Source organism: Bacteroides sp. OM08-11, from assembly GCF_003438665.1.
In the GTDB taxonomy this organism is placed as follows: Bacteria; Bacteroidota; Bacteroidia; order Bacteroidales; family Bacteroidaceae; genus Bacteroides; species Bacteroides cutis.
This window is the reverse complement of sequence record NZ_QSTJ01000008.1, coordinates 115,343-173,013: the sequence shown is the minus strand read 5'-3', so window position 1 is coordinate 173,013 and position 57,671 is coordinate 115,343. Positions and strand designations below refer to the sequence as shown.

General features: G+C 38.3%; 57 protein-coding genes, 1 tRNA gene and 1 pseudogene (2 of these 59 running past the window's edge). 49 read left to right on the top strand and 10 right to left on the bottom strand.

Translation table 11 applies throughout. The features are described from left to right. The 21 genes from DXC10_RS14275 to DXC10_RS16380 form a co-directional block, all read left to right on the top strand. A protein-coding gene (locus DXC10_RS14275; protein ID WP_117738159.1) for a hypothetical protein crosses the window boundary here: on the top strand, positions 1-708 show its 3' portion. It extends 318 nt beyond the left edge of the window; 708 of the gene's 1,026 nt are visible here — the last part of the coding sequence; its start codon lies beyond the left edge, outside the window; its stop codon occupies positions 706-708. Beyond that, a complete protein-coding gene (locus DXC10_RS14270; protein WP_158557868.1) occupies positions 683-1,990 on the top strand; it encodes a lipopolysaccharide biosynthesis protein in 1,308 nt (435 codons plus the stop codon). The genes DXC10_RS14275 and DXC10_RS14270 overlap by 26 nt, the downstream gene beginning before the upstream one ends. Positions 1,991-1,994: 4 nt before the next feature. Continuing rightward, the gene (locus tag DXC10_RS14265) at positions 1,995-3,437 is read left to right on the top strand and encodes a hypothetical protein (RefSeq protein WP_117738155.1); all 1,443 of its coding nucleotides are present in this window, start codon (positions 1,995-1,997) and stop codon (positions 3,435-3,437) included. A gap of 125 nt (positions 3,438-3,562) precedes the next feature. After that, a complete protein-coding gene (locus DXC10_RS14260; protein ID WP_117738153.1) occupies positions 3,563-4,741 on the top strand; it encodes a hypothetical protein in 1,179 nt (392 codons plus the stop codon). A gap of 2 nt (positions 4,742-4,743) precedes the next feature. After that, positions 4,744-5,295, top strand: a complete 552-nt coding sequence (locus tag DXC10_RS14255) for a serine O-acetyltransferase (protein WP_117738151.1) — start codon at positions 4,744-4,746, stop codon at positions 5,293-5,295. A 737-nt stretch (positions 5,296-6,032) separates the two neighbouring features. Further along, entirely contained in the window at positions 6,033-6,857 is an 825-nt protein-coding gene (rfbF, locus tag DXC10_RS14245; protein ID WP_117738148.1) for a glucose-1-phosphate cytidylyltransferase, read from the top strand. Positions 6,858-6,861: 4 nt separating this feature from the next. Further along, on the top strand, positions 6,862-7,272 hold the full coding sequence (locus DXC10_RS14240; RefSeq protein WP_021940077.1) for a WxcM-like domain-containing protein: 411 nt from the start codon (positions 6,862-6,864) through the stop codon (positions 7,270-7,272). Positions 7,273-7,276: 4 nt separating this feature from the next. Continuing rightward, positions 7,277-8,353 carry a CDP-glucose 4,6-dehydratase gene (gene rfbG / locus DXC10_RS14235; RefSeq protein WP_187120684.1) on the top strand — a complete coding sequence of 359 codons (1,077 nt, stop codon included), beginning with the start codon at positions 7,277-7,279 and terminating at the stop codon, positions 8,351-8,353. Positions 8,354-8,356: 3 nt separating this feature from the next. Continuing rightward, positions 8,357-9,247 (top strand): NAD(P)-dependent oxidoreductase, encoded by an 891-nt coding sequence (locus DXC10_RS14230; RefSeq protein ID WP_117738144.1) that lies wholly within the window; start codon positions 8,357-8,359, stop codon positions 9,245-9,247. A 2-nt stretch (positions 9,248-9,249) separates the two neighbouring features. Beyond that, on the top strand, positions 9,250-10,227 hold the full coding sequence (locus tag DXC10_RS14225; protein ID WP_117738142.1) for a glycosyltransferase family 2 protein: 978 nt from the start codon (positions 9,250-9,252) through the stop codon (positions 10,225-10,227). A gap of 11 nt (positions 10,228-10,238) precedes the next feature. Then, the gene (locus DXC10_RS14220) at positions 10,239-11,258 is read left to right on the top strand and encodes an NAD(P)-dependent oxidoreductase (RefSeq protein WP_117738140.1); all 1,020 of its coding nucleotides are present in this window, start codon (positions 10,239-10,241) and stop codon (positions 11,256-11,258) included. Positions 11,259-11,292: 34 nt separating this feature from the next. Beyond that, entirely contained in the window at positions 11,293-12,033 is a 741-nt protein-coding gene (locus DXC10_RS14215; protein WP_117738138.1) for a WecB/TagA/CpsF family glycosyltransferase, read from the top strand. Then, positions 12,033-13,175 (top strand): hypothetical protein, encoded by a 1,143-nt coding sequence (locus tag DXC10_RS14210; RefSeq protein ID WP_147331319.1) that lies wholly within the window; start codon positions 12,033-12,035, stop codon positions 13,173-13,175. The genes DXC10_RS14215 and DXC10_RS14210 overlap by 1 nt, the downstream gene beginning before the upstream one ends. A gap of 1 nt (position 13,176) precedes the next feature. Further along, the gene (locus tag DXC10_RS14205; protein ID WP_117738134.1) at positions 13,177-13,740 is read left to right on the top strand and encodes an HAD-IB family phosphatase; all 564 of its coding nucleotides are present in this window, start codon (positions 13,177-13,179) and stop codon (positions 13,738-13,740) included. Continuing rightward, complete coding sequence (locus tag DXC10_RS14200; RefSeq protein ID WP_117738132.1) at positions 13,737-14,612, top strand: NAD-dependent epimerase/dehydratase family protein; 876 nt, start codon at positions 13,737-13,739, stop codon at positions 14,610-14,612. The genes DXC10_RS14205 and DXC10_RS14200 overlap by 4 nt, the downstream gene beginning before the upstream one ends. 131 nt (positions 14,613-14,743) lie before the next feature. Then, positions 14,744-15,394, top strand: coding sequence for a sugar transferase (locus DXC10_RS14195; protein WP_117738183.1), 651 nt, complete (start codon positions 14,744-14,746; stop codon positions 15,392-15,394). A gap of 63 nt (positions 15,395-15,457) precedes the next feature. Next, the gene (locus DXC10_RS14190; RefSeq protein ID WP_117738130.1) at positions 15,458-16,135 is read left to right on the top strand and encodes a PIG-L deacetylase family protein; all 678 of its coding nucleotides are present in this window, start codon (positions 15,458-15,460) and stop codon (positions 16,133-16,135) included. 148 nt (positions 16,136-16,283) lie between these two features. After that, complete coding sequence (locus DXC10_RS14185) at positions 16,284-16,598, top strand: hypothetical protein (protein WP_117738128.1); 315 nt, start codon at positions 16,284-16,286, stop codon at positions 16,596-16,598. Between the two features lie 2 nt (positions 16,599-16,600). Next, on the top strand, positions 16,601-17,005 hold the full coding sequence (locus tag DXC10_RS14180) for a PIN domain-containing protein (RefSeq protein ID WP_117738126.1): 405 nt from the start codon (positions 16,601-16,603) through the stop codon (positions 17,003-17,005). A gap of 197 nt (positions 17,006-17,202) precedes the next feature. Continuing rightward, entirely contained in the window at positions 17,203-17,706 is a 504-nt protein-coding gene (locus tag DXC10_RS14175; RefSeq protein WP_117738124.1) for an HU family DNA-binding protein, read from the top strand. 50 nt (positions 17,707-17,756) lie between these two features. Beyond that, positions 17,757-17,858, top strand: a complete 102-nt coding sequence (locus DXC10_RS16380) for a smalltalk protein (RefSeq protein ID WP_229074436.1) — start codon at positions 17,757-17,759, stop codon at positions 17,856-17,858. 69 nt (positions 17,859-17,927) lie between these two features. Here the strand turns inward: DXC10_RS16380 and DXC10_RS14170 are convergent, their stop codons facing one another. The 4 genes from DXC10_RS14170 to DXC10_RS14155 all read right to left on the bottom strand — a co-directional run bounded on the left by DXC10_RS14170 (position 17,928) and on the right by DXC10_RS14155 (position 20,176). Next, positions 17,928-18,179 carry a hypothetical protein gene (locus tag DXC10_RS14170; protein ID WP_101545909.1) on the bottom strand — a complete coding sequence of 84 codons (252 nt, stop codon included), beginning with the start codon at positions 18,177-18,179 and terminating at the stop codon, positions 17,928-17,930. 12 nt (positions 18,180-18,191) lie between these two features. Further along, entirely contained in the window at positions 18,192-18,554 is a 363-nt protein-coding gene (locus tag DXC10_RS14165) for a phage holin family protein (protein WP_101545907.1), read from the bottom strand. 29 nt (positions 18,555-18,583) lie between these two features. After that, positions 18,584-18,793 carry a YtxH domain-containing protein gene (locus tag DXC10_RS14160; RefSeq protein ID WP_101545905.1) on the bottom strand — a complete coding sequence of 70 codons (210 nt, stop codon included), beginning with the start codon at positions 18,791-18,793 and terminating at the stop codon, positions 18,584-18,586. A 111-nt stretch (positions 18,794-18,904) separates the two neighbouring features. Then, positions 18,905-20,176, bottom strand: a complete 1,272-nt coding sequence (locus DXC10_RS14155; RefSeq protein WP_101545903.1) for a DEAD/DEAH box helicase — start codon at positions 20,174-20,176, stop codon at positions 18,905-18,907. Positions 20,177-20,352: 176 nt separating this feature from the next. Here DXC10_RS14155 and DXC10_RS14150 point away from each other — a divergent pair, with 176 nt between their 5' ends. The 16 genes from DXC10_RS14150 to rplT all read left to right on the top strand — a co-directional run bounded on the left by DXC10_RS14150 (position 20,353) and on the right by rplT (position 35,777). Continuing rightward, a complete protein-coding gene (locus tag DXC10_RS14150; protein WP_101545901.1) occupies positions 20,353-20,805 on the top strand; it encodes a lipocalin-like domain-containing protein in 453 nt (150 codons plus the stop codon). A gap of 48 nt (positions 20,806-20,853) precedes the next feature. Next, the gene (locus DXC10_RS14145; RefSeq protein WP_101545925.1) at positions 20,854-21,357 is read left to right on the top strand and encodes an SPOR domain-containing protein; all 504 of its coding nucleotides are present in this window, start codon (positions 20,854-20,856) and stop codon (positions 21,355-21,357) included. A 243-nt stretch (positions 21,358-21,600) separates the two neighbouring features. Then, on the top strand, positions 21,601-22,437 hold the full coding sequence (gene cysQ / locus DXC10_RS14140) for a 3'(2'),5'-bisphosphate nucleotidase CysQ (RefSeq protein ID WP_117738122.1): 837 nt from the start codon (positions 21,601-21,603) through the stop codon (positions 22,435-22,437). Then, positions 22,434-23,987, top strand: coding sequence for an SLC13 family permease (locus DXC10_RS14135; RefSeq protein ID WP_101545896.1), 1,554 nt, complete (start codon positions 22,434-22,436; stop codon positions 23,985-23,987). Before cysQ ends, DXC10_RS14135 begins: the two co-directional genes overlap by 4 nt. A 16-nt stretch (positions 23,988-24,003) precedes the next feature. After that, positions 24,004-24,615, top strand: a complete 612-nt coding sequence (gene cysC / locus DXC10_RS14130; protein WP_101545894.1) for an adenylyl-sulfate kinase — start codon at positions 24,004-24,006, stop codon at positions 24,613-24,615. Beyond that, complete coding sequence (gene cysD, locus DXC10_RS14125; RefSeq protein WP_101545892.1) at positions 24,615-25,526, top strand: sulfate adenylyltransferase subunit CysD; 912 nt, start codon at positions 24,615-24,617, stop codon at positions 25,524-25,526. Before cysC ends, cysD begins: the two co-directional genes overlap by 1 nt. Before the next feature lie 31 nt (positions 25,527-25,557). Beyond that, positions 25,558-27,015 carry a sulfate adenylyltransferase subunit CysN gene (gene cysN / locus DXC10_RS14120; RefSeq protein ID WP_101545889.1) on the top strand — a complete coding sequence of 486 codons (1,458 nt, stop codon included), beginning with the start codon at positions 25,558-25,560 and terminating at the stop codon, positions 27,013-27,015. 9 nt (positions 27,016-27,024) lie between these two features. Further along, positions 27,025-28,131: a sulfotransferase gene (locus tag DXC10_RS14115; RefSeq protein ID WP_101545886.1), complete on the top strand. Its 1,107-nt coding sequence runs from the start codon at positions 27,025-27,027 to the stop codon at positions 28,129-28,131. A 24-nt stretch (positions 28,132-28,155) separates the two neighbouring features. Then, positions 28,156-29,121 carry a PCMD domain-containing protein gene (locus DXC10_RS14110; protein WP_101545923.1) on the top strand — a complete coding sequence of 322 codons (966 nt, stop codon included), beginning with the start codon at positions 28,156-28,158 and terminating at the stop codon, positions 29,119-29,121. A 20-nt stretch (positions 29,122-29,141) separates the two neighbouring features. Next, on the top strand, positions 29,142-29,567 hold the full coding sequence (gene ruvX, locus DXC10_RS14105) for a Holliday junction resolvase RuvX (protein ID WP_101545884.1): 426 nt from the start codon (positions 29,142-29,144) through the stop codon (positions 29,565-29,567). Positions 29,568-29,606: 39 nt separating this feature from the next. After that, entirely contained in the window at positions 29,607-30,161 is a 555-nt protein-coding gene (def, locus tag DXC10_RS14100) for a peptide deformylase (protein WP_101545881.1), read from the top strand. A gap of 117 nt (positions 30,162-30,278) precedes the next feature. Further along, a complete protein-coding gene (locus DXC10_RS14095; protein WP_117738120.1) occupies positions 30,279-32,318 on the top strand; it encodes a tetratricopeptide repeat protein in 2,040 nt (679 codons plus the stop codon). An 82-nt stretch (positions 32,319-32,400) separates the two neighbouring features. After that, entirely contained in the window at positions 32,401-34,341 is a 1,941-nt protein-coding gene (thrS, locus tag DXC10_RS14090) for a threonine--tRNA ligase (protein ID WP_117738118.1), read from the top strand. Between the two features lie 121 nt (positions 34,342-34,462). Beyond that, positions 34,463-35,059, top strand: coding sequence for a translation initiation factor IF-3 (gene infC, locus DXC10_RS14085; protein ID WP_101545921.1), 597 nt, complete (start codon positions 34,463-34,465; stop codon positions 35,057-35,059). 68 nt (positions 35,060-35,127) lie between these two features. Beyond that, positions 35,128-35,325 carry a 50S ribosomal protein L35 gene (rpmI, locus tag DXC10_RS14080; RefSeq protein ID WP_101545874.1) on the top strand — a complete coding sequence of 66 codons (198 nt, stop codon included), beginning with the start codon at positions 35,128-35,130 and terminating at the stop codon, positions 35,323-35,325. A gap of 101 nt (positions 35,326-35,426) precedes the next feature. After that, the gene (rplT, locus tag DXC10_RS14075; RefSeq protein WP_007214085.1) at positions 35,427-35,777 is read left to right on the top strand and encodes a 50S ribosomal protein L20; all 351 of its coding nucleotides are present in this window, start codon (positions 35,427-35,429) and stop codon (positions 35,775-35,777) included. A 501-nt stretch (positions 35,778-36,278) separates the two neighbouring features. On the opposite strand, the gene DXC10_RS14065 is transcribed toward rplT, so the two are convergent. The 5 genes from DXC10_RS14065 to DXC10_RS14045 form a co-directional block, all read right to left on the bottom strand. After that, positions 36,279-37,586 (bottom strand): phenylacetate--CoA ligase, encoded by a 1,308-nt coding sequence (locus DXC10_RS14065; RefSeq protein ID WP_117738116.1) that lies wholly within the window; start codon positions 37,584-37,586, stop codon positions 36,279-36,281. Positions 37,587-37,606: 20 nt separating this feature from the next. Continuing rightward, a complete protein-coding gene (locus DXC10_RS14060; protein ID WP_101545868.1) occupies positions 37,607-38,188 on the bottom strand; it encodes an indolepyruvate oxidoreductase subunit beta in 582 nt (193 codons plus the stop codon). A gap of 4 nt (positions 38,189-38,192) precedes the next feature. Beyond that, positions 38,193-39,785 (bottom strand): thiamine pyrophosphate-dependent enzyme, encoded by a 1,593-nt coding sequence (locus DXC10_RS14055; RefSeq protein ID WP_117738114.1) that lies wholly within the window; start codon positions 39,783-39,785, stop codon positions 38,193-38,195. Between the two features lie 77 nt (positions 39,786-39,862). After that, positions 39,863-40,900, bottom strand: coding sequence for an endolytic transglycosylase MltG (mltG, locus tag DXC10_RS14050; protein ID WP_117738112.1), 1,038 nt, complete (start codon positions 40,898-40,900; stop codon positions 39,863-39,865). 90 nt (positions 40,901-40,990) lie between these two features. Next, positions 40,991-41,063 (bottom strand) — tRNA-Thr (locus DXC10_RS14045). A 203-nt stretch (positions 41,064-41,266) separates the two neighbouring features. Between DXC10_RS14045 and DXC10_RS14040 the strand changes: the two genes are divergently transcribed. From DXC10_RS14040 to DXC10_RS14020, 5 genes are all read left to right on the top strand, one after another. Beyond that, positions 41,267-42,922, top strand: a complete 1,656-nt coding sequence (locus tag DXC10_RS14040; RefSeq protein ID WP_101545862.1) for a polysaccharide biosynthesis protein — start codon at positions 41,267-41,269, stop codon at positions 42,920-42,922. Positions 42,923-43,014: 92 nt separating this feature from the next. After that, positions 43,015-45,564: an SLBB domain-containing protein gene (locus DXC10_RS14035; RefSeq protein ID WP_101545860.1), complete on the top strand. Its 2,550-nt coding sequence runs from the start codon at positions 43,015-43,017 to the stop codon at positions 45,562-45,564. A 9-nt stretch (positions 45,565-45,573) separates the two neighbouring features. Next, on the top strand, positions 45,574-46,683 hold the full coding sequence (locus DXC10_RS14030; protein WP_101545858.1) for a Wzz/FepE/Etk N-terminal domain-containing protein: 1,110 nt from the start codon (positions 45,574-45,576) through the stop codon (positions 46,681-46,683). Then, positions 46,659-47,003 carry a UpxY family transcription antiterminator gene (locus DXC10_RS14025; RefSeq protein WP_101545855.1) on the top strand — a complete coding sequence of 115 codons (345 nt, stop codon included), beginning with the start codon at positions 46,659-46,661 and terminating at the stop codon, positions 47,001-47,003. Before DXC10_RS14030 ends, DXC10_RS14025 begins: the two co-directional genes overlap by 25 nt. A 1-nt stretch (position 47,004) precedes the next feature. Then, the gene (locus DXC10_RS14020) at positions 47,005-47,469 is read left to right on the top strand and encodes a WbuC family cupin fold metalloprotein (RefSeq protein WP_101545853.1); all 465 of its coding nucleotides are present in this window, start codon (positions 47,005-47,007) and stop codon (positions 47,467-47,469) included. On the opposite strand, the gene DXC10_RS14015 is transcribed toward DXC10_RS14020, so the two are convergent. Beyond that, positions 47,466-48,674 carry an ROK family transcriptional regulator gene (locus DXC10_RS14015; protein WP_101545851.1) on the bottom strand — a complete coding sequence of 403 codons (1,209 nt, stop codon included), beginning with the start codon at positions 48,672-48,674 and terminating at the stop codon, positions 47,466-47,468. The genes DXC10_RS14020 and DXC10_RS14015 overlap by 4 nt on opposite strands. Positions 48,675-48,915: 241 nt before the next feature. Between DXC10_RS14015 and DXC10_RS16585 the strand changes: the two are divergent. The 7 genes and pseudogenes from DXC10_RS16585 to DXC10_RS13980 all read left to right on the top strand — a co-directional run. Then, positions 48,916-49,217: pseudogene (locus tag DXC10_RS16585) on the top strand (YhcH/YjgK/YiaL family protein). A 125-nt stretch (positions 49,218-49,342) separates the two neighbouring features. Further along, on the top strand, positions 49,343-50,581 hold the full coding sequence (locus DXC10_RS14005) for an MFS transporter (protein WP_101545849.1): 1,239 nt from the start codon (positions 49,343-49,345) through the stop codon (positions 50,579-50,581). A 31-nt stretch (positions 50,582-50,612) separates the two neighbouring features. Continuing rightward, complete coding sequence (locus tag DXC10_RS14000; protein ID WP_117738110.1) at positions 50,613-51,530, top strand: dihydrodipicolinate synthase family protein; 918 nt, start codon at positions 50,613-50,615, stop codon at positions 51,528-51,530. 12 nt (positions 51,531-51,542) lie between these two features. Next, positions 51,543-52,718: an AGE family epimerase/isomerase gene (locus tag DXC10_RS13995; protein ID WP_101545845.1), complete on the top strand. Its 1,176-nt coding sequence runs from the start codon at positions 51,543-51,545 to the stop codon at positions 52,716-52,718. A 131-nt stretch (positions 52,719-52,849) separates the two neighbouring features. Further along, the gene (locus DXC10_RS13990; RefSeq protein ID WP_101545843.1) at positions 52,850-53,512 is read left to right on the top strand and encodes an SGNH/GDSL hydrolase family protein; all 663 of its coding nucleotides are present in this window, start codon (positions 52,850-52,852) and stop codon (positions 53,510-53,512) included. A gap of 17 nt (positions 53,513-53,529) precedes the next feature. Further along, positions 53,530-55,527 (top strand): family 20 glycosylhydrolase, encoded by a 1,998-nt coding sequence (locus tag DXC10_RS13985; RefSeq protein WP_233519969.1) that lies wholly within the window; start codon positions 53,530-53,532, stop codon positions 55,525-55,527. Positions 55,528-55,534: 7 nt separating this feature from the next. Next, on the top strand, positions 55,535-57,671 hold the 5' portion of the coding sequence (locus DXC10_RS13980) for a cyclically-permuted mutarotase family protein (RefSeq protein ID WP_101545837.1). The gene runs 1,001 nt beyond the window's last position; 2,137 of the gene's 3,138 nt are visible here — the first part of the coding sequence; it begins with the start codon at positions 55,535-55,537; its stop codon lies off the right edge, out of view.

Here is a 57,671-nt window from a genome sequence, read left to right as displayed (position 1 = left end):
AGAGATCCATGTTTCTGTGTTGATCCAACTGGAGATACGCTCCATGTGTACTATGGTAGGTATAGTTACTTTACACCCGAACCTGATAAAAAAACAGGTGTTTTTGTACTTCATGAAAACGATGGAAGATTGTATATATATAGTAATAAATCTGTTGATATGGGAGATTACTCTCCCTTTTGGCTTTGGAAAATTTCGAAACATAAAGAATCATACTATGGAGTCGCGTATAAAGAAAAAGAATTGCCTGTTTTGATGAAGTCAAAAGATGGTGTCCATTTTTCGTTAATATCATTAATTCCACAAGCAGGCAATGAAACCAGCTTAGAATTTGATGGAGAGAACCTTTATTGCTTTATCAGAAATGATACTCCTAAAAGTAAAGCATTCGTTGCGAGATCACGTGCGCCTTTTATTAGTTGGGAGGTTAAGGAACTTGATACGATGATAGAGTCTCCAGAGTCTTTCACGAAAGATGGTAATATATACATTACAGGAAGAAGTATGTATGGTATGTCAACATTCTTGTACGATAAACAGGCAGATAAGGTGGTACCTATCTTGAATTACTTTGCATTAGGGGAATACGGAAACATAGGTTATCCTGGCATTATTGTCCACAATCAAAAGGTGTATGTAGTATATTATGCTGAGTCGTACGACAGGTCGCACACATGCATTTATGAAACGATTATCAATAACTTCTAATTATTGGTTTATAATAATTAAAGAAAACAATAAACTATTGCTCAACAAATCACTCCTCAAAGGAACTTTATTCTCTCTGTTCTCATTTATCAATAAAGGATTGGTATTTCTCCTCTTGCTGATATTGGCAAACTTTATTGCACCTGCAGAGTATGGCTACCTTGGATTGTTTTCAACAGTTGCGATGGTGGTTGGCTACTTTGTTGCTATGTCTTCAGAGGGTTACTTTTCTGTTGCATTCTTCAGAGATGGAAAAGAAGGATTAACAAAATCATCAACAGCAATATTTTGGTTATCGATTGTCTTTTGCTCTGTAGTAGCGCTTATCCTAATCGTATTTGGCAAAGAAAGTAGTTTATTACTTAATTTGCCATTAAATATGTTGTGGTTGCTGTTACTAATTGCTTTCTTTACTTTATATACCAACCTTAATCTCGACCTTTTCAGACTACAAGAAAAGATAAAAATGTATGGTATCTTTAGTTGTGGTAATGCAATACTTAATTTTGTTTTATCAATCATTTTAGTAAAGTACTGTTTGCTCGGTTGGGAAGGTCGAATTTATGCACAAGTTATATGCTTTTCATTGTTTGGTTTTATAGGACTATTGTATTTAAGAAAGCTAATTGAACGATTCGATTGGGCTTATACTAAGATGATTCTTTTGTACGGGATACCGTTAATCCCACATAACGCAGTGGCTTTCATACGACAGGGACTTGACAGATATATAATCAATGCAAACTTTAGTATCGAAGAGGTGGGTTTGTTCTCTTTTGCAATGAATCTTGCCAATATAATTATGACAATTGGACTAGGCTTTAACCAAACTAATAGTATAGAAATTTATAAAGTACTTGGAGATAATAGTTTTTCTACTGAAGAAAAAAAACGAATCATTAGCTCTCAACGTAAGAAGTTATCCATAGTGTATTTGGTTGCGTCACTTATTGTAGTTGTTGTCTGTATGCCAACGATACCATTAATACTACCCAATTATGCAGACGCGATGCCATATTTCCCAATATTGGCAGTTTATACATATTTTTTCTGCCAGTACCTGTTATATACAAATTACCTGTTTTTCTATAAGAAAACTAAACAGATAATGTATATCACATTTGGATCATCGATTTTTCACTTTTTATTATCTTTATGGCTTACTAGGTATTCAATATATCTTACCTGTCTTGTATACTGTATATCACAAGGAGTGATATTGATTATGATAAGGTATATAGCTCAAAAAGAATTATACAAGAATTTAACAATAACAGAATAATTATATGAAGAACGACAAAGATTACATCTTTGTAAGGTCATTAATAGATAAGTACAGATTGAATGAAAAGTACTTTCATTTGGATGAGAAATATTTATTTTCTTATGTAGATCGTATAGTTTATGAATATAGAGTGATGGATACTCTTACTTTTGTTACTTCAAAGTGGTCTCGAGTATCGTCTTACTTCCTAAAAGTATTCATCATCTTGGGTGGAGCCTTCTTGTCTGTAATCAAGACACAAAAGATTAAGAAATCGATTGCATTAGCCAATACTTCTTTTGATTCTGGTATTATTGCATTGCCTTTTGCTGATAATGTTATGAGAATGAAGAGGCTGAGAGATTTATGTGATATGGACATCGACATTTGTTATCATCCTCACTTTCATTTTCAATCGCTTCAGAAGCAAATTGACTACTATAATTCACGAAATGAGTCAGTATATTTGGATTGTTTTCGATTAAGTGATACCATTGATTTAGCTGTTAAGATGTTAGCCGACTCGCACCAGTTACGTAAATGTTCAAAAGAATTGGATCATTATTTTAATAGTAATACGTGTAAGTTGCCTGGAATAGTAATTGTTTCTGTTCTGTACAGACAATCAATGACTCGTTTGCTTAAGAGAATGGTTACATCTCAGACTTCTAAGATATGGTTGATGGATTTTTGTTTTGAACTAAAGTATATAACATTTAATGATGTTATTCATAAACAGAGACCTCAAGATAAGACTATTCACCTACAGCATGGATCGTTCTTTACATATCAACCGGCTTATTGTAATCCGTGTTGTGATATTTCCTTGTGTTGTTCTCCTCGCGAAAAAGATATAATAGATCAAAACAATAAGTATAAATCGAGAATAGAGTATCTTGGAGCACCATTACAATCATTTATAGATAAATCAAATATAGATAAAGTAGAATCTTCTTTTGACATTCTGTTCCTTATGACTGATACATACAGTGCTGAGAATAAGATGCTCCAAACTATATTTCTCAAGGGATTTGATTTCTTACGTCACAAAGTATTGGTTAGATATAGACCAGCTTCGAGAATTGATGATGAAACATACTTGTCGCCTTTTATTGGTGGTGCAACAGTTTCAAACGGAACAACTTTAACAGATGACGTTAAATCGGCCAAAACGATTGTTTCATTTTCTGAAGATGCACTTTATATCGGCCTTCGTTATAACAAACGTATTGTAGTCATATGTAGCGAAGATCCAAAAGAAATTTATAATTTTGATAATAGTACCAGCAATATAATCATTACTAACCATCCTTCGATTTCGAAATCCTTAGATTGGGATGCTTTTATTGGGAGGGCAGAGGAGTGTGACTATAATACAGATAATTTTGCGCTATATAATTTTGGAATTAATAATTTTGAGCAATTACGAATACGTTTTAAAGAAATTCTAACAACATGTCTCTAATATACAGTATATTGTTGTTTCTAATAGGTTGCTTTCTTTATTACAAAGATCGAGGAAAATATCTCTTTCACTTCCTCTTTTTTTGGATAGCATTTTGTCCTTCAATATATGCATTTGTAGTACCAATGACAGATGAAGCTTATTGGCAGATTTTATCGTGGGCAACTAAACTTGCTTATTTGGCGATGTTGGATACCTTAGTTATAAATCGGTCTAGGTACATTATACACCAGCGAAAAATTGCAATACTCTTTTGTGTAGCGTTAGTGTATGTTTTTTTCCTCATAGCCATCAGACCCGTTCCATTCATGTTATATCTAAAGTATGGTCTTGAATGTTTCCTGATCATTTCTGGTGCCGCTCTTCTGACGACAAGACAGCCTGACATAAAATCATTGTACAAACTTTTGCGCTATGGTTATTTTTTCGAGGTTCTTTTGGGTTTATTACAAATTAGAATCCCTTTATTGAATTATAAGTGCTCCTTTGAAAATGCTGATTTAGCTAATATCGAACATGTAATTGGAGGAACATTCCTTGGTAATAATACGTATATTGAGTTCCTTATTTGTCTTGCAATCTTAGTTATATATATAGAATACAAAAGTCGTAATAAGTTATCCATACCCACTTTATTTTCGATGATAGGTGTTGTTTTCTTGACCTTTATATCGGGAGTTCGTACACCATTAATTGCTATTACTATTCCACTGGCATATACTTTGCTATTTTATTTTAAAGAAAAAAAAGTGAAAAAAAAAAGCGTCATCTACATAATCGCTGGGTGTTTAGTATGCTTTTTTGCTTTTGATGCGACAAAAAAGTATATATCTAATTCAAGTGTATCATATACTCAAGAAGCTGCATCTGCGACTGAGCGTCAGGCTACATTGATAAGTATCCTTTTGGATAATACGTATTTGATTCAGCATACTACATTTGCATTATCGTACAGCGTCCTTTGTGATTTGCCTGATAATCCAATTATTGGTGCTGGTTATTTTTATACAAAGGGTTATGAGGGTTATTCATATAAAGATGAATCAAGTACTACTGATGCAACATTGGTATTGTTCCTTGGCGAATTTGGTTTGATAGGTCTCGTAATCATTGGTGGACTATTTTATGTATTACTTGTCCAAGTCAATAAAAAACGAAGAGGTGCCATGATATTGTTTTATTATTTATTAGTAGTTACTATTACAGACAATGGAATATTTGCCTTCATAAATCTGTTCTGTTTGATTACAATAATTATTTTTGAAGATTATATAGAGTCTACAAAGCAATTAAAAAAATCATAAATATGACATTGATAGAAGATTTAAAACGTTATGTAAATCCTGTTTACAATCGTTTCGAATGGAATGAACCTTCATTCATTATAGTGTTGCTATACAGAACTGCTCGTGGAATCAGATTGATGCCTAAGTGGTTACTGCCATTAAAGTTCCTGCTTAATTTAGTCATCGTTCCTTTATATGCTTTCTTTTCTATTTTTATGGGAGTGAGTATTCCTCGTGGTGCACAAATTGGATCAGGATTGAGGATATACCATTTTGGAGGTATCGTCATTAATCCAATAACAATTATTGGAAAGAATTTTTCTATACACCAAGGAGTAACAATAGGTGTTAAGAATTCGTATTTTGATCAAGTAATTATTGGAGATAATTGTACACTAGGAGCAGGTGCAAAGGTACTAGGCAACATAAAGATTGGTAACAATGTTACTGTTGGTGCAAATGCAGTTGTTATGTGCGATGTGCCCGATAATTCTATTGCAGTTGGAATTCCTTGTAGAATTATTCCTAAGAAAAGTACTGTCTATGATGTAAATCGTGGACCATTTAATTAAGGTCTGCTGAGTAATGTAAGGTAAAGTTGGGCAATTTGCTATTTTGGGATAAGATTTAATAGATTTACAACAGCCGTCTTAATAACAGATATGGAGGTGCAGGTAAAGATCACTCGGATAATCATAGATGTCTTGCTTGTAAAGCATAAGATGAACCTTTCTGATCGTGAAACGATTCAGGTTATCTATGAGTATTCTTATAGGTAACTACATGCTTGATCTTCAGGAATTCACATCTCGCCCTGTATTCAATCCAACCTTGTTTGCGACGATGCGCAAACACCTTGGTGAATATATTTCAATGATATGAGTGAATTCCTGTTGAAACCATTGTTTACCACCCTTAACCCCTATGACTAGAAGCTGTTCATCACGCTTCTCAAGATGTATCGTCAGCAAAAGAATATGTTTATGAGCGGAGTCCATCAATGCAACAACCGCATACTCAGCATATTCCAACCACATGTCCGTTAAGGTTGAGTTTGGTGGAAAGATTGGAACCAGTATCGTAAATGGCTACATTTTTATTGACTACCACAGTTGGAAATCTTATAATTTAATGCTCCATTTGAGGAACTATAAGAAGTGTTACTTCTGTTTTTCCGAGAAGTTTGATGGTAAAAAATCTATATGAATAGAAAAAATGTTGGATTTTGAAGTTTCATGTGATTTTGCAAACTGTAGAAAATTATAATTCAGTAAACCCTAATTAAAGTTTGTTTTAATCAATACAAGATATGAAAGTAGTTCTTCTCGCCGGTGGCTTCGGTTCTCGCATTTCTGAGGAATCTCAGTTTAAACCAAAACCAATGATTGAAATAGGTGGCATGCCTATTCTTTGGCACATTATGAAAGAGTATGCCTACTATGGCCATACCGAGTTTATCATTTGCGCTGGTTACAAGCAGGAGTATATCAAGGAGTGGTTCGCTAACTACTTCCTCCATAACTCTGACGTTACTTTTGATTATACCAATGGTAAAAACGTGATGGCTGTTCACCAGACCAATATAGAGCCTTGGAGGGTAACTGTAGTGGATACAGGTTATAACACAATGACTGGTGGCCGTATTAAGCGTATTCAGAAATACGTAGGTAATGAACCTTTTTTGATGACGTATGGTGATGGTGTGTGCGATGTGGAGATAGACAAACTTATTGAGTTTCACAAAAAACATGGTAAACTAGCTACCCTTACTGCTGTAAAGATGGAACAAGACAAGGGGGTTCTAGATATAAGTGAAAACAATTCGGTTCGCTCGTTCCGCGAGAAGAATGTAAGCGATAGATCTCCTATCAATGCTGGTTATATGGTGCTTGACCCTCAGGTGTTCGACCTACTCGATGGTGATACTTGCGTGTTTGAGAAAACTACTCTTGTAGAACTGGCAAACATGGGTGAGCTGATGTCATACATTCACGAAGGCTTTTGGCAGTGTATGGATAATATCCGCGAGAAGAATATGTTAGAGAATCTCTTAGCTCAAGATAAGGCGCCTTGGAAGCGGTGGGAACGTCAGATTCCTTCTATTGAAGCTCGTAAAGTAACAGGAAATATCTAAGACTATGGCTCAAATTGATAAAGTACGTATCATCCAACGTCGATTAATTAGTGATGATAGAGGTTGGTTCTTGAAGGTAATCACTGGAACTGAGGAGGGTATTCCTTCACATACTGGGGAAGTGTATCTTACCATGGGAAAACCAGGGCAAGAAAGGGGGGGGCACTATCATCCTGAAGCTGTGGAGTGGTTCACTATCATTGACGGTAGCGCTGTTCTCAAATTAGAAGATTTGGAAACACATGAGCGTAAGGATATTGAGATGTCGTTTGAGAAGGCTATAACTGTATTTATTCCTAATAATGTAGTTCATATGGTTGTAAACAATGGCGACAAGGATTTCATTCTTTTAGCTTATACAGACAAACTCTATGATCCCAAAGATACAATAGCATACACAATCGAAAAAAAATAGAATTATGATTGATATATATAATGGTTTCTTTAAAGGTAAGAAAGTACTTGTAACAGGTCACACAGGTTTCAAAGGTTCTTGGCTTTGTATTTGGCTCCACGAACTTGGAGCTAAAGTAGTAGGTGTGGGTCTCGATCCATATTCAGAGCGAGATAACTTCGTGCTCTCTGGTATCGGTAACAAGATTGAGGCTGACATTCGTGCCGATATTCGAGATGGCGAGATGATGAAGCATATCTTTGCTAAAAATCAGCCTGAGATCGTTTTTCATCTTGCAGCTCAACCACTCGTTCGTCTCTCGTACGAGATTCCTGTGGAGACCTATGAAGTGAACGTGATGGGCACTATTCACATAATGGAGGCAATTCGTGCCACTAAGAGTGTAAAAACAGGTGTGATGATAACAACTGACAAGTGTTATGACAACTGCGAGCAGTTGGAGGGGTATGTAGAAACAGACTCATTTGGAGGTTATGACCCATACTCTTCTTCGAAGGGCGCTTGTGAGGTAGCTATCCAGAGCTGGCGTCGTTCGTTCTTTAATCCAGAGAGCTACGGTAAGAAGCATACAGTTTCTCTCGCGTCTGCTCGTGCAGGTAATGTAATCGGTGGTGGTGATTGGGCAAAGGACCGTATCATTCCTGATTGTATTCGTGCACTCGAAACCACCAAGATTATTGATATCCGTTCGCCTAAGGCTGTTCGTCCTTGGGAACACGTTCTGGAACCTCTCTCAGGTTATATGCTGCTGTCTCAGAAGATGTGGGACAACCCTACTGAGTATTGTGAAGGTTGGAACTTTGGCCCTGAGCAAGAGAGTGTGCTGACTGTGTGGGATGTAGCATCTGCCATTATTGAGAACTTTGGCTTTGGAGAGCTCAAGGATGTATCGGATCCTGACGAACTCCATGAGGCGAGTCTCCTGATGCTGAATATAAATAAGGCTAAGACTCGCCTCGGATGGTATCCACGTCTCAATGCAAAACAGACTGCTGTACTGACCTCTGATTGGTACAAGCGATATACAACAGAAAATGTGTACGACCTCTGTGTGGAGGAGATTAATAAGTTTATTGGATAAGATATGAAAATTTCAATAATGGGAACCAATGGTTTTCTCTCAACAGCTATAGCAAAGTACGCAAATAAGGAGCATTGGGCTCTTGATATGTACGGACTGGATACACCTGTAAGACATAAGTATGACAATTTCTATAAGATGAATCTGATGGACACAGAAATGGATTGTTCAGGATTGATGGATTCTGATATTGTCATTTATGCGATTGGTGCTGGTATTCAAGCCAATCTCCAAGAAGACTTCAATTTGATTTACAATCTGAATGTTACTACCCCAGTAAACATCTGCAATAAACTCAAGGAACTTGATTATAAAGGAATCTTTGTTACTTTTGGTAGTGTATTTGAAATGGGTGAGACCAAGGAAGAACGCTTCTTTACTGAAGAGGACGTTCTTACATCACTCTGTCCTACTTCTAATGACTATACCGTTAGCAAGCGTATGCTGAGTAAGTTCGTTGCTTCCTATAAGCATGGATTCAAGCACTGGCATTTCTACATTCCTACAATCTATGGAGCAGGTGAGAATCCTAAGCGTTTGATTCCTTACGTTATCAATGCTATCCGTAATGGTGAAGAACTCCACTTTACTGCAGGCGAACAGACACGTCAATATGTACACGTGAACGACGTTCCTCGTTTGCTTGCAATGGCATTTGAGAAAGACCTACCTTCAGGTCTCTATAACATTGAGGGTAAGGAGACTCTTACCGTCAAAGAAATTGTTACTCTGATTCACCAAGCAATGGGTAAGCAAGTTCCTGAAGGTTGTTTCGGTAGCGTTCAGCGTGCAGATGTTGGTATGAAGTATCTAGCTCTTGATGGTAAGAAATTAAAGATGCTTACTGGTTTCGAGGCATCTATTAAAATAACCGACACAATTGATTTATACTAAAAATGAGATCAAAATTACTTTCGATAGCGATTCCAACACTAAATCGCGCAGACATTTTGAAATTTACGATAGAAAATTTTATAGATCAAATTGCTATAAATAGTGAAAAGGTTGAATTGGTTGTATGTAGTAATGCTTGTAACGACAACACTTCGGATGTGATGAAGGAATTTGTGTTACAGTACGATTTCATACGATACAAAGAATGTGACAACAGAGTCTCGTTAGGTGATAGTTTCAAACGTACGGTAGATTTTTCCAAAGGAAAATATTTTATTTTGTGGGGCGATGACGACATTCCAGCACCTTTTCTAGTTAGTTACCTTGTTCACAGAATCGAGTCAAATCCGGACATTGAATTGTATTATTTTAATAGGATAGTTGGCTATGAGGATGGTTGTTCAATAAAAGGATTAACACTCTACGAAAATCGCTACGACGGCATATGCAAGCGATATACATATTCAACTCAATTTATTACTGACAATTTTTGGGGTGCTACATTTATGTCGGCTATGCTTTGTTCTCGTGATGTTTGGAAGAGAGGCTTATCATTTGATACAAGTTCGCATTACGGGTTCGAGTTCATGGGAATCCTTTATTATGGTAATAAGGGCAAGGATATAATGTATGAGGAATTCCCTTTGTGTATACAACGTAAAGTAGCAAAACGTGCATGGGGAAAAGATTGGCCTATATATGCATTACTTGGCTTGCCGAATATGTCAAAAGACTTGGAAAAAGAAGGGTTATTTGATGATGGATTGCATGTATGGAATGAAAAATATAACAAGTTTGTGCTTTTCTGCTATATCCTAATGAGTGCTTCTACTGATAAAAGAAAATATAGACCATATTGTAAATATTTTGCCGCATATCAGAAGGGATATATACGCAAGATGTTGGTGTATTTTATTATTTATTGCATGCCAGGGTGTATTTATAACATCTCAAGAAAAATTTTATTCTCAATTAAATAGATTACTATATTATGATAACTAAAGAAGATCGAATCTTTATCACAGGAGGTTCTGGTTTTATTGGGACTAATCTTATAGACCTTTTTATGAAAAAGGGTTACGATTTTATTAGCTTGGATAAGGCAGAGCCTATTAAGAAAGACCAGATAAACTATTGGGTGAAGGGAAACATTGTAAATATGGCTGATCTTGAGTCGGCCTTTAGCAAGTATCATCCAACGGTAGTTATTCATTTGGCTGCTAGAACAGATACATTAAGTACTGATATAAAAGACTATTCGGAAAACACACAAGGTTCCAAGAATATTATTGATATTGTTAAAAAGTATTCATGTGTGAGACATCTGATAATGACATCTACTCAATATGTTTATAAAAGTCTTACAATACCTTTTCCTTCGAAGGATGATGAGTATATTCCTCATACAACGTATGGTTTGAGTAAAAAAATAATGGAAGAGGATACTCGCCATTCTAATCTTCAATGTGCCTGGACTATTGTTCGCCCTGCAAATGTGTGGGGACCTTGGCACATGAGATATCCTAATGAATTATGGAAAGTGTTAGCTAAGGGACTTTATGTTCATCCAATAAAGCAACCTGCAGTCCGTACTTATGCCTATGTGAAAAATCTTACCCATCAGATTGATGGTATCATAAATGCAGACCTAAATATAGTTAATGAACAAACTTATTATTTGGGAGACTTACCTATTGATTCTAGATTATGGCTTGAGGAATGGGTGAAGCAACTTAGAGGATCTAAACTACATTATATTCCTACATGGATCATGAGGGGTGTGGCTATTTTGGGAGATATACTTGGAACCCTCGGTATCAAGTTTCCAATGTATTCTATTCGTTTCAATAATATGATGGAGGACTGGTATGACACAACAAATAAGACAATTGACTTGTTTGGCGTCAGAAATGAAAATCTTTCCGATAATGTCAAAGAAACGATTGAGTGGCTAAAGGGAGAAGGAGCATCATTTTTTCCTTATTGGAAGAAAAAGTATGGTAAGAACTAGTGTTTACCATATTCATTCAATATGACAAAGTTATATGAACATATTTAATATTCACTTAGAATTTGATCACGACAAGTTCCGAGACGAAATTAATAAAGCAATTGTTGATAAGAAGGTGGGATATGTTTGTGTGGTTGATGGTAATGTACTTTCACAAACACACCTGAAGCCATGGTATAGAGAAATTGTATGTGGAGCATTAGTCAATACATGTGACGGAGGTTATATTGCCAAAATGTGCAATGATATTTATGGGACACAATATACGGCATTTAATGGACCAGCGGTTTTTACAGAATACATAGAAAAGCCTTATAAGCAGATACTCATTGGAAATACGAAAGAGACTTATAAACTAATTAGGGAAAAAATGAAAGAGCATGGAAAGGATAACTCAATGCTACTTTATCACCCGTTGCCTTTTGTGTCAGTTGATGAATTTGATTATGAATTAATTGCCCAAAAAATAAACGAAGAGAAACCTGATATTATCTGGGTTAGTTTGGGTGCACCTAAACAGGAAATCTTCATGAGCAAGTTACTCCCTTTCTTGCAGCAGGGAGTCATGTTCGGTATTGGTGCGGCATTCAACTATTATGCCGGAATTTTAAATGAACCAAAAGTTAAGATTGGTACCGTACGTTTCATATGGTTGATTAGACTCTTTGAAGAGCCCCAAAAACAATGGCGTAGGTGTTGGAACTTCCTGAAGGTGATACCTGTATTAAAACGTGAAGAAATAAAGCGTAGAAAAGAAAGCGGAAAGAATGCTTAATGTATAGAATACTAGTCTCTAATGCCGAAACTAGAAAGGCGTTCGACATTATTTCCATATTAACCTATACGTTTCCTGATGTGCCGATGATATGTGGTAATACGGAAGGAACTATGTCTATAAAACGGCACTTGGAGCGTATCTTCAGGGGGAAGGCCGAAATGTTGAGGACTGATGATGTAGTTCTTTGTGTGGAAGATTTTTGTGCGATAGCAGATAAATACAACGATAATCAGATAGTGTTTGTTCCTGTAGAGGAGAAGACGATAGCACACTTCTATAAGTTCGTAGAGAAATATGGTCAGAAAAATTATGTGTATATTCTGCCTAAAGTGGAGGTGTATCATCAGTTCCGAGATAAGAAAGTTTTGAATGATTTCTGTTCAGAAAACAAATTGAGTGCTCCTATTCATTATAAGGTAGAGGAGATTGACAACCTAAAACCTGAACAGTTTCCTGTATTACTGAAACCTTGTGTGGGTTCTGGAAGCGAAGGGCAGTATAGACTTTACAAATGGGAAGACTATACTGACTCTATTCGGGAAGAGGTAAGTAAAAAGCCTTATCTTGTGCAAGAACTTATTCCAAATGGTCATGATGTGCAAGGTACTTTCTATTTGTATCATAATGGAGAGATGATAGATGCTTATAGCCATCAAAGGATTCGAACCTCTCCTCCTACTGGTGGCGTAACTGTTTTATCAAAGCTACGTATCAATCTGCCACTGATTGCCGAAGGTAAGAAGATCTTGGATAAGGCTGGATGGAATGGGCTGGTGATGTTGGAGTTCCTATTGGATGAGCGGACTGGAAAATACAAAGTGATTGAGGCAAACCCTCGTGTTTGGGGTAGTATTATGTTGTCTGAGTTCAGCGGTAGAAATCTGCTCTCAAACTATGTGCGCCTTTGCATGAATCAGAACCCTTTGTTCAACTATCGAACAGAGGAGACATATATTCGATGGCTTTTCCCTGTGGATGTGTTGAACTATATTAAGAAGTTAGGGTGTATCAAAGGTTTTTGGAACTTTGAGAATACGTGTTTCATAAATTGGTCGTACGCTAGCAGATGGTCAGCGATTCTGTTCAACTTGTCAAACTTGTTCAATATAAAGAATATCAAACGATTCTTCAGACACTAATATGAGGATTGTTGTTTTTGATTTCGACGGTACGCTCTCGTATAAGGATAGTATGAAAGAGTTATTCAACGAGCAGATGTCCGGCTGGCGGAAGGTTTATCGTATCTATTACTATCTACTGAAGATACTTGCTAAACTGAAGATAACTTCTGTAAAGTTTGAGAAGGAACAGATGTTGAAGCTGCTATTCCATTCCGATTTGAAGGAGTTTGCTAATGTGAGCAGAGAACAGGCAAAACGCTTCCCGCTGAATCCATTATTTGCAAAGGTTCAGGAATATATTGATAATGATGATCGAGTGATAGTGCTTTCTGCTTCATCTATGTATTTTTTGGAGACTGTCTTTGAGGGTATGAAGGTAGAGTTAGTGTGTACAACATTCAAGGTGTCTAATGGACGAATCTTGGGAATTGACCGCCATCCATTCTATCATGAGAAGGTAAAGTGCCTGAAGCAGATGGGTATTGAACAAGTAGATGAAATGTACTATGACAGTAAATGGGATGAGGTGCTTATCCCAATGTGTAAGGTTTCACATAAGGTTGAAAATGGACAAATATTATGATACGAGTATTGATAACGGGTGCCAATAGTTATATTGGTGTATCTGTGGAGAAATGGTTAATGAAAACACCTAAGCAGTTTCACGTGGATACTGTAGATACGATGAATGATGCTTGGAAACAAGTGGATTTCAGTCTGTATGATGTAGTATTTCATGTTGCTGGTATCGCTCATGTTGATCCTAAGCCAGAGATGGCACCATTGTACTATAAGGTTAATAGAGATCTGACTGTAGAGATTGCTAGGCATGCAAAGGAATGTGGTGTAAAGCAGTTTGTGTTTATGTCTTCAAAGATTGTGTATCAGTCGAGCAAGGACTTAATGGATCATGTGGTGACATTGCAGACAGAACCCAAGCCTAACGATTTTTATGGTGACTCAAAACTTCAGGCAGAAAAAGGTTTGAACGAGCTGGCATGTGACTCGTTCAGAGTGGCGAATCTTCGCCCTTGCATGATTTATGGTCCAAATGGAAAGGGAAATTTCCCTCGTCTTGTTTGGCTAGCTCAAAAGACTCCTATTTTCCCAGCTTGGCATAATAAGCGTTCCATGCTCTACATCGATAATCTCTGCGAGTTTGTGAAACAGATTATGTTGAACCTGTGTGAAGGAACATTCTATCCTCAAAACAAGGAGCTCGTGGATACTGTAGACGTAATCCGATATTTTTCCGAAAAGTATAACCATAAGGTTTGGATTAGTAAACTATTCAATCCTTGTGTATGGATTGCTGCTAAGTTTCTCAAGCCTGTAAACAAAATGTTTGCCTCATCATATTATGATCCTACCATGTCGAAGTACGATTTTGAGTACCAGATTGTGGGATTTGAGGAAAGTCTGAAGGGTATTGAACCAAGGAAGAAGATGAAATAAGCGAATGCGGTTGTTTTTTGAATTGATACAGGTTGAGATAGGTAATCGAGATTTGCTTTCACATGTGTTCCTACCGCTCAGGAGTGGCAGATGCTCTATGGATTACTTTAATGTTTACAGTAAAAATAGCCATGTATAAGTTAATTAAACGTCTTTTTGATTTTATCTGTGCACTTTTGGGTATCATCGGTACATCTCCGATTTGGTTTCTTTCCATCATTTTTACAGAGATTAGTGACCCGGGAACGTTATTCTATTTTGCCAATCGGGTAGGTAAGGATAATAAGAAGTTCAAAATGTGGAAGTTTCGCTCAATGCGTGTGGCACGTGGAGCGAGTGAGGTTTCTTTACGCCCTGATCAGGACCGTATTTTTTGGTGGGGAAAGGTGATGAGGAGACTGAAAATAGATGAACTACCTCAGTTAATCAACATTTTGAATGGTACGATGTCGATAGTCGGTCCCCGTCCGGCTGCTGTGGATCAGGTGGAGATTACTCGCGGTGGTGCGAATGTCATTGCTTCTACTGTTCCATGTGGACTTACAAGTCAGTCGAGCCTTTGGGATTACATCTATGGTGACCAATTCCCGAATGAGGATGAGTACAATGAGAAGGTGTTGCCTATCCGGCTGAAGCTTGATGTGTATTATGTAAAACATGCTTCGTTTTTTGGTGACATCAAGCTTATCATCTGGACTGTTCTTGCCATTACTTATACGGCCTGTGGCAAGTATCCACAGTGGATGCATGATAAGTTGGTGGAGTATTCGAAGACAGTGTGATTCGTGTTGATCACAAATTGCATGATTTGATGAATTTTTATTTAATACTAAAACTAAAATCTTATGAAATACTTACTTGTAGTTGCTCACCCTGACGATGAAACTCTTGGAGCAGGTGCTTCGATGTGGAAATGGTCGCATAATGGCGATATTATTGATGTGTGCATTATGTGTACAGAGGCAAAGGCACGTGCATTCCGTCCGGAGGACAATGAACTTGAGGATGATACGAATGCATCGAATAAGTTTCTTGGGGTGAACAGGATTTATGAGGGAACTTTCCCGAATATCGAAATGAACACAGTGTCTCACCTGAAACTGGTACAGTTCATTGAGTCTGCCATCAAGGAGAGCGAACCGGATGTAGTAATCACACATCATCCTGCTGATACAAACAACGACCACTTACAGACTTCAATGGCATGTCAGGAGGCAATTCGCCTATTCCAGCGCAGACCGGAGGTTAGACGTATCAAGGAGTTTTGGTATATGGAAGTTCCGTCATGTTCGGAATGGGCCATTAACAGTGCTATGAATTTGTTTCGTCCAAATTGTTATGTAGAAGTGGAAAAAGAGGGGATTGATGCTAAAATAAAAGCATTGTCTATGTACAGAGGTGTGATGCGTCCTTATCCGCATCCACGTTCTGCTGAATATATCTATGGATTGGCTGCAGTCAGGGGTAGTCAATGGGGGGTGAATTATGCGGAAGCATTTGAAATAGTACTACGAACTTATTAAATGCATAATAATGATAATAGATTGAACGCCAAAGAAAATCCGTAACTATCTCTATATGATTTCGGCATTTTTTATTTATAGAAGAAAGCTTGTTGATGATTTGTATTTCTCAATCAAAATAGCTTCCTTTGTATAATAATAGAAAGTTATGAGTAAAGTGAAGCCTTATAAAAAGCAAGATATTCCTGAACAGTTGGCGAATGAACCAATGATGGCATATAATAAGCAGGAAGCTGTGGCACAGAGAATTTCTGTGGAGGTTCCATCGTCAGATGTCGCTTTTTTTAAAGAGTTAGTAAAAAAGATGGGATGGAACCTCGTATTGGGTAATCACTTGTCTGCTAAAAAAGAGAACGTATCAAGACGTTTTGTTATAGATCAATTGTGTGGTGCAGTTCATCTACCTGCTGATTTTGATTATAAAAAGGAATTAGAGGATACCGTTAGAACGAAATATTTATAGATATGAAGGTATTCCTTGATACAAATATTGTAATTGATTATTTATCTAATAGAGAACCCTTTGGTGGGAAAGCCAAGCAAATATTCTATCTAAGTGAGACATCCGATGTTGAGTTGTGTGTGGCTGCGTTGTCATTTACTACTATTTATTATGTTTTGCATAGGCAATGTGAACATAGACGGCTTTTAGATTTATTGGAAAAACTTCGTTCTTTAATGACAGTCGTTTCTACAGATGAGGAGGATATTGCAAATGCAATAAAGTCTGATTTTTCGGATTTTGAAGATGCTGTGCAATATTATACAGCTTTTTCTGCTAATGTTGATTGTATTGTCACTAGAAACACAAAAGATTATAGGATGTCGGAAATTCCAGTTTATACTCCTGATGATTTTTTGGCTAAATAGAATTTCTTGTGAATTTGTTTATGTGTGTGTTCTCATAACTCATAGTAAATAAATTACTTATAAATCATTCTCAGAAAACAGCCTTCTTTGGGCTGTTTTCTTTGTTTATGCCCTTCTATCTTCTCACCTTTGCATCGTTGATCAACGAAACGAGAATTGAAAAAGTAGTTTAATTAAAAATGTGAAGGAGAAAGATTATGCCTTTATTTTATTATGGAAGACAGTCGCAGATTGCGACCAAAGCGGGTGTGAAGACCTGGCACTTGAGTTTGAAGAAAGTGGGAAAAACGGTGGATACGCAATTGCTGGCTGAGAATATAGCTGAGAAGTCTTCGTTGACTCCGGGTGACGTTCAGAATGTGATCCGTAACCTGATGTCTGCAATGAGGATGCATTTGTTGAACAGCCGTACGGTGCGGTTGAATGGCCTTGGGACTTTTACGATGAAAGCCCGCACACGTGGTAAGGGTGTGGAGAAGGAGGAGGATGTGAACCCTAATCAGGTGACTGCTTTGCGTTGCCAGTTTACTCCGGAATATACCCGTCCGGCTGCTATGGGTACTACCCGTGCATTGTTGCAGGGTGTTGAATTTGAGAAATATAGGGGAACCGTACCGGACGATTCAAAGGATGACTCCGGTGATGGCGGTAATCCTGGTGGAGGTTCCGGTGAGGATCAGAATGAAAATCCGTTAGGATAGGGGGATGTGTTTACATCGAATTAGCGATAAACAATTAAAAATGAAATGCCATGAGTATACGAGTATCAGTTTGGGATAAGATTTTGAAGGTAATCATTGCTGTAGCGAGTGCTATTGCAGGTGTAATAGGTGGTCAGGTGATGGCTGTCTAAAAAAGGAGGACTTCTTATAGGGAAGGGGCTGGAGTCTATGTGTAAATGTAGAATTCAGCCTCTTTTTTGTTACCGGAATGAATTTCTTATTTTCTTCATCAACTTCATTCCCAGCATAACTCCATCGAATACTGCCATGCCTGTGTTGAAGGCCCGCATGATTGCAGTGCCTCTGTCTGCCGCAGGAGCAAGTGGGGCGAACAGGTTCCTGGCGGTATCGTTCATTATCTTCTTTTGAGCACGCAATTCTTCCCGTGCTTCCGCTTTTTGTTTCTGGAGGCTCTCTAAAGTGATGAGGTCTGTATTGGAAGTATCATTCATATTCGTGATTTTTTAATCTTTGTTATTATCAATGAATAGTCCTGCGATGAATTTTGTCATCGGGTTGATGATAATCTTTTTACGGAATACAACGATTAGGATAATCAACAAGATATGGAAACAACTGATCAGGGCGAAACTTACCATCAATCCACCTACGATAGGATCTAATATGTAGGCGAGGGTGAAAGATAAGTAAAACAGGGCCACCATGCCGAGAATGACGACAAGAAGTACGAGTATCAATGTAGAAAGCAAGATTGTCAGCTTTTCAGTGACTTCCAGTTGAGTGTATTTCTTCTGGAGTTCCAGATACTTTTTAAACTCAATAAATAATTGCTGGATATTCTCTATACTTTTGTCGTCTGCAAACATAATGGCTCTGTTTTTTGAAATGTAGTTTTTTATTCGGCTGCTTCACCTTTGATTTCTGCGGCAATCTCGTCGACCAGGTTTTCCATTTCATTCCGGTTCAGTTTGATACCTTTTTTACGGAGAATTTCTGCAATCTTATGACGGGTATCTTCACCCTTTTCAGGGGCAAATAAAATACCAATAGCTGCACCTACTGCGGCACCACCCAAAAAAGCTGCTAAAACATTTAATCCTTTCATGATAATACTCCTTTCTTTTTATTAGGTTTATATGACAAAGCTAACAAAATATTTTGAAAGTTTGTTCAAAAAAACTTGCTTTTTAGAGTTGTCTATCATGAAAAGTGACAATCAGGCTTGCTTTTGAGGCTTATTTTGTCGGGTTTGCTTTTTCCTTCTCCAGAAATCACCGTTTGCGCGGCTACCTCTATATACTTTATTTTCTTTGGCTTTAACTTTGAGCTCTTCTGTCTTTGTTTCTTGGGCTTTGGTTCCGGTGGAGGTGATGAACGGATGTTCTTTTACGATCGGAATGGTTTTACCTATCAATTTCTGAATGTCTTTCAGGTATGGGAGTTCTTCTGATTCGCAGAATGAAATAGCTACTCCGTTGTGTCCGGCACGTCCGGTACGTCCGATGCGATGAACGTATGTTTCCGGAATATTGGGCAGTTCGTAGTTGATGACGTGAGACAGTTGGTCTACGTCAATGCCACGGGCCGCAATGTCCGTCGCTATCAATACACGGAGAGTATGACTTTTGAAACCGGTCAATGCACGTTGGCGTGCGTTTTGTGATTTATTGCCATGGATGGCTTCGGCGCCTATACCTGCTTTATTGAGAATACGTGCAAGCTTGTCCGCTCCATATTTGGTACGGGTAAATATCAGGACTGATTCTATTGCCGGATCCTTGAGTAGATATAACAACAAGTCTTTCTTTTCTTTCTTTTCTACAAAATAGATGGATTGCGATATGGTATCGACGGTAGAAGATACAGGAGTTACTTCCACTTTTTCCGGAGCGGTCAGCATGGACTTGGCCAGCTTTTCTATTTCGGGCGGCATGGTGGCTGAAAAGAAAAGGGTTTGCCTGCGCGGTGGGAGTAACTTCAGGATGCGGCGGATGTCATGGATGAAACCCATATCCAGCATGCGGTCTGCTTCGTCGAGTACGAAGAAGTCGAGTGTCTTTAAGTTGATGAAACCCTGGTTGACCAAGTCTTGCAGGCGCCCCGGAGTTGCAATCAGTATCTGTATGCCTCGCTTGAGCTCATCGGTTTGCGGTTTTTGCCCTACACCGCCGAATATGACGGCGTGACGTAGTCCGGTATATTTGCCGTATGCTTCGAATGACTCTCCGATTTGTATCGCTAATTCGCGGGTAGGAGTCAGTATCAATGCCTTTATTCCTTGACGGTTATCTGTCTTATATAACTTTTGCAGGATGGGAATGGAGAATGCCGCAGTTTTTCCGGTTCCGGTTTGGGCACATCCTAATAAGTCTTTTCCTTGAAGTAATATGGGAATGGATTTCTCCTGTATCGGAGTGGGGGTGGAATACCCCTCTTCTTGAAGAGCTCTTAATATCGGCTCTATCAATTTCAAATTTTCAAATGTCATGTAATTAATTAAATGGGCCTCACGCCCTGTTTTATATTTGACAAAGGTACGAAAGCCTTCTGGCTAAATCTCTTTTTGTCTTTATTATTCGTTCCTTTTAATTATATTTAACAGCATTTGGAGGGATTAGATAAGAGCTTAGGCGTACTTTTGTCTTTTAATTAAAAAAGTGGACTATGAAGAAATTGTTGGGCGGGAAAATACTTCTGATTTTGGTGTGTGTGCTGCTGGGATGTGTTTCTTGTATGAATGATGGCGGTTCGGATTGGGTAGGTAAATGGCAATTGCGTGAATGTCAATATCCCGATGGAACAGTGCAGAGAGTGGACAGCATATTCTATGGATTTCAGAAGGGGAGTTTTCTGGCATATTGTATGAATGAATATGGTAATTATGAAGCTTATTATGGATATTATAAATTGAAAGAGGATGAGATATCCATTATATTGTGGCCGGATAACAGTGCCGGAAATGAAGAGGCTCACAGTAATCTGATAAACTCCGCAGGTTATAAGAAATTCTTTAATTGGGGAGAAGAGGGGGAACGGACATTCAAGGTGGAGGAATTGACCAACAAGAAGATGCGGTTGAACTACCAGGGCGTTAAATATGTTTTCCGTAAATATTGATGGATTTAGAATAGACATAGATTTTACTAACAAAAAATGATAGAAAAAATGAAAAAATTAGCAGTATTGGGAATGGGAGTATGTATCGTACTGGCATTCTCTTCTTGTAAATCGAGTGAAAGCGCATACAAGAAGGCATACGAAAAGGCAAAACAACAAGAGTTGGCAGAACCTCAGACTACTGCTCCGGTAGAGGAGGTGGCTCCTGTAGTGACTGCCCCGGTAGAGGCCAAGGTAGTGGAAAGTGCTCCGGTAGGCGTGGTACGACAGGAGAAAGTTACAGTGGTATCCGGTGCTGATGGTCTGAAAGACTACAGTGTGGTGTGTGGTAGCTTTGGTGTGAAAGCTAATGCTGAAAACCTGAAAAACTTCTTGGATAAAGAAGGTTATAATGCTGTCATCGCATTCAATGCGGATGCTGCCATGTACCGGGTTATCGTAAGTACATATGCAGACAGAGCTTCTGCTGCAAGTGCCCGCGATGCTTTTAAGGCAAAGTATCCTAATCGTCAGGATTTCCAAGGGGCTTGGTTGCTGTACCGCATTAATTAATTGAATTCTTTTTGGTAATTCATAAGAAAGGGGTATTTTCCTCCTTTCAGGATAGGGCAGTAACTGGGAAGTTACTGCCTTTCTCTTAACTTGCTGGAAATGTTTATGGAACATGTATTTCAGCGATTGTGAAAAGTACTTATAAAATTTATCTTTTTCGTTTAAAAGAAGTTATAAAACCGGAAGTGGAAACTTTTTGCGATAAAAAAGTTTTTAATTTTGCATTTTATATTTGGATATAGTATGGGACGACAATATATACTCGATGCAATTGATGCGGCTTTGTGCGCCGGAAAAGACATTATTTCCATTTACGACGATCCGGCATCTGATTTTAAGATAGAAAAAAAGGCGGATAATTCCCCTTTGACTATTGCCGATAAAAAAGCACATGAGGCGATAACAAAGATTTTGCAGCATACCCCTTACCCTGTATTAAGCGAGGAAGGTAAACATTTACCATTTGTGGAACGTCATGAATGGGAAACTTTGTGGATTGTAGATCCTCTGGACGGAACAAAGGAGTTTATCAAAAGAAATGGGGAGTTTACAGTTAATATCGCTTTGGTACATGACTCGGTACCTGTGATGGGAGTAATTTATCTTCCGGTGAAAAAAGAACTTTATTTTGCAGATGAAGAAATTGGAGCTTATAAATTATCCGGCATTACGATGCGTGCAGAGACTACGTTGGATGAGTTGATGGCATCGGCTGTCCGTTTGCCGGATAAGGATGAACACGACAAGTTTGTGATTGTTGCTTCCCGTTCGCATCTTTCACCGGAAACGGAAGTTTACATAGAGGAGATGAAGTGTCATCATCCGGATGTAGAATTAATTTCCAGTGGAAGTTCTATAAAGATTTGTCTGGTGGCAGAAGGAAAAGCAGATGTGTATCCGCGTTTTGCTCCTACAATGGAGTGGGATACGGCTGCAGGACATGCTATAGCGCGGGCTGCCGGTATGGAAATTTATCAGGTGGGGAAGGAAGAGCCTTTACAATATAATAAGGAAGATTTGCTGAATCCTTGGTTTGTAGTGGAGCCCAGACGTGTGAAAACTAAAAAACGATCCGTATGACGTTTGAGATTACATTTGTGCTTTTAGCCCTGTTGGGCATGGTGGTAGCCTTGGTTCTGGACAAGATGCGTCCGGGTATGGTACTTTTTTCGGTAGTAGTAGTGTTCTTGTGTGCAGGGATTTTGACACCGAAGGAGATGCTGGAAGGATTTAGTAATAAAGGAATGATAACTGTGGCTATGCTGTTTCTTGTCAGTGAAGGTATCCGGCAATCCGGGGCATTGGGGCAAGTTATCAAGAAATTACTTCCACAAGGTAAAACTACAGTGTTTAAAGCGCAGCTCAGAATGTTACCCGTGATTTCTTTTATTTCCGCTTTTTTGAACAATACTCCGGTTGTCGTAATTTTTGCTCCTATTATCAAACGGTGGGCAGAATCGGTAAAGTTGCCTGCTACTAAATTCTTGATTCCTCTTTCATACGTTACGATTTTGGGAGGTATCTGTACTCTGATCGGTACTTCTACCAATCTGGTGGTACATGGTATGATTATGGAAGCGGGATATGAAGGATTTACGATGTTTGAGTTGGGAAAGGTTGGAATATTCATTGCAATAGCAGGTATCGTTTATATATTTTTGTTTTCTTCCAAATTACTGCCGGATGTGCGTAAGGACGCGGTGAAGCCGGATGATGAGCCGGAGGAACAAGGTGACTTGCATCGTGTGGAGGCCGTACTTGGACCTCGTTTCCCGGGTATCAATAAGAAAATCGGGGCGTTTAATTTTAAACGCCATTATGGAGCTGAAGTGAAGGAGATAAAACGTAATGGTCAGACTTATACTCAAAATCTTGAAAATGAATATTTTCGTGATGGTGATACGTTGGTAGTGATGGCTGATGACTCGTTTATACAGACATGGGGGGAATCTTCTATCTTTGTAATGATTGCTAATGGAAAAGATACGGAACCGGTAGCAAGTAAGGGAAAACGGTGGTTTGCATTGATTTTATTGATCTTGATGATTACGGGAGCTACTGTGGGTGAGTTGCCTGTTGTGAAAGAAGCATTTCCGGATATGAAATTGGATATGTTTTTCTTTGTGTCTGTTACGACTATTATTATGGCATGGACAAAGATCTTCCCTGCCCGTAAATATACGAAATATATTTCTTGGGATATTTTGATTACAATTGCTTGTGCTTTTGCCATCAGTAAAGCAATGGTGAATTCGGGAGTGGCAGATATAGTTGCGAGTTATATTATTGGCTTGACAGAACATTACGGTCCTCAGGTGTTGTTGGCAGCGGTATTTATTATAACTAATCTGTTTACCGAGCTGATAACGAATAATGCTGCGGCGGCACTTGCTTTTCCTCTGGCGCTTTCTATTTCGGCACAGTTGGGAGTGAGCCCGATGCCGTTCTTTGTGGTAATTTGTATGGCGGCTTCAGCTAGTTTCTCCACACCTATCGGTTATCAGACGAATTTGATTGTACAAGGTATCGGTAATTATAAGTTTACAGATTTTGTACGTATCGGTTTACCGTTGAATATAATAACATTCTTGATTTCTATTTTTCTCATTCCATTAATATGGCCTTTTTAATTAAGTTATAGAATATATGACAGACAACAATAATATATATCCGATTTTCGATCGGATGCTGACACGGGAGGATAAAGAGACATTACTGAAACAGCGCAGTGTGATGATATGGTTTACAGGCTTGAGTGGTTCCGGTAAAAGTACGATAGCTATTGCCTTAGAACGGGAATTACATAAACGTGGATTGTTGTGCCGTATCCTTGACGGAGATAATATTCGTAGTGGAATTAATAATAACCTGGGATTTACAGAAGCTGACCGTGTGGAAAATATCCGTCGTATCGCTGAGGTTTCCAAACTATTCATAGATACCGGTGTCATTACTATTGCTGCATTTATCAGCCCTAATAGTGATATACGTGAAATGGCGGCAAATATTATAGGACAAGATGATTTTCTGGAGATTTACGTCAGTACGCCCATCGAAGAGTGTGAACGTCGTGATGTGAAAGGACTTTATGCTAAAGCCCGTAAGGGGGAGATTAAAAACTTTACGGGTATTTCCGCGCCGTTTGAGGCTCCTGCGCATCCGGCTTTGATGCTGGATACGTCTGTGCTCAGTTTGGAAGAATCTGTCAATAAACTGTTGGAACTTATTTTACCGAAAATTCAGAAGAATAATATATAATGAAAGAAGAGTATAAACTTAGCCACTTGCAGGAACTCGAAGCAGAGTCCATACATATTATCCGTGAGGTGGCTGCGGAATTTGAGAATCCGGTGATGCTATACAGTATCGGTAAGGATTCTTCGGTTATGGTACGTTTGGCTGAGAAGGCGTTTGCTCCGGGCAAAGTACCTTTTCCGTTGATGCATATCGATTCTAAATGGAAATTCAAGGAAATGATCCAGTTCCGCGATGAGTATGCCAAGAAATATGGCTGGAATTTGATTGTGGAAAGTAATATGGAAGCTTTTCATGCCGGTGTAGGTCCTTTTACTCATGGTAGCAAGGTACATACCGACTTGATGAAAACGCAAGCTTTGCTTCATTCTCTTGATAAATATAAATTTGATGCGGCTTTTGGCGGTGCACGTCGTGATGAGGAGAAATCGCGTGCCAAGGAACGTATTTTTTCTTTCAGGGATAAATTCCATCAATGGGATCCGAAAAACCAACGGCCGGAATTGTGGGATATATATAATGCGCGTGTACACAAAGGAGAGAGTATCCGTGTATTTCCGCTGAGCAACTGGACTGAATTGGATATATGGCAATATATTCGTTTGGAGAATATTCCTATTGTGCCATTGTATTTTGCCAAGGAGCGTCCATGTGTGGAGATAGACGGAAACCTGATTATGGCGGATGATGAGCGTTTACCGGAACAATATCGGGATAAAATAGAAATGCGTATGGTTCGTTTCCGTACTTTGGGATGCTGGCCGCTGACCGGTGCCGTGGAGAGTGAGGCGGATACTATCGAGAAGATTGTGGAGGAAATGATGACTACCACCAAAAGTGAGCGTACTACCCGTGTGATTGACTTTGACCAGGAGGCTAGCATGGAGCAAAAGAAACGCGAAGGCTATTTCTAAAATCTGTAATTAGTAATTTGTAATTAAGAAAATGGATAATAAATTAGATATAAAGGCTTTTCTTGATAAGGACGAACAGAAGGACTTATTAAGATTTCTCACGGCAGGTTCGGTAGACGATGGAAAGTCCACTCTTATCGGGCGATTGTTGTTCGATAGTAAAAAATTATATGAAGACCAATTGGATGCCTTGGAGCGTGACAGTAAGCGTGTTGGAAATGCCGGAGACCATATTGACTATGCCTTGCTACTGGATGGCTTGAAAGCTGAACGTGAGCAGGGTATCACGATTGACGTGGCATACCGTTATTTCTCAACGAATAATCGCAAGTTCATTATAGCTGATACTCCGGGGCATGAACAATATACCCGTAACATGATTACAGGTGGTTCTACTGCTAATCTGGCAATCATTTTGGTAGATGCCCGTACGGGGGTTATTACGCAGACACGCCGCCATACATTTCTCGTATCTCTGCTGGGAATTAAACATGTGGTACTTGCTGTCAATAAGATGGATCTGGTGGATTTTTCGGAAGAGCGTTTTAATGAAATTGTAGGAGAGTACAAACAGTTTATTGCTCCGTTGGGTATTCCGGAAGTGACTTGTATTCCTCTTTCCGCACTTGATGGAGATAACGTAGTAGAGAAGTCTGACCGCACTCCTTGGTATAAAGGCACTTCTTTGTTGGATTTCTTGGAAACCGTACATATCGATAATGATCATAATCTGGCGGATTTCCGTTTTCCGGTGCAATATGTTTTACGTCCTAACCTTGATTTCCGTGGTTTCTGTGGTAAGGTTGCTTCGGGGGTTGTCCGTAAGGGAGATGAGGTTATGGCTTTGCCTTCGGGTAAGAAATCGCGTGTGAAGAGTATTGTAACATACGATGGTGAGTTGGATTATGCTTTTCCTCCGCAGTCTGTTACGTTGACTTTGGAAGATGAGATAGATGTGTCGCGTGGGGAAATGTTGGTACATCCGGGCAACCTGCCTTTGATGGATCGTAACTTTGAAGCAATGGTGGTGTGGATGGATGAGGAACCGATGGATATTAATAAATCGTTCTTTATTAAACAGACAACGAATGTAAGCCGTACGCGCATTGACAATATTAAATATAAAGTGGATGTCAACACAATGGAGCATCTTTCCATTGAAAACGGTAAATTGACAAAGGATACTCTTCCTATGCAATTGAATCAAATTGCCCGTGTAGTTCTTACTACTGCCAAAGAATTGTTTTTTGATCCGTATCAGAAAAATAAGGCATGTGGCTCGTTTATCCTGATTGATCCGATTACCAATAATACCAGTGCGGTGGGTATGATAATCGATAAGGTGGAGGACAAGGATATGCACTTGGCTGAAGATTTGCCTGTGCTGGACTTGCCTAAACTGGGTATTGAACCTGAACATTATGAGGCAATTGAAAAAGCTGTGAAGGAACTGGAACATCAAGGCATCAAAGTGATAATTAAAAACTAAAGATTAGAAATGGGGTTACTCGAATTTAACAAGCTTCCGATAAACACGCTGGTCGGTGCTGACTGGAAAACATTCAATGCTATTACGAAGGGGCGTGAGATAGAGGCTGCTTATAAAGGTAAGTATCGTTTGACAAAAGTTGTATGCCGTTTACTTTCTACGTTGGCTCCTTTACAGAACAAACGCTATGAAAAACTGTTAGCAGATAAACCGCTGGAATATGATCCTGTTTTTATACTTGGACATTGGCGTAGCGGAACGACTTTTGTTCATAATGTGTTTTCTTGCGATAAGCATTTCGGTTACAATACAACATATCAGACAGTGTTCCCTCATTTAATGATGTGGGGACAACCTTTTTTCAAGAAGAATATGAGTTGGTTAATGCCGGACAAACGCCCTACGGATAATATGGAGCTTGCCGTAGACCTTCCTCAAGAAGAAGAGTTTGCCTTGGCTAACATGATGCCTTATACTTATTATAACTTCTGGTTTTTGCCCAAATACCAACAAGAGTATGCGGACAAATATTTGCTGTTTGATGATATAACAGAAGATGAGTTGAAGGTTTTTGAGGAAACTTTTGTCAAACTGATCAAAATTTCTTTGTGGAATACGCATGGAACTCAGTTCTTGAGTAAAAACCCTCCTCATACGGGGCGGGTGAAAGAATTGGTAAAAATGTTTCCCAATGCCAAATTCATTTATCTGATGCGTAATCCTTATACGGTGTTTGAAAGTACTCGCAGCTTTTTTACGAATACCATTCAGCCGTTGAAGCTTCAGAATATCAGTTCTGAGGAGTTGGAAAAAAATATTTTGTCTATTTACGCCAAGCTTTATCATAAGTATGAAGCCGATAAAGTAAGTATTCCAAAAGGTAATCTGATAGAAGTGAAGTTCGAAGATTTTGAAGCTGATGCAATGGGAATGACCGAACATATTTATGAAACGCTTTCTATACCGGGATTTACGGAGGCTTGTGCAGATATAGAGAAGTATGTAGGAGGCAAAAAAGGTTATAAAAAGAATAAATATAAGTACGATGATCGTACGGTGCAACTTGTTCAGGATAATTGGAACTTTGCATTGGATCAATGGAAATATGAACTTTAATTGATAGATTGAGGAGAGTATATGATGATTTGTAAGAAACTTCGTACGTTGGCTTTGTTGTCCGTTATATTTTGTGGTGGGGCAGTATTGGCACAGCAGAAAGTAGAAATGATTCCTTTTGGAAACATGGATCAGTGGGTGGATCGTCAGATTAAAGAATCCGGAATAATTGGTGGCGCTACTAAGAATGTTTATGCTATCGGACCTACTGCCACTATCACTGAGAATAAGGTATATAAAAATATGGGTGGTTCTCCGTGGGCAACTTCCAATGTTATGGCACGTGTGGCAGGTATTACCAAAACTAATACGTCCGTATTCCCGGAAAAGCGTGGAGATGGTTTTTGCGCACGTATGGATACTCGCATGGAGAGTGTTAAGGTGTTTGGATTGGTTGATATTACAGTATTGGCTGCCGGTTCTATGTTTTTGGGTGAGGTACACGAACCGATTAAAGGTACCAAAAACCCGCAGAAGATGTTGAATTCCGGCATTCCTTTCACAAAGAAACCTGTTGCTATCCAATTTGATTATAAAGTGAAAATGTCCGATCGCGAAAAACGTCTTCGTGCTACCGGTTTCAGTAAAATAACTGATGTGGAAGGTAAGGATTTCCCGGAAGTAAATTTGTTCTTACAGCAGCGTTGGGAAGATAAGGATGGTAATATCTATGCGAAACGTGTGGGGACAATGGTAGTTCGCTATTATACTACTATGGATAATTGGCGTAATAATGCTACTTATTCTATCATGTATGGTGATATTACGGGAGATCCTGCATATAAGCCTCACATGATGCGTCTTCAGGTGGAAGAACGTTATGCTGTGAATAGTAAAGGGGAAAGTGTGCCGGTGAAAGAAGTGGCATGGGGAACAGCTGATGATGTTCCTACACATTTATTGTTGCAGTTTACTTCCAGCCATGGAGGAGCATATATCGGTTCTCCGGGTAATTCTCTTTGGATTGATAATGTAAAGTTGATATATTAATCGTAATTTTGTATCCTATAATGAGCAGGATAATAGCTATAGATTACGGTAGGAAGCGAACAGGGATAGCCGTTAGTGATACGCTACAGATGATTGCCAATGGTTTGACAACTGTACCTACTCATGAGCTTCTTGCTTTTATCCTTGATTATGTGGCTAAGGAATCGGTAGAACGGATTTTAGTGGGGCTTCCCAAACAGATGAACAACGAAGCTTCTGAAAATATGAAGAATATAGAGCCATTTGTCCGTTCTTTGAAGAAAAAGTTGCCGGATATGCCTGTGGAGTACGTAGACGAACGTTTTACTTCTGTTCTGGCTCATCGTACTATGTTGGAAGCCGGGTTGAAGAAAAAAGCCCGGCAAAATAAAGCTTTGGTGGATGAAATCAGTGCGACAATTATTTTGCAAACATATCTGGAGAATAAACGTTTTTCCTCCTTATAGTAGTATAGTGAATGTAATTAGTAATTTGTAATTGATAAGATGATTTTACCTATTTATGTATACGGACAACCCGTATTGAGAAAAGTGGCGGAAGATATAACGCCTGATTATCCTAATTTGAAAGAGTTAATCCAGAATATGTTCGAAACGATGAGTAATGCTGATGGTGTGGGACTTGCTGCTCCGCAAATTGGTTTACCAATTCGTGTGGTAACTGTTGATCTGGATGTGTTGTCGGATGATTATCCTGAATATAAAGATTTTCGTAAGGCATATATTAATGCGCATATTTTGGAGGTGTCTGGTGAAGAGGTTTCCATGGAGGAAGGATGCCTGAGTCTGCCTGGTATTCATGAGGCTGTGAAAAGAGGTAATAAAATACGTGTGAAATATTTGGATGAAGATTTGGTGGAGCATGATGAAATTGTTGAGGGATACCTGGCTCGTGTCATGCAACACGAATTTGACCATTTGGATGGGAAAATGTTTATAGACCATCTGTCCCCCTTGCGTAAACAGATGATAAAAGGAAAGCTGAACGCGATGTTGAAGGGGAAGGCGCATTGTACCTATAAGGTGAAGACCGTAAAATAAGTAAACCATATAATAAGGTATAAAAGGCTCAAAAAATATAAAAAGTCTTCGGTATATCCTGATATGTAAACGAATAAACGTTACTTTTGTTTCGTTTACAAGTATTTATAAGACAAGATGATAAAAAAAATATTAACGGCTATTTTGCTGTTACCCACGTTGTTGTATGCGCAAATCAATACGGAACGGGTGATGACTATCGCTCGAAACGCATTGTATTTTGAAGACTACGTGCTTTCTATCCAATATTTTAATCAGGTTATTAATGCGAAACCTTATTTATATGAGCCTTATTTCTTTCGTGGACTGGCGAAGATCAATCTGGATGATTTCCAGGGAGCGGAAGCTGACTGTGATTTGGCGATCCAAAGAAATCCTTTTGTAGTAGGAGCTTATCAGATTAGAGGATTGGCGCGTATCCGTCAGAATAAATTTGATGGGGCGATAGAGGATTATAAAACTGCATTGAAATATGATCCTGAAAATGTGGTACTTTGGCATAATCTTACCCTTTGCCACATGCAAAAAGAAGACTATGATTCGGCAAAAAAGGATTTGGGGAAATTTTTGACTATTGCTCCCCGATATACGCGTGCTTATCTGATGCGTGGTGAAGTCAACTTGAAACAAAATGATACTATACAGGCTTTAAATGACTTTGAAAAGGCCATCGATATGGATCGTTATGATCCGGACGGATGGGCTGCACGAGCTATTGTTCGTCTTCAACAGGGTAAATATAAAGATGCTGAAGGTGATTTAGATCAAGCTATCCATTTGAGTGCCAAGAATGCGGGGAATTATATCAACCGTGCTTTGGCGCGTTTTCATCAAAATAATTTGAGAGGTGCCATGAGTGATTATGATCTGGCATTAGATATCGATCCGAATAATTTCCTGGGACATTATAATCGTGGTTTGTTGCGTGCCCAAGTGGGAGATGATAATAGGGCGATAGAGGATTTTGATTTCGTGTTGAAAATGGAGCCGGATAATATGATGGCTACCTTTAATCGTGGTTTGCTGCGTGCACAAACGGGTGATTACAGAGGGGCTATCAGTGATTACTCTAAAGTGATTGATGAATATCCTAATTTCATGGCTGGTTATTATCAGCGTGCCGAAGCAAGAAAGAAGGTAGGTGATCGTAAAGGTGCCGAACAGGATGAATTCAAGGTTATGAAAATGCAGATTGACAGGCGTAACGGTGTTTCATCCGGTGGTGAAAAAGATATGGCGGATAATAATTCGGGAGAGGGTGGAACGGATAATGAAAAGACACGTAAGAAATCTGATAAGAATATGGAGAATTACCGTAAAATTGTGATTGCGGATGATTCGGAAGCTGATCAGCGTTATACAAGTGATTATCGTGGACGTGTGCAGGATAAGAATGTGACGATAAAACTTGAACCAATGTATGCGCTAACTTATTATGAAAAGTTGAGTGATGTAAAACGTGTGATACACTATCATAAATACATTGATGAGTTGAATCATTTGAAGTTGTTTCCAAAGTCTTTGCGTATCACGAACATGGAGGCTCCATTGACTGAAGAACAAGTACGTTTCCATTTTGCACTGATAGATACTCATACATCGGATATCGTAGCAGACGATAAAAATGCGAAGAAACGTTTTATGCGTGGGTTGGATTTCTATTTAGTACAGGATTTTGCAAGTTCTATTGATGACTTTACACAGAGTATTCTGCTGGATGATACTTTCTTCCCGGCTTATTTTATGAGAGCTTTGGTTCGTTGTAAACAGTTGGAATATAAGAAGGCAGAATCCACTATGAATGAGGGGGCTGTGTCGGGAACACCAGAGGCTAAAACAGTGGAAGTTACCGCCATAGATTATGATATTGTGAAAAATGATTTGGATCATGTCATCCAATTGGCTCCTGATTTTGTTTATGGTTATTATAACCGTGGTAATGTGTTGTCTATGCTGAAAGATTATCGTGCTGCTTTAGCAGATTATGATAAGGCGATTGCTTTGAATCCGGATTTTGCCGAGGCTTATTTTAACCGTGGCCTGACTCATATCTTCCTAGGTAATAACAAACAGGGTATTTCTGACTTGAGTAAGGCTGGCGAATTGGGTATTGTTTCAGCTTATAACATTATCAAGAGATTTACAAATATGCAGTGATAACATTTTTTTTCTAAAAAATAGAATATCAATAAAGAATTCGTTATTTTTGCGTTTTGAAATTTGAATTATACGTAATATTATGATAAAGATAACATTTCCAGACGGCTCTGTTCGTGAATATAACGAAGGAGTAACGGGACTGCAAATAGCAGAAAGTATCAGTTCGCGCCTAGCACAGGATGTGCTGGCTTGTGGCGTAAATGGAGAAATTTATGATTTGGGGCGCCCCATTAATGAAAACGCAGAAGTGGTTCTCTATAAGTGGGAAGATGAACAAGGGAAACATGCGTTTTGGCATACAAGCGCTCACTTGTTGGCCGAAGCATTGCAAGAGTTGTATCCGGGTATTCAGTTTGGTATTGGACCTGCTATTGAAAACGGCTTCTACTATGATGTAGATCCGGGTGAGACTGCTATTAAAGAGGCCGATCTGCCTGTTATCGAGAAGAAAATGGCTGAACTTGTGGCAAAGAAAGAAGCTGTTGTAAGAAAAGATATTACAAAAGCGGATGCTATGAAGATGTTCGGTGATCGTGGAGAAACTTATAAATGTGAGCTGATTTCTGAATTGGAAGATGGTCATATCACAACTTATACGCAAGGTGCGTTCACAGATTTGTGTCGTGGCCCGCACTTGCAGACTACTGCTCCTATTAAAGCCATCAAGTTGACTTCGGTAGCGGGAGCTTATTGGCGTGGTCAGGAAGATCGTAAGATGATGACTCGTATCTATGGTATCACTTTCCCGAAAAAGAAAATGTTGGATGAATATCTGGTATTACTGGAGGAGGCAAAGAAACGAGACCATCGTAAGATTGGTAAAGAAATGGATTTGTTCATGTTCTCCGATACGGTGGGTAAGGGATTGCCGATGTGGTTACCGAAGGGTGCAGCATTGCGCTTGCGTTTGCAGGAGTTTTTGCGTCGTATTCAGGCTCGTTATGATTATCAAGAGGTTATAACTCCACCAATTGGTAATAAATTGTTGTATATTACATCCGGGCATTATGCAAAATATGGTAAAGATTCATTCCAACCTATTCATACTCCGGAAGAGGGAGAAGAGTACTTCCTAAAACCGATGAATTGCCCTCATCACTGTATGATTTATAAAAACTCACCTCGTTCTTACAAGGATTTGCCTTTGCGCTTGGCTGAATTCGGTACGGTTTGCCGTTATGAACAGAGTGGTGAGTTGCATGGATTGACTCGTGTGCGTAGTTTTACACAGGATGATGCTCATATCTTCTGTCGTCCCGATCAGGTGAAAGATGAATTCCTTCGTGTTATGGATATTATTTCTATCGTATTCAAATCCATGAATTTTACGAATTTTGAAGCTCAGATTTCTCTGCGTGATAAGGTAAACCGTGAAAAATATATTGGTAGCGATGAGAATTGGGAAAAGGCGGAACAAGCTATCATTGAAGCGTGTGAAGAAAAAGGACTGAAAGCCAAGATAGAATATGGTGAAGCGGCTTTTTATGGTCCTAAACTGGATTTTATGGTAAAAGATGCTATTGGACGTCGTTGGCAGTTAGGTACCATTCAGGTGGATTATAATTTACCAGAACGTTTCCAATTGGAATATACAGGAGCAGATAATCAGAAACATCGTCCGGTAATGATTCATCGTGCACCGTTTGGATCAATGGAACGTTTTGTTGCTGTACTGATTGAACATACTGCCGGTAAATTCCCGTTGTGGTTGACCCCTGATCAGGTCGCTATTTTGCCTATCAGTGAGAAATTCAACGATTACGCTCAGGAAGTAAAACAATATTTGAAGAAATACGATATTCGTGCTATTGTAGATGAACGTAACGAGAAGATCGGACGTAAAATACGTGATAACGAAATGAAACGTATTCCTTACATGTTGGTTGTGGGTGAAAAAGAAGCTGAAAATAGAGAAGTTTCTGTCCGTAAGCAGGGTGAAGGTGATAAAGGAACCATGAATTTTGAAGAATTTGCTAAAAAAATGAACGAAGAAGTTCAAAATATGATAAATAAATGGTAACTTTGCGCCCAATTGTAAAAGCATAGCATATAATTGATGTTCTAAAGTTCGCTTTTACTTAATGCAAAAAATAAATTTGGTAGTAATAAACAAGAAACAAACTGGAAGTAAAGGTTATTTAATGAAGAATGACAGCATGAAGGCGCAATATCGGATTAATGAGCAAATCCGCGCCAAGGAAGTCCGCATTGTGGGCGATGAAGTAGAACCAAAAGTGTATCCTATAGTTCAGGCATTGAAGCTGGCAGAAGAACACGAAGCGGATCTTGTGGAGATTTCTCCAAATGCACAGCCCCCTGTTTGTCGTATTATTGATTACTCTAAATTTCTTTATCAGTTAAAGAAGCGTCAGAAGGAGCAAAAAGCAAAACAGGTTAAGGTCAATGTGAAGGAAATTCGTTTTGGGCCTCAGACTGATGATCATGACTATAATTTCAAGCTGAAGCATGCAAAGGGATTTTTGGAAGATGGTGATAAGGTAAAAGCATACGTATTTTTTAAAGGTCGTTCTATTTTGTTTAAGGAACAAGGTGAAGTGTTGCTTTTGCGTTTTGCAAATGACTTGGAAGAATATGCTAAGGTAGATCAGATGCCTATTTTAGAGGGGAAAAGAATGACTATTCAACTTTCTCCAAAGAAAGGAGCTCCTAAGAAAGTGGTTGTATCGAAATCGGTAGAGACCTCTAAAAATGTTTCTACTGAATCAAAAGACGAATAATAAAAAAATGAGTAACGCCACAGGTATAGTGCGTTGCCATATAATTAAATAATTTAAAAATTAGTAAGATGCCAAAGATGAAGACTAACTCCGGTTCTAAAAAAAGATTTACTCTTACCGGAACAGGTAAAATCAAAAGAAAGCACGCTTTTCATAGTCATATTCTGACTAAGAAAACTAAAAAGCAAAAGAGAAATCTGTGTTACTCTACAATCGTTGATATAACGAATGTAAGTCAGGTTAAGGAACTCTTAGCTATGAAGTAATCAAAAGCGTACGAAGTATTATTAAAGTTATTAACCGAATGCATTAGCTTTAAGTCCGCTGCGTGGAGTAACGGCGCTAACATTCAAAAACAAGTAAAACTATGCCAAGATCAGTAAATCATGTTGCTTCTAGAGCAAGAAGAAAGAAAATTTTGAAATTAACCAGAGGTTACTTTGGTGCAAGAAAGAACGTTTGGACCGTTGCCAAGAATACTTGGGAGAAAGGTTTGACTTATGCGTTCCGTGACCGTAAGAATAAGAAAAGAAACTTCCGTGCTTTGTGGATTCAACGTATTAATGCTGCTGCACGTTTGGAAGGTATGTCATATTCTAAATTGATGGGTGCTTTGCACAAGGCTGGTATCGAAATCAATCGTAAAGTGTTGGCCGATTTAGCTATGAACCATCCGGAGGCCTTCAAAGCTATTGTTGCTAAAGCAAAAGCAGCATAACTGTTTGATAATAAAATTACAAAGTGCTGATTACAATAGGGTAGTCAGCACTTTTTGTTTATAAAGAAGATGAGGAATTGTGAAAACGGTACTGTCGAGAAAACAAATTTCTATTTTCTCTTGTTTCTTTCATATAAACTTGTTATCTTTGTTTTAGAAAAATATAGCCGCATTGATTGGATCGGGAAACTCATCAATTTTAATGAAATACCGAGACAAGCTTCGCTTCTCAATGGCGGGCCACGCCCTTCGGGGTAACTCTTGAGTCGGTGGATTACAAAGAGGACGGGCACTCAAATCATGTCATACGGAGTTTCATCACATCATCGGTGCGGCTTTCTATAAAAAGGAACGGTAATCTTGCGACTACCGTTCCTTTTTCTTTTCCTATTGTTTTGAAGCATTTGTAAATCCCAAGGATAAGTACGCAAGTATTTATATTTTTAACTGCGTACTTATTTATATCTATGCACGTATGTGCATCTATATTATATGGACTTTTTATTTATTGTCCCGTAAATCTCTTACTCTGATAGCTTTTCCTTCACTTTGCGGTAAAGAACCTTTTTTTACAAGCTTTAGCTTAGGCGTGACTAGTATTTCATCTTTTAATTGACGGGTAATTTCTTTACGTATTTTTTCTAATTCAATATAGTTATCAGTAGATAAATCACTGAGTTCTACCTCTACGATCATTTCATCTTGGTTATTGACTGTTTCCAATGTGATGAGATAATTACTACCCAACTCAGGAAATTGCACCAATACTTTCTCAACTTGCATAGGGAAGATGTTGACTCCCTTAATAATGAACATATCATCACTCCGTCCTTTAATACGGTCAATACGTATATGTGTACGACCACATGGACATTTACCCGGTAATATACGAGTTAAATCACGAGTACGATAACGTATTAAGGGCATCATCTCACGATCAAGAGTTGTCAAGACTAATTCTCCAATTTCACCTTCAGGAACCGGTTCTCCAGTCTCTGGATCAATAATCTCTACTAGATAACAATCTTCCCAAAAGTGCATCCCATTTTGCTCAGTACATTCAAACGCGACACCAGGACCGTTCATTTCGGTCATGCCGAAACTATTATAGGCTTTTACTCCTAACATTCGTTCAATTTTTCGACGTTGTTCGTCTGTATGAGGTTCTGCTCCAATTACAAGTGTCTTGAGGCTGGTACAGACGGGGTCAATGCCTTCTTCCTGAAATACTTCAGCCAAACGGATAGCATAGCTAGGAATGGCATGCAAGGCTGTTGTTTGGAAGTCTGTAATGAACTTTATTTGTCGTTTACTATTACCTGCGGCAGCAGGAACTGTCAATGCACCCAGACGTTCTGCACCGTATTGGAAACCTAGCCCTCCTGTAAACATACCATAACCCGAACTGTTTTGGAAAACGTCGGTCTTACGTATACCTACCATATAAAGACAGCGTGCTACTAAATTAGCCCATGAATTCAAATCGTGCTGGGAGTGGACAATAACGGTTGGAGTGCCCGTAGTACCACTGGATGAATGAATACGGACTCCGTCTTCACGCATATTACCGGATACTAAACCGAAAGGATAACAGGCACGCATATCAGCTTTGGTAGTAAATGGAATTTTACGGATATCTTCTATTGATTGAATATCCTCTGCTGTTATACCGTTTTCTTGAAAAACTTTTTTATAATATGGGGAATTTGATGCAATATTAATTGTTTTTTTCAACCGTTGGAGTTGTAGTTTACGCAACTCTTCACGTGGCATGGTTTCTATCTCTTCTTCCCAGTATTTGTCATTCATGGTCTTTTGAAATTTAGAGTTTACATCAGATTTTCTGCAATTTCCTTACCTGCTGCCAATGCTTTGAGATTTAATTCCACAATAGCTTCTCCTTTACGTTGGAATATATCCCGAATACTATCTTGTATCTTAGTATAGTCTATACCTAAAAATGGAATGGTTGCACCTAACAATACAATATTGGCAACCCGTGGGGATCCCACTTCTTTAGCTACTTCATTTACATTCAATATGATTTTGTGAGGTAGTTTTTCAAGTTCCATTTTTATATCTTTTTCTGTTGGATAGTGAGGTATGTTGATAAAAGGGACTTCATTGGTTACCAGCCATCCTTCATGGTTCAGGTAGGGAAGATAACGTAGAGCTTCCATTGGCTCTAATGAAATTATGAGATCGCATTTTCCTGTAGGAATGAGGTCTGAAGCAATAGGTTGATCGCTGATACGAAGGTTGGATTGTACATCACCACCTCGTTGGCTCATGCCGTGTACCTCGGCTTGTTTCATATATAAGCCGTTTTTAAGAGCAGCCTGACCGATTACAGTAGCGATGGAGAGGATACCTTGTCCACCCACACCTGAAAGTATGATATCTTTTTTCATAGTTTTACTTGTTTCGTTTTTTACGTGCTAGGGTTTGAATACATTCTCTACGAGGGATGATAACAGATACACCATGGTATTCAATCTCTTCGCGGATAATCTGTTTCATCTCATCATAGTTCTTTTTCAAAGGAACTACGACGCGTATATGCTCCGGTGCGACACCGATTCCTGCGCAAATAGCCTCCAAACGTCCGGTTCCTGCAGAATCTTGTCCACCAGTCATGGCAGTGGTTTCATTGTCTGAAATAACAATTGTTACGTTGGTGTTCTCGTTTACACAGTCCAGTAAACCGGTCATTCCGGAATGAGTGAATGTAGAGTCGCCTATAACAGATACAGATGGGTATACGCCTGCGTCAGAAGCCCCTTTTGCCATTGTGATGGAAGCTCCCATATCTACACAAGAATTAATAGCGTTGAATGGTGCGTTAGCCCCTAATGTATAACAACCTATATCACTAAACACTTTATGGGTCGGGTATTCTTCTTTTAATACTTCTGTCAATACTGTATACATATCACGATGTCCACACCCTTCACACAACGCAGGCGGGCGCATTTCTACTAAAGAAGGCGTACTGAATTCAGCTTTATTTTCTTTACCTACAGCACGTGCAACACTGTCAGGATTTAATTCACCGTCTTGTGACAATGTTCCATCCAGTCGACCTTTTACTTTGATACCAATACCAAGATAACCTTTCAATTGTTTCTCAACAAATGGTTGACCATCTTCCAAGACCAAAATTTCATCACAGGTATTTACAAGTTGCATCAACTGTTTTTTAGGAAGAGGATATTGCCCGATTTTGAGTACTGGATATTCACATCCCTTAGGATAATTTTCCATCAGGTAATTATAGCCGATGCCACAAGCAATTATACCTAATTTCTTATTAGGACCATCCATATACTTGTTATATGGAGAGCTTTCTGATGCTTTAATGAATTCCTCCTGACGTTGCAACAGTATTTTATAGCGTTTACGCGCATTACCGGGAAGCAGTATAAACTGACGTGGGTCTTCGCTGAAAGAGATTTCATTTTGTGGCTGTTGTTCCTTACGTTCAACACCGGAACGGGAGTGTGCCAAGCGTGTAACCATACGCATTAACAGTGGCTCACCCATTTGTTCCGAGAATGCAAAGCCATTATAAACCATGTCGTATGCTTCCTGTTGGTTACTTGGTTCATACATAGGTATAAGTGCGAAATCACCGTAAAAACGGCTATCTTGTTCGTTTTGTGAAGAGTGCATGCTGGGGTCGTCAGCTGCAATAACAATCAGTCCGCCTTTTATACCAGTGATGGCGGAGTTTATAAAACAGTCGGCTGCGACGTTCATACCTACATGTTTCATACAGACCAGTGAACGTTTTCCGGCAAAAGACATACCTAGTGCAGTTTCCATAGCTGTCTTTTCGTTGGAACACCAACGATTATGGATGCCTTTTTCAATAGTAATCGGTGCCATTTGAATATATTCGGTAATTTCCGTAGAAGGAGTACCGGGATAGGCATATACACCGGAAAGTCCGGCATCTAATGCAGCTTGTGCAATGGCTTCATCGCCAAGTAAGAGTTGCTTGCTCATTTCTTATTGTTTAAGTGTTAGTCACGGTTTTAATAATAGTCGCAAATATAGCCTTTTGCTTTTATTTTATCGTAATATTACTTGAAAATCTTTCTTTCGTTCAATGCTTTCCAATATTTTCTTGCATTTCTCATGTGCTCTACATAATTGGAGGCGAAATTATGAGTACCAGAAAAATCTTCTTTAGCGCACATATATATATAATCATGTTTTGCGTAATTTAATACGGCATCTATCCCTATGGGAGAGGGAATGCGTATCGGTCCGGGGGGTAAACCAGGATTACGATAGGTATTATATGGTGAATTTATACTCAAATGGGAATTTGTGATGCGGCGTAGGCTGAAATCTTGTAGGGCAAATTTGATGGTAGGATCGGCTTGTAGAGGCATTCCAGAATGAAGGCGATTGATGTAAAGCCCTGCAACCATTGGTTTCTCAGAATTATTGTTTGTTTCTTCCTCGACGATAGATGCCAGGGTACAAACCTCTTCTGGGGTCATACTTATATCTTCGGCTTTTTTCAATCGTTCTGAATTCCAGAATTTTTGATGCTCTTTTTGCATTCGTTCAAAGAAATCATTTACACTCATGTTCCAATATACCTGATAGGTCTCGGGGATAAAAAGACAAGCCATAGTTTCTTTATTGTATCCAATTTTATGTTGGAATACAGAATCATTCATAGCCCTGGAAATCTCTACAGAATCAATCATAAGTTGCTTGCCTATATTACGGGCCAATTTGTCTAATGTTCGTACACTTCCAATAGTGAGATTCATAGGCTCTTGATATCCTCTGTAAAAACGACTGAAAACGTGATAAACGTTTTCTCCAGGTCGAACTACATATCGTCCCGTATGAATATGCTTGTGATAATCACGCCATTTTACCATCCATTTAAATCCTGTAATTTTTTTTAGATGACCTTGAATTTTCACCTTATTATATACAGAGTCAACCGTATCGTCGCGATCAATATAAATGTAGGTTGTTTTGGGAGGATGAAATTGTGGGGCAAACAAATAATAATAAACTGTACCGGTACAAATAATTGCAATAAATAATAAGATTGCAAATATTCCGAGAAGGATGCTTATTTTTTTCTTTCTCATATTCTTGTTCTATTTATTGGAGGAGACAAAGGTATAAAGAATATAGAAAAGGTCATAAAAAAAGAGATGCTTTTACATCTCTTTCTTGAGAGCCGCTAGCCAGACTTGAACTGGCGACCTACGCGTTACGAATGCGTTGCTCTACCAACTGAGCTATAGCGGCAAATGACTTCTGTTTACGGGGTGCAAAGGTACATCTTTATTTGAATTTGCAAAAATAATCGTTTGATTTTTTTTGATTATTTCTTAATGATTATTGTGATATTTGGATATTGTAATATTTTCTCCTAAAATAATTGGAAAATCAAATGAAAAGAAGCATATTTGTAACTTAGCTAAAACAAAACAGACGTTTCATATTATATTATGAATTCAAGACTATACTATAAGTATCTTTCTTCTCGTATTGCATCCAAGTGGATTGTTTTACTGATAGACCTGCTAATCGTATTGGTTTCTATGTTATTAGCATTCATCATACAATGGGAAATATCGTCGATTACATATAACACTTCTTTATACAGTTGGATGAGTGTGCTTACTGTTTTATGCTGTGCTTTATTTTTTCAGATTTTCCATACTTATGTTGGCATTATCCGCTTTTCTTCATTTATAGATATTTATCGTGTGTTTATATGTCTTACTTTGAGTTTTGGACTATTAGGATTAGGAAACTTCTGTTGGTGGCTTTTTGGTTTGGAAAATACACTTCCGGGAAGTATACTTTTTATGGCATATATTTTTACTTTTTCTTTTATGTTATGTTTACGTATTTCCATAAAGATTTTTTACGAAACCATAGCTTTTGATGCACGCCATAGTATAAACATATTTATTTATGGATTTTATGGAACAGGAGTAAATGTTGCCAAAGCGTTACGGGTAAATCGCAATAATCATTTTCGTTTGCGTGGTTTTATTTCAGATGAGCCCGATATGATTGGAAAATTGTCCATGGGATGTAAGGTATATGCTAATGATGAGAATCTTTTAAATAGATTGGAAAAGAAGAAAGTACAGGCTATTATCATTTCTCCGGGCAAAGAAGTAGAACTGGAAAAAACAGGTATGATGGAGAAAATGCAGGCGCATAATATTCATTTGATGACCTTACCGCCATTGAGTGATTGTGTTGATGACGGTTTGATAAAAAATCTTCAAATAGAAGATTGGTTGCGTCGGGAACCGATTAAAGTTGATATGCGAAAGATTGCTTCGTTTATTGAGGGGCGTAAAATCATTGTAACAGGCGCTGCCGGTGCTGTAGGACGGGAGATTGTTCGTCAATTGGCGGCATTAAATCCATATCGCTTGATATTGATAGATCAGGCAGAAACGCCTTTATACGACATTCAGTTGGAACTATCTGATAATTGGAAAAACTTGGATGTGAAAGTACAAGTAGCTGATGTGGCAAATCATAGTCGCTTGGAAGCCATTTTTCGGGAAGTTAATCCTCAACTTGTATTTCATGCGGCAGCTTATAACAATATACAGTTGATGGAAGATTTTGTTTCAGAGGCTATTCGGACTAATATAGAAGGTACTTTGAATATAGTAGAATTGTCTTTAAAGTATGATGTAAACCGGTGTGTACTTGTATCTACTAATGGGGTAATAAATCATAAAACGATAGTTGATAAAACTAAATGGCTAGCAGAAGTCGGTGCGAGAGCTTTGATGGTATCAAATGTGGTTGAAACAAATAGAAAAATGATGATTGTTCGTTTGGGTAGAATTTATCCTTTTGAACCTCAATGTTTAATGGCTATGTCGGAAGCGTGCCAACTACTATTGGAAGTATGTAATATCGGAGAAGATGGAGCTACGTATTTATTGGATGATGCTTGGAACTCTTGTACTGAAATGACAACTCATCCTATGGTACTGAAATGTAAATTGGAAGATACTAATTATAAACAGACGTATGCTCGCATTACTACTTTGGTTCGTGATAGCTATACGGAAAATCAGATGATATTAAGAAAAGGAATTAATTCTTTTTCCGAAACTTCACAATGAAATAAATGTATATTATGAAATAATGTATTACCTTTGTAGCCGATTAAAAAAACGTTACTAGATTACTAAAAGATTAATCAAATATCTTACTTATGCGCAGATTTATACTTTTATGTTTGTTGATGTTTACGGTGTCAGGAGTGGTATTTGCCCAGCAAATGTCCGACGAACAAGTTGTCCAGTTCGTAAAGGAAGGTCAAATGACGGGAAAAACACAGCAGCAAATGACTACTGAGTTGATGAGAAAAGGGGTGACAAAAGAACAAATCCAAAGAATACAAGCCAAGTATAGTAATAAGACGGGTAGTATACAAAATGAGACCTCTACTTCACAATCTCGTATGCGTACTCAGAAAAATTATGACGAAAGGAATAAAAATACGCGTAATAAGAAGCTAAGCGGTGATGAACAGGACGTTTCCAAAATCAAAGGTTTGAGAAAACCTTTAAGACAACGTACGGAAGATGGTATAACTGATGACAATAGAACCATAGAGGGAGGAAATTTACCGTTTGTCAACCAGAATGAGGAATATGATTATTGGGAGGAAGAAAAAGATCCTACGACACAGATTTTTGGCCATAATATTTTTGAGAATGAGAATTTGACTTTTGAGCCGAATGTTAATGTGGCTACACCCGTTAATTATCGTTTAGGGCCTGGTGATGAAGTCATAATTGATGTTTGGGGAGCGTCTCAAACAACTATCCGTGAAATTATTTCTCCGGAAGGTAGTGTATTGGTGGATAATTTAGGTCCTGTCTATTTGAATGGAAAGACAGTAAAGGAAGCTAATAATTATCTGAAACAAGAGTTTGCCAAAATATATGCAGGAGTAACTGGTAATACTCCTAATACACAAATTAAGTTGACTTTAGGTGAAATCCGTTCTATACAAGTGAATGTAATGGGAGAAGTAGTTGCTCCCGGTACATATACTTTATCCTCTTTTGCATCTGTTTTTCATGCTCTTTATCGTGCAGGAGGAGTAAATAAAATCGGTAGTCTTCGTAGTATAAAGGTGGTGCGTGATGGAAATGCCATTGCAGATTTGGATGTCTATGATTTTATCATGAAAGGTAAGATGAAAGATGATATTCGTTTACAGGATGGTGATGTAGTAATCGTAGATCCTTATCAATCTTTAGTGCAAATACTTGGTAAGGTTAAACGTCCTATGTTTTATGAAATGAAACCTACTGAAACGATAGGAACTATATTAAAATATTCGGGTGGTTTTACGGGTGATGCCTATAAAAAAGCAATTCGGGTGTTGCGTAAAAGTGGTCGAGAACATCAGATATACAATGTGGATGAAATGGATTATTCCGTATTCCGCGTAGATGATGGTGATGTCTTGACTGTCGATTCTGTTCTTGAACGTTTTGAAAATCGTGTAGAAGTAAAAGGTGCTGTTTATCGAGCAGGTCTATATCAGTTGAATGGTGACGTAAATACTGTAAAAGAATTAATAAAGAAAGCGGAGGGAATACGGGGTGATGCCTTTTTGAATCGTGCTGTAATAAACCGGGAAAACGAAGATTTAACACATGAAATAATTCAAATAGATTTGAGGGGGTTGCTTAATGGGACTGTTGCAGATATTCCTTTGCAGAAAAATGATATATTATATATCCCTAGTATCCATGATCTACAGGAAGAGGCTACAATTACCATTCATGGTGAGGTTGGCAATCCCGGTACATATCTTTATTCTGATAAAATGACTATTGAGGATTTGGTGCTTCAATCTGGTGGATTGTTGGAAGCTGCTGCTACAACTAAGATAGAGGTATCACGCCGTATCAAAAATCCTAAAAGTGATAGCGATAATAATGCTGTTGGACAGATTTTTACTTTCGACTTGAAAGACGGTTTGCTTATGGGGGCTGGTAGCGAAGATTTCTATTTGCAGCCATTTGATGAAGTCTATATTCGTAAAAGTCCGGCTTATCGCAAGCAAAAGAATGTAATTGTTATGGGGGAAGCGTTGTTTACAGGAAGTTACGCTTTGTCAAAGAAAAATGAACGTTTGAGTGATTTGGTTGCTAAAGCAGGTGGTGTTACTTCTGATGCTTATGTGAGAGGCGCGCGTCTTATACGTAAAATGACAGAGGAGGAAATACGCCGTAAAGAAGATGCGTTACGTATGGCTAAGTTTAAAACAGGTGCAGATTCTATATCAATGAAATTGGTAGATACAGATATTAATAATACATATACTGTTGGTATCAGTTTAGATAAAGCATTGGCAAATCCTAAATCTGATTATGATATGGTGTTACGTGAAGGAGACGTTTTGCTTATTCCTGAATATGTAAGTACCGTTAAGATTAACGGTGCTGTGATGTATCCTAATACGGTATTGTTTAAAGAAGGTGAAGATCTTCGTTATTATATCAACCAAGCTGGAGGGTATGGCTCTGGTGCGAAGAAACGTAAGGCCTATGTTGTGTATATGAATGGTACGGTATCACGCTTGCGTTCCAGTAATAAAAAGGCGATTGAGCCAGGGTGTGAGATTATTGTTCCTAGTAAGGATCCAAGCAAGAAGTTAAGTCCGGCTGAAATGATAGGTATGGGTACTTCTGCAGCTTCTTTGGCTACAATGATTGCTACTATGGTTAACCTATTTAAGTAAGACAGGACTATGAGCGAAGATAAAATGCAAAATATAACTCCTCAACAACCGGAGGAACAAGAGATTGATTTAATTGAACTTGCCCAAAAAGTTTGGGTAGAACGAAAATTGGTTTTCAAAGCATGTGGTATTGCTGTTTTAATAGGTCTGGTGGTTGCATTTAGTATACCGAAAGAATATACTACTGAGGTGATGTTGGCACCTGAAAGTGCCACTCGGTCAGGTGGAGGAAGTATGGGGGCTTTAGCCGCTATGGCAGGTATTAATTTGGGAAGTAATTCTGGAGAAGATGCCTTATCTCCTGAACTCTATCCTGATATTGTTAAATCAACACCTTTTTTATTAGAGTTGTTTGATGTAAAAGTAAAAGATCAAAAAGCTGAAATTGATACAACTTTGTATGCCTATTTAGACAAATATCAACGTGCTCCTTGGTGGGGTGCAGTGATGTCTGCTCCCTTTAAAGCTTTAGGCTGGACATTGTCTTTGTTTAAAGACAAGCCGGAAGAAAAGGTCGGTAAGGCAGATCCTTTTAAACTGACGATAGACGAAGCTAAGGTTGCTGAAGTACTGAGTAAACGTATTTCTGTTTCTATTGATAAGAAAACTGGAGTTACTACTTTGTCGGTAACTATGCAGGATCCTTTAATTTCTGCTTCTTTAACAGATACCGTTATGCATTGTTTACAGAACTATATAACGAATTATCGAACCAATAAAGCTCGTCATGACTTAGCTTTTACCGAAAAACTTTACAAAGAAGCGAAGGATGGTTATACGGATGCTCAGAAAAAATATGCCACTTTTGTAGATGCTAACCAAAATATTATTTTGTTGAGTTATCGTGCTGAGCAAGAGCGTTTGCAAAATGAGATGAATTTGGCATATAGTGTATATACGCAAGTTTCTCAACAATTACAGATGGCAAAAGCAAAGGTGCAGGAGATTACCCCGGTATATACAGTTGTACAACCGGCAACAGTACCTTTGCGTGCAGCTAAACCTAATAAGGTTATGATCTTAATAGGATTTATTTTCCTTGCAGGGGTAGGTAGTGTAGGGTGGATTTTATTTGTGAAAGATTTATTAAAAGGATGGAAAAAGCAAGCAACAATATGATGACTAATGATAATATGAACCGCTGGTGTGCTGTGCATGCAGCGTTCAAGTCAGAACGTAAGTTAATGCAACGTTTAAATGCGGCAGGGTATACCGCATTTTGTCCTATGCAAATCGTATATAAGAAATGGAATGGACGAACCAGAGAAGTATTTATGCCTCTTTTTTCAGGTTGTCTTTTTGTAGAAGATACAGTAGATGTAGTTCCATTTATAGCATCACAGAATGCTTCTTTTTTGGTAGATAGTGAAGGGAAAAAAATATCTATTTGTGCTGAAAAGTCTGAATTGTCCGCTAAGTTTGTGCAATTGTTGAAATAAAATGAAACTTATAACAGAAGAATTACTCAATGAAGTAACCTCTCAGGCAAAGGTAAATCCTCGTTTGCGTATGAATTATAATTTTCATACTTCTATGGAAGAACCCATTCATCGTATGTTGAATGCATTAGAGCCAGGTACTTATCTTCCTCCGCATCGTCATAGGGATAAAGAGGAAACTTATTTATTGTTAAGGGGGAGCATGTGGGTTTTCTTTTATGATGAGTTAGGTAACGTTACCGATAAAGCACTTCTTAATCCGTCAGAAGGAAAGTATGGCTTAGAAATTCCTTCCGGTACGTGGCATAATATAGTCGCCTTGGAATCAGGGACTGTTATTTTTGAAATAAAGAAGGGGCCTTATTTCCCCCTTTCTCCAGAGGATATAGCTTCATGGGCTCCCGCTCCATCAGATGTAAAAGGAGCGGAAGTTTTCATGAATAAAATATTAGAAGTGAAACTTTAACCTTCAAACATTCGGCTACGTGCCAACATGCAAGCACCTACAACACCAGCTTTATCTTTTAATTTGGATGCCATGATGACGGAGTCCTTATTTACCAGGTTGAGAGAGTATTTTCTTACAGCTGTTTTTATGGGCTGAGTGATGTAATCTCCGGTTGTTGACATGGTTCCTCCTATAATTACTAATTCTGGATTAAATAGATTGATTAATCCGGCAATTTGTTTACCTAATTTTTGTCCAATTTCTTCTACTATTTCTATACATAGTAAATCCTCTTTATTTACCGCTGCAATGATTTCATCTAAAGTAAGTGGAGTTTCTTTTATATCAATGCGGTCGGATAAAATGGAACCTTCTCCATTTTTTATACGCTCTGTTAAAATACGGTGTAAAGCCGAACCGGAGGCTTCAGTCTCTAGGCAACCCTTTTTCCCACAATGGCAGAGTATTTCGTTGTCAAAAACATTGATATGCCCAAATTCTCCGGAAAATCCGGATTTTCCCGTATATATTCTACCATCTATGATAATTCCTATACCCAGTCCCCAACTGGCATTCACGAAAATGATATTCTTTTCTCCTTTAACGCATCCTTGAAGATATTCTCCATACGTCATGGCTCGTGTATCATTATCAATACATACAGGATATCCTATTTTTTCTGTTAATATTTCAGCTAAAGGACGTTCTGAAAAATTAAATTGGCTGAAACTATAACCCGATTCTGGATTTACGCGTCCAGAGATGTTGATACATATATTTAATATCTTTTCTTTATTGACACTTGCCTTTTTGATAAAGTTATTTATCAATCTGCATAATTCTTCCATAGCTTCTGGGGTATTCTCAAATTTATACGGAATGTTCATTTTGAGTTCCACCATATCTCCTTTAAAATTGATAAGCCCTATATTGATCGCAAATTTTTTGATATCCACTCCTATAAAATAACCTGATCCCGGATTGAGACCATATAAACTTGGATGTCTTCCGCCACTTGTTTCTAATTTTCCATAATCATTGATATATCCATCTTCACACATCTCGCTGATGAATTTGGTGACAGTGGGTACGCTTAGATCTAGTTCTTTGGATAAATCTGTAATAGTAGAACTGCCATTATATATGTAATGTTCTATGATGCGTTTTTTTAATAATGCATTTTTACTTCCCAGTTCTATTTCTTTTAAAAGATGTTGCTTCATAATTATATATTTCTGTTGTATTCATACAAAGATACTAAATTAATTTAATATCTGAAGTTTATATATGGTATAAAGTCATTTTTGACACTTTTTTTATTTATAGTTCACTATAGAAATTATGACTTTCTTTTTCTTTTAGTTTAAATGTATAATAAAGATATTTATTAATTTGTGGGCGATAAATTAATTTGTTGTATTCTTTAAATTCAAAAAGAGAATTATTGATTTAAAGTATATAAATATGATTATGTCCAACTTGAAAAATGTACGGCGGATAGAAAAACTTCATCCTTTATTTAAAGTTTTGTCCGACTATGTCAAGACTCACAATGGACTTCATTCGGATTTGGGTCGGATTGAAATATTGAGTGATAATCTGTTTATTAATAATATTAATCCGGATTGTGCTCTATATTCAGACATTCCAATAATATTTATTACTTTACATCCGGAGCAATTTGTAGTTACTTATCCTGAGGATACTCATGCCCCTCTTATAGGAAAGGGAAGATACGTAAACTTATAGCTAAGGTAAGATTTTAGTTGAAGAGTTAGTAATATCTCCTATTTTAATAAATATATTTATTAAATAATTGTATAAAAATAAATATATTGCTATATTTGTGACGCCTTTATCATGAATATATAAAACTTTAAAATTGAATAATATGAAAAACAAAGAAACTTATCCTTGGATAGTGGTAGGTTTACTCTGGGTGGTAGCTTTACTTAATTACATGGATCGGCAAATGCTTTCTACTATGCAAGAAGCTATGCGAGTAGATATAGTTGAGTTAGATAAAGCAGAGGCTTTTGGTGCTTTAATGGCGATCTTCCTTTGGATATATGGTTTTATGAGTCCGGTTGCCGGTATGATTGCCGATCGTTTTAGCCGGAAATGGTTGGTGGTAGGGAGTCTTTTTGTATGGTCTGCTGTTACTTTCCTGATGGGATATGCGGATAATTTCCATGAATTGTATTGGCTCCGTGCTGTGATGGGGATTAGTGAGGCCCTTTACATTCCTTCTGCCCTATCTTTGATAGCCGACTGGCATCAGGGTAAATCCCGTTCGTTGGCTATTGGTGTGCATATGACAGGATTATATGTGGGACAAGCTATCGGAGGTTTTGGAGCAACTGCTGCCGCGATGTTTTCTTGGCAATCTACATTTCATTGGTTTGGAGTTGCAGGTATTGCTTATTCATTGATACTGATATTGTTATTACATGAAAATCCTTCCCATATCGTAATAGAAAAGGATAGGATAAAAGTTTCGGGTGTGAAAAAAGTATCTGTATTTAGTGGCCTGAGTATTTTATTTTCTACTTGGGCTTTTTGGATTATTCTATTTTATTTTGCGGCACCCAGTCTACCGGGATGGGCGACAAAGAATTGGTTACCGACTCTTTTTGCAGAAAGTCTGGATATTCCAATGGCACAAGCTGGTCCTATATCTACTATTACTATAGCCTTATCCTCTTTTATCGGAGTGATTATTGGTGGCATTCTTTCCGATCGTTGGGTGCAGAAAAATCTTCGTGGACGTGTATATACCGGAGCGATCGGATTGGGAATGACTATTCCTGCTTTGATATTGTTAGGTTTTGGACATAGTTTTGTATCTGTGGTGGGGGCAGGACTGCTTTTTGGTATCGGTTTTGGTATCTTTGATGCTAATAACATGCCTATTTTATGTCAGTTTGTGGCTGCAAAATATCGTGGTACGGCTTATGGGATAATGAATATGACCGGAGTGTTTGCCGGTGCTGCTGTCACAAAACTATTGGGAAAATGGACTGATGGCGGTAGTTTGGGAGAAGGATTTGCATTATTAAGTGTTGTAGTAGCTTTGGCTTTGGCGCTACAATTATATTTTTTGCGTCCCAAAACGGATAACATGGAATAATTTTGATATATATTAATTAAAAGAATACATTATGGAAAAGATTATTGGACTAATTGATGCGCCATTTACTCCATTTTATGAGAATGGTGAAGTAAATTATGAACCTATTGAAGCTTATGCTAATATGCTTCAGAAGAATGGTTTGCAAGGAGTATTTATCAATGGCTCTTCCGGAGAAGGTTATATGTTAACTGAAGAAGAAAGAATGAAATTGGCAGAACATTGGATTTCTGTTGCTCCTAAAGGATTTAAAGTTATTGTACATGTAGGTAGTTGCTGTGTTAAGTCGAGCCGTATGTTAGCTGGACATGCACAGAAAATCGGTGCATGGGGGATTGGGGCTATGGCACCTCCTTTTCCGAAAATCGGGCGTATTGAAGAACTGGTAAAATATATTGAAGATATAGCTTATGGCGCTCCAGAATTACCTTTTTATTACTATCATATTCCGGCTTTCAACGGTGCTTTTTTGCCAATGGTGAAGTTGTTGGAGGCTGTTGATGGTCGTATACCCAACTTCGCAGGAATAAAATACACTTTCGAGAGTATGTATGAATACAATCAGTGTCGTTTATATAAGAATGGAAAATTCGATATGTTACATGGACAGGATGAGACCATTCTTCCTTGTTTGGCAATGGGAGGTGCACAAGGGGGTATTGGGGGAACTACCAATTATAATGGACGTGAACTGGTAGGTATTATTGATGCATGGAAAGCGGGAGATATTGAAACGGCCCGTGAGCGTCAGGACTTTTCTCAAGAAGTCATAAATATTATATGCCATTATCGTGGTAATATTGTAGGTGGAAAACGTATCATGAAACTTATAGGTCTTGACTTAGGCAAGAATCGTACTCCTTTCCAAAATATGACGGATGAGGAAGAAATACAAATGAAAGCCGAACTTGAATCTATTCATTTTTTTGATCGCTGTAATAAATTCTAAATATATATAGCCATGAATGTTACTGAATATATAAGAACTTGGGCTGCATCTTATAAAAATGATATTATTGCAGATATCATGCCTTTTTGGTTGAAAAATGGACTGGACCGTAAGCATGGAGGGGTATACACTTGTGTGAACCGTGACGGTAGTCTGATGGATACTACAAAGTCTGTATGGTTTCAGGGGCGTTTCGGCTTTATTGCAGCATATGCCTATAATAATATAGAGAAAAATCAGGAATGGTTGTCAGCTTCTAAAAGTTGTATCGACTTCATTGAAGCACATTGTGCCGATACAGATGGACACATGTATTTTGAAGTGACAGAAGATGGAAAACCTTTGCGTAAGCGCCGTTATGTCTTTTCCGAATGTTTTGCTGCTATAGCTATGGCGGAGTATTCTTTGGCTACCGGTGATAAGAATTATGCAGTAAACGCTTTGGGGCTATTTAAGCGTATCAGGCGTTTCCTTTCTACTCCAGGTTTTTTAGAACCCAAATACTTGCCTACTGTAGAGATGCGCGGACATTCCATCACGATGATTTTGATTAATACGGCTGCTCGTATTCGTGCGGTGATTAGTGATCCTGAACTTGATGCGCAGATTGAAGAATCAATCAGTGCTATTGAAAAATATTTTGTTCATCCGGAGTTTAAAGCTTTGTTGGAGACTGTAGGTCCGAATGGCGAATTCATAGACACATGCGATGGACGTATTATTAATCCGGGACATTGTATTGAAACTTCTTGGTTTATTCTGGAAGAGGCCAAATATCGTAATTGGGATGAAAGATTAGTCAAACTGGCACTTCGGATACTCGATTGGTCGTGGGAGTGGGGTTGGGATAAAGAATATGGAGGTATTATTAATTTTCGAGACTGTCGCAACATGCCTTCCCAGGATTATTCTCAGGATATGAAGTTCTGGTGGCCACAAACCGAGACTATAATCGCCGCTCTTTATGCTTATCAAGCTACGGGAGACGAGAAATTTCTTGAAATGCATAAACAGATTAGTGATTGGACTTATTCTCATTTTCCCGATAAGGAGTATGGTGAATGGTATGGTTATTTGCATCGTGACGGTAGCGTTGCCCAACCGGCTAAAGGCAATATTTTTAAGGGGCCTTTTCATGTTCCCCGTATGATGATACGCAGTTATATCCTTTGTACAGAACTACTATAAAAATTAGACTTTGGTTAGTTTTCAGGTTAGTTTTTTAGAAAGGTAATGCCGGGAGTTAATTTTGTATTTGAAATTAACTCCCTTTAATCTATAAATAATAAATTTGCATTGTTCACCTTAAAAGTGTTATTATGAAAAAACTTTTCCTGTTATTTCTTTTTTGTTGCACTGTGTGGGACATAAATGCCCAAGGGCAAAAATATTCAACATTTTATTATCAGCGTGCAACGTTGTTTGAAGTATTATCAGTCTCTTCAGAAGATATTATATTTCTAGGTAATAGTATTACTAATGGTGCTGAATGGAACGAATTATTTGCTAATCCCCATATAAAAAATCGTGGTATCAGCGGTGATACGACTATGGGAGTCTATGATAGGCTAGATGCTGTTTTATCTGGTAAGCCTAGTAAGATATTTCTATTGATTGGTATTAATGATGTAAGCCGTGGGGTATCAGTCGATACTATTGTAAAACGTATTGATATGATTGCAGAAAAGATTGCGAGAAACTCCCCACGTACAAAACTCTATTTGCAGAGTGTATTACCGGTAAGTGATTATTATAAAATGTTCAATGGACATACTTCCCGTGCTACTGCCATTCCTGATATAAACAGAGGTCTGAAAGAGTTGGCAGAGAGAAAAAAACTCACCTATATTGATCTTTATAGCCATTTTTTAGATAAGGAAACCGGTAAAATGAATAATGAGTATACTAATGATGGGTTACATTTACTGGGAAAAGGCTACTTGAAGTGGGCGGAAATTATCAAACCTTATATTGTTGAGTAATGAAAAAGATCATTCTCATGTTTGTCTGTTTATTGCTTGTATGTATTTGTCAAAAAGGACATGCAGGTGATAATCGTTTGTTACCACAACCACAGAGATTTGTGTCGAATGGGGCTTCTTTTGTGTTAGGTAAAACACGTCTGTCTACTCCTGTTTTGCAGAAAGAGTGGGAAAATTTTATTAAGGAACATGGAGGTACTGTAGATGATAAATCTACTGCTATGATTGAAATAAATCTGGTAGATTCAATGAACGAAGTTCCCTTAAATAAAAATGAAGCCTATCGTTTGCAGGTGATGTCCAAGAAAATATCCATTGAAGCGGTTACGGGTCAAGGGGTTTATTGGGCTATGCAAACTTTAAGGCAATTGGCAGAAGTTTCAGTTAAGAAAACAGTTTTTAAAGGATGTATCATCACAGATTGGCCTGCTTTCAGAGTACGTGGTTTTATGCATGATGTGGGGCGTACTTATATTTCAATGGAGGAATTGAAACGTGAAATATCCATGCTTTCTCAGTTTAAAATTAATGTTTTTCATTGGCATCTCACGGAAAATCAATCATGGCGAATGGAAAGTAAGATTTTCCCAATGTTGAATGATGGTGTGAATACTACCCGCATGTCTGGCAAATATTATACTCAAAAAGAAGCGAAAGAACTTGTCGCGTTTTGTAAAGTACATGGGATGACACTGATACCGGAATTTGATATGCCGGGACATAGCGCAGCCTTTACTCGTGTTTTCCGGCATGATATGCAAAGCCCTGAAGGAATGAAAATTCTGAAGTTATTGATGGATGAGGTCTGTGAAGTTTTTGATGTACCTTATTTACATATTGGTACTGATGAAGTGAAATTTACCAACCCGGAATTTGTTCCTGAAATGGTGTCGTATATTCGTACCAAAGGAAAGAAAGTCATTTCTTGGAATCCGGGGTGGAAGTATCGACCAGGCGAAATTGATATGATGCATCTGTGGAGTGCTCGTGGAAAAGCTCAGAAAGGTATTCCTGCCATTGATTCTCGTTTTCATTATTTGAATCATTTTGATACTTTCGGGGACATAATAGCACTTTATAATAGCCGCATTTATAATGTGGAACAAGGAAGTGAATATATTGCCGGAACAATTTTAGCCGTATGGAACGATCGGTATATAGATAAAGAACAAGATATTATTTTACAAAATGGTTTTTATCCCAATATGCTTGCCATTGCCGAGCGTGCGTGGTTGGGAGGAGGTACTGAATATTTTGATAAAAATGGTACAATCCTTCCTCCCGATACAAGTAATGAAATATTTCGTTCGTTTAGTGACTTTGAAGAAAGAATGTTGTGGTACAAAGAACATAAATTCAAAGGGTATCCGTTTGGCTATGTCAAACAAACAAATGTATGGTGGAAGATTACGGATGCTTTCCCTAATAATGGTGATTTAACTGCTTCATTTCCACCGGAACGCGAATTGAAAAATGTTTATCAATATAAAGGACGGCATTTTAGTACACATCTTGCAGTGGGGGCCGGTATTTATTTACGCCATGTGTGGGGAACGTTTGTTCCTGCTTTCTATAAAGAGCCTAAGGAAAATCATACTGCTTATGCATATACTTATGTATACTCTCCCAAAAATCAAACTGTCGGATTGTGGGCTGAATTCCAAAATTATGGCCGTTCCGAAGCTGATTTACCGCCATTACCGGGTAAATGGGACTATAAAGGAAGCCGGATATGGATAAATGATGAAGAGATTTTGCCACCTGGCTGGACCATGACTCATCGTGTAAAAGATGTTGAGGTACCTTTGGGAAATGAAAATTGTGTTGTTCGTCCACCTCTATCCATACAACTCCATAAAGGGTGGAACAAGATACTTTTGAAACTTCCGGTTGGTAAGTTTACCCAGCCGGAAATCCGTTTGGTAAAATGGATGTTTACCACGGTGTTTGTCACTTTGGATGGAAAAAAAGCTGTGGAAGGACTTATTTATTCTCCTGAGAAAAAATTAAATTGATTTATGTATGAAAAAGATAATAATTCTTTTCTTGTTGTTGATGGGTGTAATCAGTGGATATGCCCAGAAACGTATTAAAGTAGCTTGTGTGGGAAATAGCATTACATATGGTGCAGCTCTGCCTGACCGTGATACACAAGCTTATCCTGTACGGTTACAACAACTTTTAGGAGATAGCTATGAAGTAGCGAATTTTGGAAAATCAGGAACTACCTTGTTGGCTAAAGGACATCGTCCTTATATTTTACAAAAGGAATATCAACAGGCTATAGAGTTTACTGCCGATATTGTGGTAATCCATTTGGGAATTAATGATACAGATCCACGTAATTGGCCTAATTATAGGGATAGTTTTGTGAAAGACTATTTGGACTTGATACATACATTCAAGGCTAAGTCCTCTCAATGTAGAATTCTTATCGCTAGACTGACTCCCATTTCAGATCGTCATCAGCGTTTTGAATCCGGTACTCGTGATTGGCGAGGGGAAATACAGCAAGCCATCGAAACTGTAGCTCGGTTTGCAGATGTGCAACTCATCGACTTTGAGAAACCATTATATCCTTATCCTTTTATGTTTCCGGATGCAGTGCATCCTAATCCGGCAGGAGCCAGAATTTTGGCGGAAACAGTTTATTCAGCGATAACCGGTGATTTTGGCGGACTGCAGATGTCCATGCTTTATACGGATAGTATGGTTTTACAACGTAATATTCCGTTGCATATTCAAGGTATGGCTAATGCCGGAGCAATGGTGACAGTGAGTATAGCTAAGCAAAAGCAAACAGTAAAAGTGGGTAGTGACGGACATTGGGAAGTAACTTTGTTGCCGCTTTCTGCAGGAGGACCTTATACATTGACTATAACGGATGGTCAGAAAACAACCTTGCAATATAAGGATATATTGGCAGGTGAAGTTTGGTTATGTTCGGGACAATCTAATATGGAATTTATGATGAAAGAAGCCATTTCCGGGAAACAGGATATTCCGTTAGCTACTAATAGTAGGATACGATTGTTTGATATGAAAGCGCGTTGGCGTACGAATGCCGTAGAATGGGAGAGTACCGTACTTGATTCGTTGAATAGTTTGCAATACTATAAAGATACAAAGTGGGAAACTGTCTCTCCGCAATCCGCAAGAGACTTTTCTGCTATAGCCTATTATTTTGGTAAAATGTTACAGGACAGTTTGAAAGTTCCTGTCGGATTGATTTGTAATGCTGTTGGAGGTTCACCGGCAGAAGCTTGGATTGACCGTAATACACTGGAGTATCGGTTCCCTGCAATATTGAGGAATTGGACAAAAAATGATTTTATCCAAGATTGGGTACGTGGCAGAGCGGCTTTGAATGTGCGGAAATCAGAAAATAACCGGCAACGTCATCCTTATGAGCCTTGTTATTTGTTTGAGGCAGGTATTCGTCCTTTGAGGCAATTTCCGTTGAAAGGAGTCATTTGGTATCAGGGAGAATCGAATGCGCATAATAAAGATGTGCACGAAAAACTTTTTAAACTTCTGGTGGAAAGTTGGCGTAAAAACTGGTCGAATTCAGAGATGCCTTTTTATTATGTACAGCTTTCAAGTATCGATCGTCCGTCATGGCCTTGGTTTCGTGACAGCCAACGTCGTTTGATGAAGGATATCCGGAATACAGGGATGGTGGTGTCCAGTGATAAAGGAGACTCTTTGAATGTGCATCCTACTGACAAGCGACCTATTGGGGAACGATTGGCTTATTGGGCATTAAACAAAACGTATGGTTGGAAACATATAGTACCCTCCGGGCCTTTGTTCCGTAGTGCCGAGTTCCGGAATGGTGCAGTATATGTCTCTTTTGATTATGGGGAAGGAATGCATAGCGCTGATGGAAAAGCGTTGCGTACATTTGAAGTGGCCGAAATAGATGGACTGTTTGAACCGGCTATTGCAGAGGTGGAAAATAATTGTCTGAAAGTGTATAGTAAGAATTTAAAATCTCCGCGCTATGTACGTTATGGGTGGCAACCGTTTACTCGTGCGAATTTGGTAAATGCTGCTGGACTACCTGCTTCTACTTTCCGTGCAGAAGCGATTTCTGCATATGTAAATGTAGTGGATATACAGGCTATGAAGGGTTTTCCAGAAAAGGATAAGAATTTTG

Excerpts from the sequence above, each read along its gene's own strand:
- DXC10_RS14270 (WP_158557868.1), top strand. The coding sequence starts at position 683 with ATGAAACGATTATCAATAACTTCTAATTATTGGTTTATAATAATTAAA.
- DXC10_RS14265 (WP_117738155.1), top strand. The coding sequence starts at position 1,995 with ATGAAGAACGACAAAGATTACATCTTTGTAAGGTCATTAATAGATAAG.
- DXC10_RS14260 (WP_117738153.1), top strand. The coding sequence starts at position 3,563 with ATGACAGATGAAGCTTATTGGCAGATTTTATCGTGGGCAACTAAACTT.
- DXC10_RS14255 (WP_117738151.1), top strand. The coding sequence starts at position 4,744 with ATGACATTGATAGAAGATTTAAAACGTTATGTAAATCCTGTTTACAAT.
- rfbF (WP_117738148.1), top strand. The coding sequence starts at position 6,033 with ATGAAAGTAGTTCTTCTCGCCGGTGGCTTCGGTTCTCGCATTTCTGAG.
- DXC10_RS14240 (WP_021940077.1), top strand. The coding sequence starts at position 6,862 with ATGGCTCAAATTGATAAAGTACGTATCATCCAACGTCGATTAATTAGT.
- rfbG (WP_187120684.1), top strand. The coding sequence starts at position 7,277 with ATGATTGATATATATAATGGTTTCTTTAAAGGTAAGAAAGTACTTGTA.
- DXC10_RS14230 (WP_117738144.1), top strand. The coding sequence starts at position 8,357 with ATGAAAATTTCAATAATGGGAACCAATGGTTTTCTCTCAACAGCTATA.
- DXC10_RS14225 (WP_117738142.1), top strand. The coding sequence starts at position 9,250 with ATGAGATCAAAATTACTTTCGATAGCGATTCCAACACTAAATCGCGCA.
- DXC10_RS14220 (WP_117738140.1), top strand. The coding sequence starts at position 10,239 with ATGATAACTAAAGAAGATCGAATCTTTATCACAGGAGGTTCTGGTTTT.
- DXC10_RS14215 (WP_117738138.1), top strand. The coding sequence starts at position 11,293 with ATGAACATATTTAATATTCACTTAGAATTTGATCACGACAAGTTCCGA.
- DXC10_RS14210 (WP_147331319.1), top strand. The coding sequence starts at position 12,033 with ATGTATAGAATACTAGTCTCTAATGCCGAAACTAGAAAGGCGTTCGAC.
- DXC10_RS14205 (WP_117738134.1), top strand. The coding sequence starts at position 13,177 with ATGAGGATTGTTGTTTTTGATTTCGACGGTACGCTCTCGTATAAGGAT.
- DXC10_RS14200 (WP_117738132.1), top strand. The coding sequence starts at position 13,737 with ATGATACGAGTATTGATAACGGGTGCCAATAGTTATATTGGTGTATCT.
- DXC10_RS14195 (WP_117738183.1), top strand. The coding sequence starts at position 14,744 with ATGTATAAGTTAATTAAACGTCTTTTTGATTTTATCTGTGCACTTTTG.
- DXC10_RS14190 (WP_117738130.1), top strand. The coding sequence starts at position 15,458 with ATGAAATACTTACTTGTAGTTGCTCACCCTGACGATGAAACTCTTGGA.
- DXC10_RS14185 (WP_117738128.1), top strand. The coding sequence starts at position 16,284 with ATGAGTAAAGTGAAGCCTTATAAAAAGCAAGATATTCCTGAACAGTTG.
- DXC10_RS14180 (WP_117738126.1), top strand. The coding sequence starts at position 16,601 with ATGAAGGTATTCCTTGATACAAATATTGTAATTGATTATTTATCTAAT.
- DXC10_RS14175 (WP_117738124.1), top strand. The coding sequence starts at position 17,203 with ATGCCTTTATTTTATTATGGAAGACAGTCGCAGATTGCGACCAAAGCG.
- DXC10_RS16380 (WP_229074436.1), top strand. The coding sequence starts at position 17,757 with ATGAGTATACGAGTATCAGTTTGGGATAAGATTTTGAAGGTAATCATT.
- DXC10_RS14170 (WP_101545909.1), bottom strand. The coding sequence starts at position 18,179 with ATGAATGATACTTCCAATACAGACCTCATCACTTTAGAGAGCCTCCAG.
- DXC10_RS14165 (WP_101545907.1), bottom strand. The coding sequence starts at position 18,554 with ATGTTTGCAGACGACAAAAGTATAGAGAATATCCAGCAATTATTTATT.
- DXC10_RS14160 (WP_101545905.1), bottom strand. The coding sequence starts at position 18,793 with ATGAAAGGATTAAATGTTTTAGCAGCTTTTTTGGGTGGTGCCGCAGTA.
- DXC10_RS14155 (WP_101545903.1), bottom strand. The coding sequence starts at position 20,176 with ATGACATTTGAAAATTTGAAATTGATAGAGCCGATATTAAGAGCTCTT.
- DXC10_RS14150 (WP_101545901.1), top strand. The coding sequence starts at position 20,353 with ATGAAGAAATTGTTGGGCGGGAAAATACTTCTGATTTTGGTGTGTGTG.
- DXC10_RS14145 (WP_101545925.1), top strand. The coding sequence starts at position 20,854 with ATGAAAAAATTAGCAGTATTGGGAATGGGAGTATGTATCGTACTGGCA.
- cysQ (WP_117738122.1), top strand. The coding sequence starts at position 21,601 with ATGGGACGACAATATATACTCGATGCAATTGATGCGGCTTTGTGCGCC.
- DXC10_RS14135 (WP_101545896.1), top strand. The coding sequence starts at position 22,434 with ATGACGTTTGAGATTACATTTGTGCTTTTAGCCCTGTTGGGCATGGTG.
- cysC (WP_101545894.1), top strand. The coding sequence starts at position 24,004 with ATGACAGACAACAATAATATATATCCGATTTTCGATCGGATGCTGACA.
- cysD (WP_101545892.1), top strand. The coding sequence starts at position 24,615 with ATGAAAGAAGAGTATAAACTTAGCCACTTGCAGGAACTCGAAGCAGAG.
- cysN (WP_101545889.1), top strand. The coding sequence starts at position 25,558 with ATGGATAATAAATTAGATATAAAGGCTTTTCTTGATAAGGACGAACAG.
- DXC10_RS14115 (WP_101545886.1), top strand. The coding sequence starts at position 27,025 with ATGGGGTTACTCGAATTTAACAAGCTTCCGATAAACACGCTGGTCGGT.
- DXC10_RS14110 (WP_101545923.1), top strand. The coding sequence starts at position 28,156 with ATGATTTGTAAGAAACTTCGTACGTTGGCTTTGTTGTCCGTTATATTT.
- ruvX (WP_101545884.1), top strand. The coding sequence starts at position 29,142 with ATGAGCAGGATAATAGCTATAGATTACGGTAGGAAGCGAACAGGGATA.
- def (WP_101545881.1), top strand. The coding sequence starts at position 29,607 with ATGATTTTACCTATTTATGTATACGGACAACCCGTATTGAGAAAAGTG.
- DXC10_RS14095 (WP_117738120.1), top strand. The coding sequence starts at position 30,279 with ATGATAAAAAAAATATTAACGGCTATTTTGCTGTTACCCACGTTGTTG.
- thrS (WP_117738118.1), top strand. The coding sequence starts at position 32,401 with ATGATAAAGATAACATTTCCAGACGGCTCTGTTCGTGAATATAACGAA.
- infC (WP_101545921.1), top strand. The coding sequence starts at position 34,463 with ATGAAGAATGACAGCATGAAGGCGCAATATCGGATTAATGAGCAAATC.
- rpmI (WP_101545874.1), top strand. The coding sequence starts at position 35,128 with ATGCCAAAGATGAAGACTAACTCCGGTTCTAAAAAAAGATTTACTCTT.
- rplT (WP_007214085.1), top strand. The coding sequence starts at position 35,427 with ATGCCAAGATCAGTAAATCATGTTGCTTCTAGAGCAAGAAGAAAGAAA.
- DXC10_RS14065 (WP_117738116.1), bottom strand. The coding sequence starts at position 37,586 with ATGAATGACAAATACTGGGAAGAAGAGATAGAAACCATGCCACGTGAA.
- DXC10_RS14060 (WP_101545868.1), bottom strand. The coding sequence starts at position 38,188 with ATGAAAAAAGATATCATACTTTCAGGTGTGGGTGGACAAGGTATCCTC.
- DXC10_RS14055 (WP_117738114.1), bottom strand. The coding sequence starts at position 39,785 with ATGAGCAAGCAACTCTTACTTGGCGATGAAGCCATTGCACAAGCTGCA.
- mltG (WP_117738112.1), bottom strand. The coding sequence starts at position 40,900 with ATGAGAAAGAAAAAAATAAGCATCCTTCTCGGAATATTTGCAATCTTA.
- DXC10_RS14040 (WP_101545862.1), top strand. The coding sequence starts at position 41,267 with ATGAATTCAAGACTATACTATAAGTATCTTTCTTCTCGTATTGCATCC.
- DXC10_RS14035 (WP_101545860.1), top strand. The coding sequence starts at position 43,015 with ATGCGCAGATTTATACTTTTATGTTTGTTGATGTTTACGGTGTCAGGA.
- DXC10_RS14030 (WP_101545858.1), top strand. The coding sequence starts at position 45,574 with ATGAGCGAAGATAAAATGCAAAATATAACTCCTCAACAACCGGAGGAA.
- DXC10_RS14025 (WP_101545855.1), top strand. The coding sequence starts at position 46,659 with ATGGAAAAAGCAAGCAACAATATGATGACTAATGATAATATGAACCGC.
- DXC10_RS14020 (WP_101545853.1), top strand. The coding sequence starts at position 47,005 with ATGAAACTTATAACAGAAGAATTACTCAATGAAGTAACCTCTCAGGCA.
- DXC10_RS14015 (WP_101545851.1), bottom strand. The coding sequence starts at position 48,674 with ATGAAGCAACATCTTTTAAAAGAAATAGAACTGGGAAGTAAAAATGCA.
- DXC10_RS14005 (WP_101545849.1), top strand. The coding sequence starts at position 49,343 with ATGAAAAACAAAGAAACTTATCCTTGGATAGTGGTAGGTTTACTCTGG.
- DXC10_RS14000 (WP_117738110.1), top strand. The coding sequence starts at position 50,613 with ATGGAAAAGATTATTGGACTAATTGATGCGCCATTTACTCCATTTTAT.
- DXC10_RS13995 (WP_101545845.1), top strand. The coding sequence starts at position 51,543 with ATGAATGTTACTGAATATATAAGAACTTGGGCTGCATCTTATAAAAAT.
- DXC10_RS13990 (WP_101545843.1), top strand. The coding sequence starts at position 52,850 with ATGAAAAAACTTTTCCTGTTATTTCTTTTTTGTTGCACTGTGTGGGAC.
- DXC10_RS13985 (WP_233519969.1), top strand. The coding sequence starts at position 53,530 with ATGTTTGTCTGTTTATTGCTTGTATGTATTTGTCAAAAAGGACATGCA.